A 45,685-nucleotide genomic window follows, 5' to 3' on the forward strand; every position below is an offset into this window, starting at 1 on the left:
GTAGCCGTGGTCACCGGCGCGGCACGCGGAATCGGGGCCGCCACCGCCGTACGACTGGCGGCGGAGGGCCGGGCGGGCAAGGTCCGCTACATCGGGGCCAGTTCGATGTTCGCCTGGCAGTTCTCCAAGATGCAGTACACCGCCGAGAGGCACGGCTGGACCACGTTCGTGTCCATGCAGAACCACTACAACCTCCTCTACCGCGAGGAGGAGCGCGAGATGCTGCCCCTCTGCGCCGACCAGGGCGTCAGCGCCCTGCCGTGGAGCCCGCTCGCCCGAGGCCGGCTGACCCGCGACTGGGGCACCGTCACCGAGCGCAGCGCCAACGACGACTTCGGCAGCCGTCTCTACTCGGACGGCGACCGCACCATCGTCGAGGCGGTCACCCGGATCGCCGGCGACCGCGGTGTGCCCCGCGCGCAGGTGGCCCTGGCCTGGCTCCTGCACCGGGACACGGTGGCGGCCCCGATCGTCGGAGCCGCCAAGCCGCGGCACATCGAGGACGCGGTGGCCGCCGTGGAACTGGAGCTGAGCGACAAGGAGATCGAGGAGCTGGAGCGGCCGTACGCCCCGCACCCGATCGTCGGCCACAGCTGATCAGTGGGGTCCGTGCGGTGCGAACTCCGTGCCGCACGGACCTGCCCCCTCGCTCTCCGCCAGCGCCACCCGCTCACCGTTCATCGACAGCGTGCGGTAGTAGTGCCCGATGCGTTCCGCGGAGCGCCCCACGTAGTGGCCGATGAACGAGCGCCGGAAGCGATCGGCCGTGCGGTTCGGCTGCGAGCCGTGCACCAGGCTGCCGTTGAAGAACAGGACGTCGCCGGGTGCCATGTCCACCGGCACGGTGGCCAGCCCCTCCGGCGGCGCCACGTACTCCCGCGCGAACGACACCGCCGCGTCCGCCTCCTCGGGGCAGAACAGGTCCATCAGATGGGTCCCCGGCACCACTTCGAGCCCGCCGTTGTCCCGGTCGATGACATCGCACGCCACCCACGCGGCCACACAGGTCCCCGGCTCCACCCGCAGATAGAAGTTGTCCTGGTGCAGCGCCTGTCCCCGGGCCCCCGGCGGCTTGAAGTAGAACATGCTCTGCGCCGCCAGCACCTCCTCCGCGAGCAGCGCCTCCAGCACGCCCCGCAGCCGCGCGTCCAGCAGCACCCCGCGCGCGACCTCGTTGATCTCGTGCGGATGCATCACCCGCGGATACGCGGCCAGCGGATCGTCGCCCGCCCGCGGCTCGAAGTGCCCCGGCACCCGCCCCGCCGCGTGCAGCGCCGCGAACTCCTCGCGCAGGCGGTCGATCTCGTCGTGGCCGAACAGCCCGCGCACGACGGTGAACCCGTCCTCCCGGAACTGCCGCAGACCGTCCCGCGTCAGGACGGACCCGTCGGTGGCCTCGATGTCCAGGGCTGTCATGCGTCCCCTCCTCGCGCGGTGTCCTCTGCCCCTGAAACGCTAGGCTCCCGCGCTCCGAAGGAGGATGCCCGTGGACGCTGACGCATTGCCCGGCACTGCTGCGCCGCCACCCGGGCTGGTGGTGATCGGGCACTACGACCAGCCCCAGGGGTACGCGATCAACCGCCCGCACGGAGCCGAGAGCTGGCTCGTCCTCTGGACGACCGGCGGCCTTGGCCGAGTGCGCCAGGGGGCGACGGAGACGAGCGCGGGCCCCGGGGACCTCGTCGTGCTCGCCCCCGGCAGGCCGCACCACTACGCCGTCGAACCGGGCGCCCCCGCCTGGCGGTTCTGGTGGGTCCACTGCCAGGCGCGGCCCTCCTGGATCCCGTGGCTGCGCCCGTACGAGACGGGCGACGGGCTGTACGCGGTCACCCCGACCCCGGCCGGCCTGCACGGCCGTGTCGATGCGGCGTTCCGGCGGATGCTCGCCGACGCCCGCTGGACGGGCGACGAACCACCACCGGCGGCCGCACCACCGCACGACCGCGTCGCCGTCGCGCACACCGCCGCCGCACGTGAACTCGCCCTGTCCGCACTGGAGGAGGTGGTCCTGCTCGCCACCGCCTCCGCGCGGCCCCCGGTGCGCCGGCACGGGGTCGACGCCCGGGTGGGGCGGGCCGAGGCGCTCATCGCCGCCGATCCGGGCGCCCCGCACACCGTCCGCTCCCTCGCCGCGAGCGTCTCCCTGTCGCCGTCCCGCTTCGCCCACCTGTACACCCAGCAGACGGGCCAGTCCCCGATGCGGGCGCTGCGCGCGGCACGGCTGCGGCATGCCGCCCGGCTGCTGGAGGGCAGCGATCTCTCCGTCGAGCGGGTGGCGGCGGCCTCCGGCTTCGCCAGCCCCTTCCACTTCAACCGGGTCTTCCGGGCCCGCTACGGTGTACCGCCCGGCGTGTACCGGGCGGGCGGGCCAATGGTTGAGGAGTGAACCGGCGTACGCCGGCGCAACCGGCAGCGCGTCTGGTGGGGAGGTCGCTCAATGGTTTTCGTCCGGCGCCCCGGCCCGGCGGCGGGAAATCCCTTTCCCGTGGATTGACGTTTCGTCAAAATCTGGTGGCCCGCACGCACCGCACAAAACCGCGAGATCTCTTGTTAGGCATCCCTGACCTGTGCAAAGGTGTGCACCGTCGGTGCACAGACAATGCATATTCCCCCTGTGCGCGCGAGGCGTCCCCCGTACGTCCCCGAGCTCCAAAAGAGCTGCCCCAGGCGGGCGTTCGAGATGCCGAATCCTGTACGACTGGGCCTCGTCGCGGTGACGACGGGTCCCCATACCACTTGGTATGGACTTTATGCCGCATGGCCCCGGAAGGAATGCAGCCGTGAAAGACGCCGGCCTGTCGAATTCCCCCAAGCCCGACCGCCGGTTCGAGGTGACGGACGAACAGCTGAGCGCCGAACTCAAGAAGTGGACGGGATCGACGCCCGCGCTGCAGCCCGTCGGTGAACTTCTCGACCGGCACTGGGAGGCGGGGTTCGCGTACGCCCGGCTGTGCACCGACGGCACCCCTTCCGCGGGCATGCTGACGACCGCCGCGTTCACCCGGCTCTTCGGCGAGACACTGCGGCAGAACGGCCCCACCTCCGCCTGGCGCCCCCAACTCCTGGTCACCGTGCGGCGCATCGCGGCGGAGTGGGACAACGACCACCGACGCGAGCACCTCCACCCCGAGCTGCGCTCCGGCGGCGCCGGCGGGGACCGTGTCGCGGCCCTTCTGCTGCCGCACTCCGACCGGCGGCTGCTCTCCGGCGCCTTCCAGCGGCTGCCCCAGTCCGCCCGCTGCCTGCTGTGGCACGTCGAGGTCGAGGCCGAGCCGATCGAGATACCCGGCGGGCTCCTGGGCCTGGACGCCGAGGACGCCCGCATCGAACTCGGGCGGGCCCGCGACCGGCTTCGCGAGGAGTGCCTCCAGGTCCACCGCGAACTCGCCCCGGAGCAGGAGTGCCGCCGCTACCTGCGCATGCTCGACGTCACCTACCGGCGCGGCGGCCTCGACGTCGACCCCGACCTCGCCGAGCACCTCGCGCGCTGCAAGCACTGCCGGCACACCGCCGACCAACTCGCCCAGTTCAACCACGGACTGGGCCTCGCCCTGGCCGAGGCGGTCCTGGGCTGGGGCGCGCAGGCCTATGTGGAGTCCCGGATCGCCGGTCCCGTCGAGGGCGGCGCCCCGCTGCCCCCTCAGGTGCGGCCGCGGGTGATGCCGGGCGAGCCGTTCTTCGCGCCGGCCGGTGAGTCCTTCGCCGCGCCGCAGCCGGCCTCCGCACCCGACGGCCGTGGCGCCTCCCGGCGCTCGGACCGCACGGCCGCCCGGCGTGCCGCCGCCCGCAGACGCAACCTCGCCGCGGCCGTCCTCACGGTGAGCGGCCTGGTCGTCCTGCCGCTGGTCCTGTGGTCCGTCCTCGGCTCCGGCGACGGACACACCACCGCCGACGGCGGCCACCCCTCCCAGACTCCCAGCACCGGCAAGGCCACCGCGAGCGGCAACCCGTCGTTCATCAGCGCCGGCGAGGCCGCGCAGGGCGACGTCCAGGGCCGGCTGCACAACCTGGACTCCGGGCTCTGCATCGCCGTCGTCGGCAAGAAGGCCGTCAAGGGCGCCGAGACCGACCTCGCCTCCTGCTCCACGGACAACACCCAGCAGTGGCGGTACGAGACCGACGGCCGGCTGCGCAGCGTCGCCGACCCCGACCTCTGCCTCGACTCCCACCTCGGCTACTCGGTCGTCCTCGCCCCGTGCGCGAGCACCAACCAGAAGAACATCCGCTACGACTTCACCCTCCAGGGCACCCTGGTACCGCGCTGGAACCAGGACCTGGGCCTGACCCCCGCCGCGACCGACGGCTCGGGCGCGCTGGTCGTCAAGACCCGCGCCGAGGGCAACGTCCAGCGCTGGGCGTTCGACACCTCGAAGGCCGACCTCCAGATGCAGGTCGTCAACTGGGACGCCGAGACCACCCCCTTGCCCACCGCGAGGGCCACGCCCAAGTCCTCGAAGAAGCCGGCCGCCACACCGACCCCGTCGGCGAAGCCGAAGACCGCGGCCCCCACGCCGAGCGCCTCGGCCCCCGCGAACACCTACTGCTACTACAACCCGTCCTACTGCGGCTGGGGCGGCGGTGGGTGGGGCGGCGGTTACGGCGGCGGCTACGGAGGGTACGGCGGCTATGGAGGTTAAGGCGGCGGACGGTACTGACCGCCCGCCTCAGCCGACCACCTGCAGCGACAGCCACAGCGCCGCCACGGCCGCCACCAGCGCGGCCGGGGTGGCGAGCAGGCCGAGCCGGGTGAACTCCCCGAGGTCCACGTCGTGTTCGTGCCGGTGCACGATCCGCCGCCACAGCAGGGTGGCCAGCGACCCGGCGTAGGTCAGGTTCGGGCCGATGTTCACCCCGAGCAGCACCGCCAGCACCGCCCCGGGGCCGCCCCCGGCGGTCAGCGGCAGCAGGACCAGCACCGCGGGCAGGTTGTTGATCAGGTTCGCCAGTACGGCGGCGAGCGCGGCGATCCCGAGCAGCGCGAGCGGGCCGGAGCCGGAGGGCAGAACGTGGTCGAGGGTGTCCGCGAGGCCGTTGTCGACCACCGCCCGTACGACGATCCCGAGCGCCAGCACGAACGCCAGGAACGCCGGCGACGAGGCCCGCACCACCGACAGCGGGGTCGCCCCGCGCCGCAGCAGCGCGCGGCCGGCCAGCACCAGCGCCCCCGCCGTGGCCACCCACACCGGCTCCACCCCGACGGCGGAGGCCACGACGAACCCGGCGAGCGTGCACCCCACGGTGACCAGCGCGAACAGGGGCAGCTCGGGTGCCTCGCCGAGGTCGGGGGAGTCGGCGGTGGTGCTCAGGTCGTTTCGGAAGAAGCGCCGGAAGACCAGGTACTCGGCGCCGATCGCCACGAGCCACGGCAGGGCCATCAGGGCCGCGAACCGGATGAAGCTCAGCCCGCTGGTCTCGAACGCCAGCAGGTTCGTCAGATTGGAGACGGGCAGCAGGAGCGAGGCCGTGTTCGACAGATGGGCGCAGGCGTAGAGGTGCGGCCTCGCGCGGACACCCGCGCGGGCGGCGGTGGCGAACACCACCGGCGTCAGCAGCACCACCGTGGCGTCCAGGCTGAGCACGGCCGTGATCGCCGAGGCCAGCACGAAGACCGCGGTCAGCAGCCGCACCGGGGAGCCCGCCGCCCGGCGCGCCATCCACGCCCCGCACGCCTGGAAGAGTCCCTCGACGTCGCAGAAGTGGGCCAGCACCAGCACCGCCGCGAGAAATCCGACCACCGGCCCGAGCCGCGCCGCCTCCTCCCGGGCGTGGTCCAGCGAGATCGCCCCGGTGGCGATCACGATCCCGGCGGCGGGGACGGCGAGCACCGCCTCCGGCAGGCCCTTGGGGCGCAGTACGGCGAAGGCGAGGACGGCGGCGAGGAGGACGGCGGACAGCGACTCGGCGAGCGGGGTGTTCAGGGCGGGGTCCTTCGGGGCGGAGTGGCGCGGGTTCGCTCAATGAAAACAGGTCGAGGTGAGCAGCCCGTAGGACCCCCGCCGCTCAGGCGCCGGTGCCGGGGGCGAACACCGTCAGGAACACCGACGAGGCGTTGCCGGACACGGGTACCTGACCGCCTGCCCAGGTCACCTTGAGGGAGTCCCGCTCGTCCGGCGGAGTCACCAGGAGCGCCGCCGGAGTCGCCGGGTGGGCTCCGCTGACCTCGGGGTTGGAGAAGGTCAGCCCCGCCCAGGCGCTCCGGCCCGGCGCCAGCGTCACCGTCGTGGGTGTGCTGCCCGACTCGCGCTTCGGGTCCGGGCCCAGCTGCTTGCCCGAGCCGTCGACGAACGCGGCACCGGGGTAGCCGCGTACCGTGCAGGTGCGGGAGGAGGCGTTGGTCAGCACGATCGGGAAGTTCTCCTGCCCGGCCCCCGGGTCGTTGCGCCCGACCGTCGCCCGCAGCTCGGAGGTGTGACACCGGCTCGACGCGCCGGCGGTCGTGGACGTGCCGCCCGTGCCGCCCGTACCGCCGCTCGTGCTGCCCCCCGTGCCGCCGCCCGACGTGGAGGCGCCGGAGGAGGCGGACGTGGGCGCCGATGCCGGCGGGGAGTCGCTCGTACCGCCACCGGTGGCCGGCGCGGCCGTGCCCGGCAGGGTCGACGGGGAGCTCGCGGAGCCGCTTCCGCCGCCCCCGCACGCGGTCAGCAGACCCAGCATCGCGACCGACCCCGCGAACAGGGCCGCCCGGTGGACGGAGGATGGGTTGTTCGCCATGTTCCTCAACACTCCCGGAGTTTCCACGCACCCGCCACCGCGCGTGCGTACGGCGCTCTGTGCCCCGTCATGTATGTCCGATGCGCGCGGGCCGCAAAAAGTTCTGAACCGCTTCGGATCATTTTCCGAGGCGTACGGACGCGAGCAGACGGTCGGCCCCGGCCGGGCCGTGTTCCCGGATCTGTACGTACACCCGGGGCTGCCCGCCGCCCTTCGCGGAGGCGAGCGCGGCCTCGGTGACGGAGCCGCCCGGGCAGTCGCTCCAGGTGCGGACCCTGCCGTGCCAGAGCGAGCCGTCGTAGGCACGGGCGCCGTCGTAGCGGCAGCCGGGGTGGCTCAGCGCGTTCACCGCGGCCGTGAGGTTCCCCCGCCCGCTCAGGCCGACGAAGACGCCGTTCACGTCGGCTCTCGGGTTCTGCCACTTCGCCAGGTCGTCCGCGACGACGAACCCCGGCTCATGCCCGGAGGGCAGCCCCAGCGCCTGCGGGTCCCACCCGGAGTCGCGCAGTTGGCGGTCCCACGCACGGGGGACCTCGGCCATGACCCGGCCGGTGCTGTCGGCGACCCGGACCTCGGGAGCCGGGGCGGACCGTTGCGTCAGTGCCAGGGGCACGGTGACGGCAGCGAGCACCGCGAGGACGCCGGTGAGGGCGAGGGCCCTACGGCGCGGCCGGCGCCGGTAGCCGGGAGCGGAGAGCCGTTCCAACTCCTCCGCGAGGGCCTGGGCACCGGGCCAGCGCCGTCCGCGGTCCGGTTCCAGGGCCCGCATCAGGGCGCGTCGGACCTCCGGGTCCAGGCCCGGACGCAGCCGGTCGGGCCGTACGACCCTGCCGGGCTCACCCGGCACCGTCCCGGTGACCAGGTGGTAGCCGAGCGCTCCCAGGCTGTAGACGTCGGCCCGCGCGTCGATGCCCGCCCCGGCCTCGGCCTGCTCCGGCGGCCGGTAGCCCGCCGAGCCCGCGGCCTGGGTGAGCCCGGACGCCTGCGCCAGGCTCTTGGCCAGCCCGAGGTCGGCCAGCAGCACCCGCGAGCCGCCGGCGGAGGAGGAGCACAGCAGTACGTTGCTCGGCTTGATGTCCCGGTGCACGATCCCCGCCTCGTGCAGGGCCGCGGCGCCCCGGGCCGCCGACGCCGTCAGCCGCAGCGCCTCTGCCACGGGCAGCGGACCGTCGGCGACCAGCTCGGCGAGGGTGCCGCCGTCGGCGTACTCCATCACGAAGTACGGTCTGCCGTCCGGCAGTTCACCGATGTCGAAGACCTGCACCACCCGCTGGGAACCGGTCCTGCGCAGCATCCGCGCCTCGGCCAGGAAGCGCTCCCGGACATCGAGCCGGTGGGACCAGTTGTCGGCGAGGACCTTGACCGCGACCGGTGCCTGAAGCTCGTCGTCGTGCGCGAGCCAGACCGTGCCGAACGCGCCGGAGCCCAGACGCCGTTCCAGGCGGTAGCGCCCGATCCGCTCGACGGAGTGCATACGACTATCATGCCTGGTCGTGGAGCCATCCCGAGCAGAGCACCTGGTCGCGCCCGTCGAGGAGCTGGCTCGCGGCGCCGCGGCGGGGGATCGTGCGGCGCTGGAGGAGCTGCTCCAGGTGATCGGGCCCGAGGTGCTGCGGCGCTGCGGACGGTTCCTGCCCTGCCGGGAGGACGCCGAGGAGGCCGCTCAGGACGTCCTGCTCCAACTCGCCCGGAAGATCGGCACGTTCGAGGGCCGCAGCCGCTTCAGCACCTGGCTGCACACCGTCGTCGCCAACTGCTGCCGGCAGAAGTACCGGGAGCTGAGGCGCCGGGCCGCCGAGCAGCCCGCCCCGATCGACGACGACCACCGGGCCGACCCGCGCACGACCAGCGTCATCGCGGGCTCCCGGCTCGACCTGCTGGACGCCCTGGACCGGCTGGAGCGCGAACACCCCCGGCTGGTCGAGCCGTTGGTGTACCGCGACATCTGCCAGCTCGACTACGCCGAGGCGGCCGAACGGGCGGGCATTCCCCTCGGCACCTTCAAGTCCCGCCTGCACGAGGCCCGCAGACACATCAGGCCCTGGCTGGCGGAAACGCCCTGACGGAGGGGGCGCGGGCCCGTCTCAGTCGTCGAGCAGGCCGATCTCCGCCCAGATCGTCTTGCCCTCCCCGGTGTGCCGGCTGCCCCAGCGCTGGGTGAGCTGGGCGACCAGGAGCAGTCCCCGGCCCCCCTCGTCCCAGGTCTTGGCGCGGCGCAGGTGGGGGGCGGTGTGGCTGGTGTCGGAGACCTCGCAGATCAGCGTGGTCGCGTCATGGATCAGCCGCAGCCGGATCGGGTGGGCGCCGTACCGGATCGCGTTGGTGACCAGCTCGCTCACCACCAGCTCGGCGGTGAACGCCGCCTCCAGCAGCCCCCAGGCGTCCAGCTGGGCCACGACCTGCTTGCGGATCGGCGCGACCAGCGCCGGGTCGGCCGGGATGTGCCAGGTAGCGACCTGCGAGGCGGGCAGGCCGCGGGTACGGGCCAGCAGCAGCGCCACGTCGTCCTGGGCGCCGCCCGGCGGCAGCAGGGCGTGCAGGACACGGTCGCAGGTCTCGTCCAGCGAGTCCGAGTACGTGGCGAGGGACTCGCACAGCAGCTCGTGACTGGCGTCCACGTCCCGCTCGCGCGACTCGATCAGACCGTCCGTGTAGAAGGACAGCACGCTGCCCTCGCGCAGCTCCAGTTCGGCCGACTCGAACGGCAGCCCGCCCAGGCCCAGTGGGGGACCGGCGGGCAGCTCCACCCGTTGGGGCGCGCCTCCGGGCACCACCACCACCGGCGGCGGATGCCCGGCGCGGGCCAGCGTGCAGCGCCGGGACACGGGGTCGTACACCGCGTACAGACAGGTGGCGCCGACCTCGCCCGGGCTGCCGTCGTTGCCGGCCTCCGCGGACAGCCGTACCACCAGGTCGTCCAGGTGGGTGAGGAGCTCGTCCGGGGCGAGGTCGATGTCGGCGAGAGTGCGTACGGCGGTGCGCAGCCGGCCCATGGTGGCGGAGGCCTGGATGCCGTGGCCGACCACGTCCCCGACGACCATCGCGACCCGCATCCCCGACAGCGGGATCACGTCGAACCAGTCGCCGCCCACCCCGGCGCGGGCCGCCGGCAGATAGCGGGAGGCGGCGTCGACGGCGGCGGTGCGCGGCAGCGAGCGGGGGAGCAGACTGCGCTGCAGGGCCAGGGCGGTCTCGCGCTCGCGGGAGAAGCGACGGGCGTTGTCGATGCAGACGGCGGCCCGGGCGGTGATCTCCTCGGCCAGCAGCACGTCGTCCGGTGAGAAGGGGTCGGGCCGCCTGAACCGGGCGAGGACCGCGACGCCCAGGGTCAGTCCGCGGGCCTGGATCGGCACCGACATCGTGGAGTGGATGCCGTACTCCTTGACCCGGTCGGCGCGCGCCTTGTGCCAGCTCAGCCACTGGTCGAGCGCGCCCGAGGAGATCGACGCGACGATCGTGCGGCCGGCCAGCAGGGAGTCGGCCTGGGGGGAGCCCGCGGGGTACTCCTCCACCTGACCGGGCTTGAGGATGGCCTCGGGCGTGCCGGGGTTGACGGAGTTGTGCGCGGCGCGGCGCAGCGCGATCGGGGCGGTCAGCCGCAGCGGGGGCTCGCCGCCGTGTTCCTGGAGGTCCAGCAGGTCGACCCTGACCAGGTCGGCCAGGGCGGGCACGAAGACATCCGCCAGCTCCTGCGCCGTACGGGTGACGTCGAGGGTGGAGCCGATGCGCACGCTCGCCTCGTTGACCAGCTGCAGCCGCTCCCGGGCGAGGTAGTTGTCGGTGAAGTCGTGGGCGGCCAGGCACACGCCCCGCACCCTCCCCTCGCCGTCCGTGAGCGGCGCCATCCGGGCGAGCCACGCGTGCGCGTTGTCCTCGCCGCCCGTGCGCATGTACGTCTGCACGTCGAGCGGGCGTCCGGAGGTGAGCACCCGCAGCATGTGCGCCTCCAGCTCCTCGCTCTCCGGCTTGCCGCCGATCTCGGACAGGCGCAGGCCCCGCACACGCTCCTCGGGGAGCCCGATCGTCTGGGCCATGGCGTCGTTGACCCGCCTCAGCCGCAGCCGCTCGTCGTACACGGCGACGGCGCAGGGCGACTGGGTGAGCACCGCGCCCGCCAGCGGATCGTCGGGCGAGTGCGGGGCCCTGCCGTCCAGCGGGGTGAACAGGAGCCAGCGGGCGGCGCTGTCGTCCCGTGACGGCCGGTGATGGGCGAGCAGCCAGACCGCCACCTCGCGGCCCTCGCGATGGCGCAGCGCGACGGTGCCGTCCCAGCGGGGGCCGGCGGGCGCGAGGACGTCGCGGTCGACCAGCAGGTCACGGGCGGGACCGCCCACGACCTCGGCGGCCGACCAGCCCAGCAGCCGTTCGGCGCCCGCGTTCCAGTCGACCAGCGTGCCGGAGTCGTCGACGACGGCCCGGGCCGTGTCGGCATCGTCGAACGGATACTCCGGGCTCATCGGCGCCACTCCATCGCGAACACTCACAGTGAACCGTGGGTCACTTCCGTTCCAGCCTAGTCCGTCGGTCTTCCGCGCGGACGGGAACCCCTCGACCGCGGGGTGTGAGGGTCAAGGGGGATTTCCGGCCGTTGTGACCTCTGGGACAGAAGGGAGTCCCCGCACCCTTGACGGGCTTGAGTGGCTCACCGTCAGAATCTGTGTGTTCACGATCAGTTGTGAGTACTTCTGGGCCCTGATGAGGGAGAGCCGCCATGACGGTCACTCGCAGATCGGTTCTGCTCGCCTCCACCGCCGCTCCCGCGGCCGGGGCGCTCCTCGCCGCCCCGGCGGCACGGGCCGCCGAGGCCGCCGGGAGCACCTCCGGGCGCCGCACGGTGGCCCTGCGGGACGGCTGGCGCTTCGCGCTGGTCGACCCGGGCGGGATCACCGATCCGACCGGCGCGTACACGAACGCCCCCGACCCCGGCTACGACGACTCGGCCTGGCGCGAGGTGGCGGTCCCGCACGACTGGAGCATCGAGCAGACCCCCACCACCGAGAACGGCACCACCAGCGGCACCGGCTTCTTCCCCGGCGGCCTCGGCTGGTACCGCCTCGCCTTCACCCTGCCGCCCGAACTCGCCGGCAAGCGGATCTCGGTGGAGTTCGACGGCGTCTACATGGACTCGTACGTCTACTGCAACGGCACCGAGGCCGGCCGCCACCCCTACGGCTACACCGGCTTCGCCCTCGACCTGACCGACCTGGTCCACACCGACGGCACGACCGAAAACGTGCTCGCGGTCAAGGTCCAGAACCGGCTGCCCAGCAGCCGCTGGTACTCGGGCAGCGGCATCTACCGCGAGGCCCGCCTGGTGATCACCGAGCCGGTGCACGTGGAGCGCTGGGGCACGTACGTCACCACGCCGGACATCACCGACGAGCGGGCCGTCGTACGGGTACGGACCTCCGTGGCGAACGAGTCGGGCGCCACGAGCGAGGTCGAGGTCGAGGTCCGGTCGAGGGTCAGGGACCCCGACGGCCGTACCGTGGCCCGCGCGGCCACCACGGTCGCCGTCACCGGCACCACGGCCGAGACCCACGAACTCACCGTCCCGAAGCCCAGGCTGTGGGACTTCGACACCCCCGAGCACCGCTACACCCTGGAGACCGAGCTCCGGGTCGGCGGCCGGACCGTCGACGTCCACCGCACCTCCTTCGGTATCCGCGGCTACCGCTTCGACCCCGACGAGGGCTTCTTCCTCAACGGCACCCACCACAAGATCAAGGGCGTGGACCTCCACCACGACCAGGGCGCCCTCGGCTCGGCGATCAGCGTCGACGCGGTCCGCCGGCAGATGACCATCATGAAGTCCATGGGCGTCAACGCCTTCCGCACCTCCCACAACCCGCCCTCGCCGCAGATGATCGAGGTCTGCGAGGAGCTGGGCATCGTGATGATGGTGGAGGCCTTCGACTGCTGGCGGACCGGCAAGACCAAGTACGACTACGGCCGCTTCTTCGACGAGTGGTGCGAGAGGGACGCCACCGAGATGGTGCTCGCCGCCCGCAACTCGCCCGCCGTGGTGCTGTGGTCCATCGGCAACGAGATCCCCGACTCCACCACCACCGCGGGTCTCGCCATGGCCGACCGGATCATCGGCGCCATCAAGGCGGCGGACGGCACCCGGCCGGTCGTCATCGGCTCGAACAAGTACCACGGACTGCCGGCCACCGGCTCCCCGGCCGACCTGATGCTCGCCAAGCTGGACGGACTCGGCCTCAACTACAACACCGCCAAGTCGGTCGACGCCCTGCACGCGAAGTACCCCGGGCTGTTCCTCTTCGAGTCCGAGTCGTCGTCCGAGACCTCGACCCGCGGCTACTACCAGGAGCCCGAGCACCTCAACACCGGCGAGAACCAGACGCCCGGCAGACGAGAGGTCTCCTCGTACGACAACAACCTCTCCTCCTGGACCATGAGCGGCGAGTACGGCCACAAGAAGGACCGGGACCGGAAGTGGTTCGCGGGACAGTTCCTGTGGTCCGGCATCGACTACATCGGGGAGCCGACCCCGTACAACATCTTCCCGGTCAAGGCGTCCTTCTTCGGCGCGGTCGACACGGCCGGATTCCCCAAGGACATGTACCACCTCTTCCGCAGCCAGTGGATGAGCGAACCCATGGTCCATCTGCTGCCGATGAGCTGGAACCACGAGGACGGCGCCACGGTCGAGGTCTGGGCCTACTCCAACGTGGAGAGCGTCGAGCTCTTCCTCAACGGCCGGTCCCTCGGCACCCGGTCCTTCGACACCAAGAAGACCACCGACGGCCGCGCCTACCTGGAGACCACCGAGGCGACCGGCGACGACAAGACCTTCACCGGCGGGCCCTACCCGGGCAGTTACACCAGTCCCAACGGCAGCGCGGGCAAACTCCACCTGACCTGGAAAGTGCCGTACGCGCCGGGGGAGCTGAAGGCGGTGGCGCGGCGCGAGGGCAAGGCCGTCGCCACCGATGTGCTGCGGACCGCCGGCCGGGCGCACGCCGTACGGCTCACCGCCGACCGCGGGTCCCTGGCCGCGGACGGGCGCTCGCTGGTCTTCGTGACCGCCGAGGTGGTCGACGCGCACGGTGTGGTCGTGCCCGACGCCGGGGACCTGCTCACCTTCGAGGTGAAGGGCGGCTTTCTGGCCGGGCTCGACAACGGCCGTGAGGAGAGCGCCGAGCGGTACCAGGCCAGCACCCGGACCGCGTTCCACGGCAAGGCGCTCGCGATCGTCCGCTCCGGCACCCGGGCCGGCGGTCTGAAGGTGACCGCACGCGCGGACGGGCTGCGGCCGGGTACGGCGACGGTCCGCACCACGCCCGCCCGCGCGGCCGCGACGACTCCCGCGCCCCTCTTCGGACCCGACCACCCCGCTGCGCCGAACTACCCCTACGCGGACGCCAGTTACTCGGGCCGCCCCGACACCCTCCCCGCCGCCGTGCTGGACGGCGACGCGACCACCGGCTGGTCCAACGCCTTCGCCAAGTCGGCCACGGCCCTGCTGCCCGCCTTCAGCGGGGCACGCGAGAAGGACTGGGTCTCCGTGGACTTCGGACGCTCCCGGGCCCTGGCCCGGGCGGAGGTCTCCTTCACCGTGGACGCGACCCACAGCCTGCCGGCGTCGATCGAGGTGGCCGTGTGGGACGGGCACGCGTACGTCCCGGCCACGGGCGTCTCGGTCGACTGGGCGACCGCCTCCGACACGCCGACCGTCGTCACCTTCGACGCGGTGACCGGCTCGAGGCTGCGGCTCACCTTGACCAGCGCCCGGCCCGGCCAGGCCGCGGGCGCGGTACGGATCAGCAGGCTGGAGGTGCCGGCCGGCTGACGGACACGGACCCGTGGGGCTCGGGCCCGTCAGGCGGAGCCCAGCCCCACCCGGGACGACACCGCGAGGACCGGTTCCGCCCGAGTCGGGCTCGGCGTCGGTCACCCCTGCTCAGGACTTGTCGATGACTTGACGATTCGTTCCATGGGAGTTCAGTCAGCCGTCCGTGTCCGGGATGTGTGTCGTCTCTAGGGTCCCTTGGGATTGCGGAGGAAGGGACACATGGACGCGCTCCACGCGGTGCGGGCTCGTGGGATCACCAAGTGCTTCGGCGATGTCGTGGCACTGGACGGCGTCGACCTCGATGTGACGCAGGGTCAGATCCATGGCCTGGTCGGCCCGAACGGCGCCGGCAAGACGACACTGCTCGGGCTCCTGCTGGGCCTCGCCGTCGCCGACGGCGGACGGCTGGAGATCCTGGGGCGGCCGGTCGAGCGCGCGCTCGCCGTACCCGACGGCGTCGCCGGCTTCGTGGACGGCCCCGGGCTCTACCCGTCGCTCACCGCCCGGCAGAACCTCGCCGCACTGGCCAGGCTGCGTGGCCACGACGCGGGCGGGGCGGGCGTGAGCGAGGTGCTCGACCAGGTCGGGCTCACCGATGTCGCCGACGACAAGGCCCGCGGCTTCTCCCTCGGCATGCGCCAACGGCTCGGACTCGCCGCGGCGCTGCTGGTCAGGCCCCGGCTGCTGGTGCTCGACGAACCGTCCAACGGGCTCGACCCGGCGGGCAAACGGCATGTGCACGGAAGTCTGCACCGGCTCGCCGAGAACGGCACGAGCATCGTGGTCTCCAGCCACCGTATGGACGACGTCGAGGCACTGTGCTCCGAGGTCACCCTCCTCGCCACCGGACGCGTCGTCTTCTCCGGCCCACTGGGCAAGCTGGCCGCCGAGAACCGCGAACTCGACTACCGGGTAAGGACGTCCGACCCGGCCACCGCGCGTCGGCTGGCCGCCGGCACCACCGGTATCCGGCTCGTCGACGACGCCGTGACCCGCAAGGACGCCGAGGTCCTCGTCGTCCGCGCGCTGGTACCGGCCCTCGACGAACTCGTGGCCGGGATCGTCCGCTCGGGCGTCGCGGTGCGCGAACTCGCCCCGGTGATCTCACCGTTGGAGGCCGCGTTCCTCGCCCTCACCGAACAGCGGGAGGGCCGGTGACCACCACCGCCGCGGTCCACGCCGACAAGGCTGTCACCGCCCCCCGGGTCCCTCTCGCGCGCGGCTACCGCTTCGAGCTGGTGAAACTGGTCGCCCAGTGGCGGATCCGGCTGCTGGTCCTGGCCTGCTGGATCGCGCCGGCGCTCTTCGTCGCCGGGGTGAGCGGGCAGAGCACGCTTCCGTCCGACACCCTCTTCGGGCGCTGGATGCACGCCACGGGGTGGGCGGGACCGCTGGTGATGCTCGGCTTCGCGGGCACCTGGGCGCTGCCGCTGCTGACCTCGCTGGTCGCCGGTGACGTCTTCGCCGCCGAGGACCGGCTCGGCACCTGGCGCCATCTGCTGGTGGCGGTCCGCTCGCCCCGCCGGATCTTCGTGGCGAAGTCCCTGGCCAGCCTCACCGTCATCCTGGCGCTGGTGGCGGGGCTGGCCTGCTCCAGCGCCGCCGGCGGTCTCGCGTCGGTCGGCAACCAGCCCCTCGTCGGGCTGGACGGGCGGCTGCTGGCGCCCGGTGACGCCGCCGGCCGGGTCCTGCTCGCCTGGCTCTGCGCCCTCGCCCCGACCCTGGCGCTGTCCGCCGTCGGACTGCTCGGGTCCGTCGCGCTGGGCCGGTCCTCGATGGGGCTGCTGCTGCCCCCGATCGTCGCGCTCGGCATGCAGGTCGCCCAGATGCTGCCGCTGCCGGTCGCCGTACGCCTCGCCCTGCCCGGCTACGCCTTCATCGCCTGGAACGGCCTGTTCACCACCCCCGAACAGCTCGGCCCGCTGCTGATCGGCGTCGTCGTCAGCCTGCTGTGGGCCGTGCTCGCGACCGCGCTGGCCTTCGCGCTGTTCGTACGACGGGACTTCACCAACCCGGCCTACGACGGTTCCGGGCGCCGCGCGATCACCGTAGGACTGCTCCCGCTCACCGCACTGACCGCCCTCACGGTCACCGTGATCGCCCTGGCGACCCCGTCCATGGGCTCCGGGATCAAGCAGGACAAGGTCCAGCACTCCCTCGCCACGGCCTTCGCCCACCTCTACCGCCTGCAGACCGAGCAGCTCCACCGCCCCGCGGTCACCGAGGCCGGGCTGCGAGCCACGGCGGCCTGCGCCAAGAGCGACGGCCAGGGCGCCCAGGAGGGCGCGGGCAACGACTGGCGCTGCGTCGTCACCTGGCATCTGCCCGGCATCGCCGTCGCCGGACAGGCCGTCTACCAGCTCGACATCGGCTCGGACGGACGGTTCGTGGCCGACGGCGACGGACCGAAGGAAGTCAACGGCTACTTCCTGGTCCGGACTTCGACCGGGGACGCACCCAACCCCCTGTGGCAGTTCGACGGCAACGTCGAACTGCTCGACACCACCTCGAAGGGATAGCTCCATGCAGGTAACACGGCAGCGCCGGGTGAACGAGAAGGAGCAGGTCAACCTCTTCGGCAGACGCGTCGGCCGCCGCGCCCTCCTGGTCACCGCCGGTATCGCGGTCGCCCTCGGAGTGACGGGCACCGCGGTCGCCTCGACCTGGCAGTTCGGCACCCAGCAGGTCGCCCAGGAGACCTCCCGTGGGCAGGTCCTCCCCAGCGACCAGTACATCAAGCCGTACGGCAGCCGGACCGTCATCAACGACGGCAAGATCATGTCCTCGACGGTCAGCCCCGACGGCGGCCATCTCGCGGCCTCGGTCGCCGACGGCGACGCGGCGCTCGTCGTGCTGGACCTCGCGACCGGGCAGGTGAAGCAGAAGGTCGGCACCAACGCGGCGGACGACCTGCGCATCAAGAGCGCCTCCGTCGGCCAGGAGGGCCCGACGTACTCGCCCGACGGCACACAGCTGTGGCTCGGCCAGGCCGACGGCTACACCAAGTTCACCGTGGGCGCGGACGGCACCCTCTCCAACCCGGTGACCGTCTCCATCCCGGCCGACGGCGCCAAGCACGCGCTCGTGGGTGCCGCGGTGTTCTCGGCCGACGGCTCCACCGTGTACTCCGCCGTCAACGGCCAGAACCGGGTGGTCGCCATCGACGCGGCGACCGGAACCGTCAGGCAGAGCTGGACGGTCGGCACCGCGCCCCGGGGCATCGCCCTGGTCGGCGACAAGCTGTACGTCAGCAACGAGGGCGGACGCCCGGCCAAGGCCGGCGACACCACCATGAACTCCTACGGCACCGATGTGCCGGCCGATCCCGACACCGGCGCCGCCACCAGCGGCACGGTCAGCGTCATCGACACGGCGGACCCGTCGGCCGCCGTCGGCAGCATCGACGTGGGCCTGCACCCCACCGCCGTGTACGCCAGGAAGGGCGCGGTCTTCGTCACCAACACCGCCGACAACACGGTGTCGGTCATCAGCACCGCCCACGACAAGGTCGTACAGACCATCTCCACCCAGCCGTGGCCCGAGGCCTCGGTCGGCTACGAACCCGACGCCGTGACGCTCACCGACGACAACCGTCTGCTGGTGACCCTCGGCCGCGCCAACGCCGTCGCCGTCTACCGCTACACCTCCCCGCAGCAGCCGGCCCGCTACATCGGCCTGCTGCCCACGGACTACTTCCCCTCGCAGATCACCACCGTCGGCAGGAACGTCGTCGTCTCCAACACCCGGGGGATCGACGCCCGCAGGCCCACCACCGCCGGCGGCCACAACACCCACGACACCACGTCGAGCCTGACGCAGTTCACGCTGCCCGACGACGGCGTCATCAGGTCGCAGACGGCCAAGGTCTTCCAGCAGAACGGCTGGACGCCCGGCTCGGTCGTCACGGCCAGGGACAAGGGCCGCGCGCCGGCGCTCCCGGTCCCGCTGCGGCTCGGCGACCCCTCGACCATCAAGCACGTCTTCCTGCTCGTCAAGGAGAACCGCACCTACGACCAGGTCTACGGCGACCTGCCCCAGGGCAACGGCGACCCGTCGGTCACCACCTTCGGCGAGAACGTGACCCCCAACCAGCACGCGCTGGCCGAGCAGTTCGGGCTCTACGACAACTTCTACGACGTCGGCACGAACTCCGCCGAGGGCCACAACTGGCTGATGCAGTCGGACAACCCGGAGTACACCGAGTCGTCCGCCGGTGAGTACACGCGCAGTTACGACACCGAGAACGACGTCCTCGGCCACCAGAAGTCCGGCTTCATCTGGACCGGAGCCCAGGCGGCCGGCAAGTCGGTCAAGGACTTCGGCGAGTTCCAGTCCTTCGAGAGCAAGCCGGCCGGCGCCACCTGGCAGAACCTGTACTGCGACAGCAAGAACATGGCCGCGACCGGGGCACCCACCCAGTACCCCATCCAGACCGGCTCGGCGATCCCCTCACTGAACAAGGTGTCGGTACAGGGCTTCCCGCTGTTCGACCTCGATGTGCCGGACATCTACAAGGAACAGATCTGGCAGCAGGACTTCGAGAAGAACGGGCCGGCGAACCTGAACATGTTCTGGTTCTCCAACGACCACACCGGCGGCCCGGCGAACGCCGCCGCCGAGGTCGCCGACAACGACCTCGCGGTCGGCCGGATGGTCGACGAGATCTCGCACAGCAAGTACTGGAAGGACTCGGCGATCTTCGTCGTCGAGGACGACTCCCAGAACGGTCTCGACCATGTCGACGGCCACCGCGCCCCGGTCCAGGTCATCAGCCCGTACGCCAACCACGGCACCGTCGACAGCCACTACTACTCCCAGATCACGATGGTCCGCACCATCGAGCAGATCCTCGGGATCCACCCGATGAACCAGCTCGACAGCGCGGCCACCCCGATGTACGGCGCGTTCTCCCTGAAGCCCGACAACACGCCGTTCACCGCGCAGCCCAACCGCACCTCGCTGACCCTCGGCGTGAGCCCGCAGCCCTCCTGCGGTTCGGACACCCCGGCCCCGCAGGACAAGCAGGCCGCGGCCGCGCCGACGTCCACCGCGGTGCCGGAGGCCCAGCAGGACCTCGCGGCGCTCTGGAAGGCCTGGGCCTCCCACCAGCGGCTGACCGGCGCGCACGCCGTTCCGGACTACGCGAATCCCGAGCAGATGAACCGCTACACCTGGTACCAGACGCACCACTTCAGCAAGCCGTACCCCGGTGACAAGAAGGTCTACGCGCCCAACGACGTACCGGGCGCCTACATCCCGTCGACGGACTCCGACGGCTGATCCGGACCAACTCCGTCGCACGAAGGGTCCCCGGCCCGGCCTCGTCGCCGGCCGGGGACCCTTTCTGCGCGAACCGTTGACGGAATGTCATGTCTCGAACAGCATGGCTCGCGTCCGCATCTGGGAGCGCTCCCATCGCAAGCGCCACCGTCACGCGCCCCCACCTCCTGGAGGAGCCCAGACGTGAACCGACGCAGAACGACCCTGCTCGCCCTGCTGGCCCTGCTGTCGGCGGGCCTCACGGCCCTGCCCGCGGCGCCGGCCGCCGCCGACGAGACCGAGCAGCTCAAGAACGGCACCTTCGACACCACCACCGCCCCCTGGTGGACGACGAGCAACGTCACCGCGGGCCTGTCCGACGGGCAGCTCTGCGCCGACATCCCGGGCGGCACCACCAACCGCTGGGACGCGGCCGTCGGCCAGAACGACGTCACCCTGGTGAAGGGGGAGTCGTACCGCTTCAGCTTCAGGGCGTCCGGTTCGCCCGGGGGCCATGTGGTGCGGGCGATCGTGGGACTCCAGGTCTCGCCGTACGACACCTACTTCGAGGTGAGCCCGCAGCTCGGCGTCTCCGGGGACACCTACTCCTACACCTTCACCTCACCCGTCGACACCACCCAGGGCCAGGTCGCCCTCCAGGCCGGTGGAAGCGCGGACGCCTGGAAGTTGTGCATGGACGACGCCTCCCTGCTGGGCGGAGTGCCGCCCGTGGTGTACCAGCCCGACACAGGACCCCGGGTGCGCGTGAACCAGGTCGCCTATCTGCCGGCCGGTCCGAAGAACGCCACGCTGGTCACCGACGCCACCACCAAGCTGCCCTGGCGGCTGCGGAGTTCGGACGGTACGACGGTCGCCCACGGCTGGACCGTGCCCCGCGGGGTCGACGTCTCCTCCGGGCAGAACGTGCACTCGATCGACTTCTCCGGCTACCGCAGGCCGGGCACCGGACTCACCCTGGTGGCCGACGGGGAGACCAGCCGCCCGTTCGACATCGGCACGAGCGACTACGAACGGCTGCGGCTGGACTCGCTGAAGTACTACTACACACAGCGCAGCGGCATCGCGATCCGCGACGACCTGCGTCCCGGGTACGGCCGCGCCGCCGGCCACCTCGACGTGGCCCCGAATCAGGGCGACGGCAAGGTTCCCTGCCAGCCCGGCGTCTGCGACTACACCCTCGACGTCACCGGTGGCTGGTACGACGCGGGGGACCACGGCAAGTACGTCGTCAACGGCGGCATCGCCACCTGGGAGCTGCTGAGCACCTACGAGCGCGAACTCCTCGCCCGCACAGGGGAGTCGGGGAAGCTGCGCGACGGCACCCTCGCCATCCCGGAGAGCGGCAACAAGGTGCCCGACATCCTGGACGAGGCGCGCTGGGAGCTGGAGTTCCTGCTGAAGATGCAGGTGCCGGACGGGCAGCCGCTGGCCGGCATGGCCCATCACAAGATCCATGACGCACAGTGGACCGGTCTGCCGCTGCTGCCGAGCGACGACCCGCAGAAGCGCGAACTGCACCCGCCGTCCACCCAGGCCACCCTCAACCTGGCGGCGACCGCGGCCCAGGCCGCCCGTCTCTACCGCCCCTACGACCGCGCCTTCGCCGCCAGGGCCCTCACGGCCGCCCGCAAGGCCTGGTCCGCGGCGCTCGCCCATCCCGCCCTGTACGCCTCTCCCGCCGACGGCACCGGAGGCGGCACCTACGACGACGCCGACGCGACCGACGAGTTCTACTGGGCGGCGGCCGAGCTGTATCTCACCACGGGGGAGAAGCAGTTCGCGGACCACGTCCTCAACTCCCCGGTGAACACCGCCGACATCTTCGGCCCCCTCGGCTTCGACTGGGGCCGCACGGCGGCCGCGGGCCGACTCGACCTCGCGACCGTCCCCAGCAGGCTCCCCGGCCGCGACAGGATCCGCCAGTCCGTCGTCCAGGGCGCCGACCGCTACCTGGCCACCCTGGACGCACAGCCGTACGGGATGCCCTACGCGCCCGTCGACAACGTCTACGACTGGGGCTCCAACGCCCAGATCCTCAACAACGGGGTCGTCCTGGCGACGGCGTACGACATCACGGGAGCCGCGAAGTACCGGGACGGCGCGGTCGAGAGCATGGACTACATCCTCGGCCGCAACGCGCTGAACATGTCCTACGTCACCGGCTACGGCGAGGCCAACTCCCACAACCAGCACAGCCGTTGGTACGCCCACGAACTCGACCCCGCATTGCCGAACCCGCCCCACGGGACCCTCTCGGGCGGACCGAACTCGTCCATCCAGGACCCCTACGCGCAGAGCAAACTGCAGGGCTGCGTCGGCCAGTTCTGCTACATCGACGACATCCAGTCCTGGTCCACCAACGAGACCGCGATCAACTGGAACGCGGCCCTGGCCCGGATGGCGTCCTTCGTGGCGGACCAGGGCTGACCCCCCTCCAGGGGGTGCTGCGCCCTAGGCGCGGGCCCAGCCGCGCAGCAGCGCCTCGCGCTCCTCGCGGCGCGGGGTGCCGCCCGCCGCGTGCTCGCGGCCCCAGTCGAGCAGCTCACCGGCGGTCGAGCCGCCGTCGGTGAGCCGCTCCAGGACGGCGCGGGAGAGGTCGTACTCGACCGGCGTGTAGATACCGCCGACGGCGGGGGAGAAGACGCTCACCTCCTCCGTGCCGTCGGCGGTGTCCACCCGCACGGTGAAGGCCGGCGGCAGGATGCCGTCGCCGCTCACCAGGACGACCACCGAGTCCAGGGCCAGGGAGGCCAGCCGTCGCGCGGGGGAGCGCACGGCCACGTCGGCGGCCTCGATCCGCCGCACCTTCTCCCAGCCCCAGGAGGAGCCGTGGTCGACGCCGAGGGTCTCGACGCCGTCCCGCGTCAGCCTCACCCCCGGCGCGGCACCGACGGCCTCCGCTCCGACGTAGACGCGTTCCCCGGTGAACCAGAACAGCCCGACCATGGCCATCGGTGCCTCCCCCAACGGTGTGTTGACGGGAGAGACAGCCCGACCCGGCGTCGCGGTTGCGTGGTTCCCCCGGGTCACCGCTCCTCGTGCTCGACGAGTTCTCGTGGCCGCCGGTGTGCGGTCAGCGTGTGCAACTCGGCCCGGCTGAGCGGCTGGTGCATTTCGACGTACTCCCCGTGCGGCAGCCGCTTGATCAGACCGGTCTCCCGGCCGTGCGACACCAGCTCCCGGTCGCGGAGTTGGAGCCCCAGACAGATACGCCGGGTGAGGACGAACACGACCGCCGGCAGGACGAAGACGGCTACGCGGACCGTCCAGGTGACGGTGTTGATCGACAGGTGGAGGCGCGTGGCGACGATGTCGTTTCCGCCGCCCGCCAGCAGGATCAGATAGAGGCTGATCCAGGCCGCGCCGATCGCCGTGCGGTTCGGCCGGTTGCGCGGGCGGTCCAGGAGATGGTGCTCGCGGCCGTCGCCGCTCACCCGTGCCTCCAGGAACGGGTAGACACCGATGAACACCAGCAGCAGCGGGAAGACCACGACCGGAATCAGCACGCCCAGTACCAGGGTGTGGCCCCAGAGGTCGATCTCCCAGCCCGGCATCACCCGCACCAGCCCCTCCGCGAAGCCCAGGTACCAGTCGGGCTGGGCGCCCGTCGACACCTGGTCGGGGCGGAAGGGGCCGTACACCCAGACCGGGTTGACGGTCGCCACCGCCGCGATGACGGAGAGCGCGCCGAAGACCAGGAAGAAGAAGCCGCCCGCCTTCGCCAGGTACACCGGCATGAACGGGGTGCCGACGACGTTGCGTTCGGTCCGCCCGGGCCCGGCGAACTGGGTGTGCTTGTGGTACACGACCAGGATGAGGTGGGCGACGACGAGCGCGGCCATGACGCCGGGGATCAGCAGGACGTGCAGCGAGTAGAAGCGGGACACGATGTCGTGGCCGGGGAACTCGCCGCCGAACAGGAACATCGAGAGATACGTCCCGACGACCGGGACCGAGAGCAGCGCGCCGTCCACGAAGCGCAGGCCCGTGCCCGAGAGCAGGTCGTCGGGGAGCGAGTAGCCGAACAGCCCCTCGAACAGGCCCAGGAACAGCAGCAGCCAGCCGAACACCCAGTTGACCTCACGGGGCTTGCGGAACGAGCCCGTGAAGAAGTGCCGCATCATGTGCGTGAGCATTCCGGCGACGAAGACCAGCGCCGCCCAGTGGTGCAGCTGCCGGATCAGCAGCCCGCCGCGGACGTCGAAGCTGATGTGGAGGGTGGAGGCGTACGCCTCGGACATGCGGACGCCGTTGAGGGGGACGTAACCACCGTGGTACGTCACCTCGTTCATCGACGGATGGAAGAACAGGGTGAGGTAGACACCCGTCAGGATCAGGACGACGAAGCTGTACAGGCAGATCTCGCCCAGCAGGAAGGACCAGTGGTCGGGGAAGACCTTGCGCAGGTACTTCCGGCCCAGGGTGTGGATCCCCAGCCGGCCGTCGAGCCAGTCGGCGACCCGCTCACCTCTGCCCGTGGTCTGTGTGGCGCTCACTCGGCCTCCTCGTCACCATCGGCACGTGCGGTCGCTACTGCGACCCCCGGGAGGCAGGGGAATGTGACATGGCAGGGCCGATGTGTGACATAGGTCTCAGGCGCCGTTGCGTCGGCGGCCCTGGTGACCGCACCATGGGCAGCAGGCCCCAACGAACCTCCCGGAGGTGGTAGTTGACCGTCATCGTCGGCCTGGTCCACCACAAGCGCGTCCACCTCGCCGGCGACTCCGCCGGTATCGCCGGCTACCAGCTCACCATCCGCCGGGACCCCAAGGTCTTCACCAACGGCCCGTACGTCTTCGGCTTCACCACCTCCTTCCGCATGGGCCAGCTGCTCCACCACGCCTTCAACGCGCCGCATCCCGAGGGCAACCTCGACAAGTTCATGGCCACCAAGTTCATAGACGCCGTACGCACCTGTCTGAAGGACGGCGGTTTCGCCCGCAAGGACTCCGAGCAGGAAGCGGCCGGCACCTTCCTGGTCGGGGCACGCGGCCGGCTCTTCGTCATCGCCGGCGACTACCAGGTGGCCGAACCCGCCGACCGGTACGCCGCCGTCGGCTGCGGCGAGGAGTTCGCCCTCGGCGCCCTGCACGCCACCGCCCAGCTGGGCCTCGGGCCACGCGAACGGCTCGACGCCGCTCTGCACGCGGCCGACCACCACAGCGCCGGCGTGGCAGCCCCGTACACCTACGCCAAGGAACCCCGCTGACCAGAGCCGGCCCTAAGAAGCGTCGTGGAAGACGATGCCCAGCGTGTGTCGGCGGCCGGAGCGGACGGTGCTCACTCCGTGCCGCATCGCTCCGGCCGACCAGCCGCGCCGGGTGCGCACCGGCCGGTCCCGGGTGGTGAACACCAGCCCGTGGCCCTGCCGCAGCGCGGTCGCCGTGCCCCGGGACTGGGCCCTGGGCCGCTGCTCGACCATCAGGAACTCGCCGCCGGTGTAGTCGTCGCCGTACTCGTCGAGGCCGACCACCACCTGGAGCGGAAAGACCATCTCGCCGAAGACGTCCCGGTGCAGGGCGTTCCAGTCGCCCTCGGTGTAGCGCAGCAGGATCTGGGCCGAGCGGTCCTGTCCGGCCGCGTGACAGCGCTCCAGCCACTCCTCCAGGGAGTCCGGCCAGGGCGCCGGGCGGCCGAGCCGGGCCGCCCAGTCCCGGGCGATCGGCAGCAGCCGCGGATAGAGGGCGGCGCGCAGGGCGGCCACCGGGGCCGGCAGATCGTGGGTGAAGTAGCGGTACTCGCCCGAGCCGAACCGGTGCCGTGCCATGTCGACGGTGGTCCGGAACAGCTCCGGCTTCTCGTACAGCGCGACCAGGTCACGGCACTCGGCGGGGGTCAGCAGCCGCTGCGTCGGCGCGCTGCCGTGCACATCCAGCTCGGCTGCCAGTGCCGCCCAGTCGGTGCCGTCGACACGGTCGCGCGCCTGAGTCTCGGTGAGGGGCATGGCGTCTTTGTCTCCTCTCCTCACACCAGCATCTGCTGCAGGGCGCCCTCGTGCGTCAGCAGCCGCACCTTGCGCTCGACGCCGCCCGCGTAACCGCGCATCGAGCCGTCGGCGCCGATCACCCGGTGGCACGGGCGCACGACCAGCAGGGGATTGGCGCCGATCGCGGCGCCCACGGCCCGGATCTCCGCGCGCGGCACCTCCAGTCGCGTGGCGAGTTCCCCGTACGTCGTCGTGGAGCCGTACGGAATACCGTCGAGCGCCTGCCACACCCGCCGCTGGAATGGTGTGCCGTGGGGCGCGAGGGACAGCTCGAAGCGGGTGAGGCGGCCCGCGAAGTACGCCGAGAGCTGCCGGGTGACCTCGGTGAACGCCTCGTCGTCACGCATCCAGTCCGGGCGGACGGCCGGTGCGGTGCGCTGTCCCGGCAGGGACAGCGAGACAAGGGTGTCCTTCTCGCCGACCAGAAGCAGTTCACCCAGGGGGCTGTCGGTCCTCGTGTAGTGGGTCATGGCTCCAGTCTGGCGTCCGGCGCGCCGGCTGACCGGCGGGAATCGGACACGGAGTTCGTCGCCCGGAAACCCGGTCGGGTACCACTTGAGAACCGCTGTGAGCTGCGAGTATTTACGAGTAAGTACCTCGGCGGTACCGTGAACGCATGCCAGCTCTGAATGTGGAGTTCAGCGACCGCGAACTCGAGGACCTGCGGCAGATCGCCAAGGAACGCGGTACGTCGATGAAGGCACTCGTGCGCGAGGCCGCCGCCGCCGACATAGCCCGGCACCGGGCCCTGCAGGAAGGCGCCGAGGCGTTCCGCCGCTTCTTCGCCGCCCACGCCGACGAGTTCGCGGCCGCCTTCCCCGACGACGAACCGGCGGGCGCGAACGAGGGGCGGGTCGCCTGACCGATGGCACCCGTCATCCATATCGACGTGCCCTGGCTGCTTCAGCGCCATGAAGAGGTCCTGCCGGACCAGCCCACGGTCAACGACTTCTCGGCTCTGGTCGCCGCCGTCGCCCGCCATCGCGTGGACCCGCCGCGCCTCGGCGTGGACTCCGACCCCGCCTGGCGGGCCGCCGCCCTGCTGCACACCCTCGCGCTGCTCAAGCCCCTGCCCGCGGCCAACGCCCGCTTCGCCTGCGCGACCGCCGTGGCCTACATGTTCGTCAGCGGCGCCGGCATCGACCCGCCCTACGGCGCCCTGGTCGACCTCGCCCGCGACCTGATGTCCGGCAAGGCCGATGTGTACGGCGCGGCCGACCGCCTGCGCTCCTGGCAGATCTGAGGGCCGCCGACCGGGCCTGACGCCGACCCGCCCCCGGGGCCGCCGACCGAGGGCGGGAGGATCAAGGTCGGCGGCCCGTTCGGCGCAGGAGAGCCGCCGTCCTGCGCGAGGCCTCCGAGAAGGGCCGGTACACAGTCCACTACGGGGTGGTGCGCGCCGGGAGCGTGCGCGGTGCCCCGGCGCGTGCGCCTGTTTCACACGGGGCGCATGGAATGAGGAAAGCTCATGCCGGTGAGCGGAGTTGCCGCGGTATCTGACTTACTTTCAAAGAGGCAGATGTTGCCCAAGTGCCTTGTTGGCCATGAGTGTGTTGTGCAAGGGTGAAGCAGCCGTGCGGGGGAATGGCCGGGTCTCGTTTTCACGCTCCCCGCGCTCGCCGTCAAAGAGGTGTGCACCAACAGGGGGCCTTTTCGGCGGTCGTCACTCCTGTGTGTCCTATGCGCGTGGGAAGGAATCCGCTCAGTGCCCACCCCCCACCCCCCTCGTCCGCCTTACCCGCCCGCCGCCGGGCTTCCCGGGGAATCCGACGAGAGTGTCGCCGCCCGGCTCCGGGGCCGGACCGACGGTGAGGTCTCCCATTCCGTCGCCCTCCTCATGACGCGGCACTGGGAGCCGGCCCGCGACTACGCGGGCATCTGTCTCTCCTCGTCCGCCGAGACCGCTTACATGGTGACCTCCGCCGCCTTCCACCAGGTACTCGACCGGCTGGCGCTCGGCGAACCCGCCGTCGCCCTGCGCCCACGGTTTCTGGTCGCCGTGCGCGACACGGTCCGGGTCTGGTCTTCCGAGGACCGAATTTCCGCTGTTCTGCCGGAGTTGCAGAAACCCTCCGGCGGTCGCGGTATGCGTTCCGCGAAGTCCATGACGCCCGAAAACCGCAAGCTCGCCGACCGGTCATTCCAGGCTCTTCCCGGACTCGCCCGGTGTCTGCTCTGGCACACCGAGGTCGAGGCGGAGCCGATAACCGTACCCGCGGGTCTGCTGGGCATGGATACCGACACCGCGTCGGCCGCGCTCGAACAAGCGCGTGAAAAATTCCGCGAAGGTTGTGTACATGCCCATCGGGAACTCGCGCCGTCGAAGGATTGCCGGTTCTACAACCGTCTCCTCGATGTTCCGATTCGGCGGGGCGGCGCGCTGCTGCCCGATGTGCAGCAGCATCTGACCGAGTGCCGCTACTGCCGTTTCGCCGCCGAGCAACTGAGTCATTTCGAGGGCGGGTTGGGGGTGCTTCTCGCCGAGGCGGTGCTGGGGTGGGGCGCGCGCCGGTATCTGGAGTCGCGCCCCGGGCGGGCCGGGGACGCGGGGCGGCAGCCGGGTGCGCGCGGTTCCGCCCGGCACGGTGGAGGGCGGACGCGGATCCTGCCCCGCATTCCGCTGCCCGGTCGTAGGACTCCTGGGGTGCCCCGGAGCTCTCGGGCCGTGCTGACGGGGGTGGGGGTCGCCTCCGCCGGGTTGATCGCCACCTTCCTGGTCGCCGGGCTGTGGTCCCATGACGACGGGGTCGATCCGGCCGCCTCCAACAGCGCGACGGACGGCACCTCACCGGGGTCCGCGTCGACGCCGGGCACCGCCCAACTGCCCAGCGGGCCGGGGACGTCGAGGCTGCGGAACGCGGGTGCGGACCTGTGCCTCGACATCAAGGGGGAGCCGAAGGTGGGTGCCGGGACGGAGCTGGCGGTGTGTTCCGGCGACACGACGCAGGAGTGGACCTACGAGAACGACGGGCTGCTGCGCAGCGCGGCGGACCCCGAGCTGTGTCTGGACTCGCATGTGGACGCCGGGGTCGTGGTGCTGGGGAAGTGCGCGGGGGACAAGGGCGTGCGGCGCGACGACGTGCGGTACGACCTCACCGTGCAGGGGGAGTTGCTGCCTCGGTGGAACGAGCAGCTGGCGCTCGCCGTGACGACCGAGGGCACGGACGCGGACATCGTCGTCAAGGTACGGGACGGCTCCGCCGGGCAGCGGTGGGTCTCAGATCCGGTGGCGTCGGCCACTCCGGGGTCCCTGTCCATCACCGGGACGGATCGGGCGGAAGTGCGGGGCGCCTGAAAGCGGCGCCAGGCGAGGATGGCGGGTCCCCCTGGAACCTCGCTAGTCCACCACGTCGTTCGGCCGGTCGCCGGTGAGGAATCTGGTCGCGTTCTGGACTGCGGCCAGGGCGATGCGGATCAGGGTTTCCCGGGTCGCTCCGCCGACATGGGGGGAGAGGACCACGTTCGGGGCCCGCAGCAGCCGCAGGGCCGCGGTGGGGGGTTCGGGGTCGAAGACGTCGATGCCCGCTCCGGCCAGGGTGCCCTTCTCCAGCGCGTCCGCGAGGGCGTCCTGGTCGATGAGCGCGCCCCTGGCCGTGTTGATCACGAAGGCCGTCGGCTTGAGCAGGGCCAGGCGTCCGGCGTCCAGGAGATGGCGGGTCCCGTCGGTGAGAGGGGCGTGCAGGGAGACGTAGTCGGAGGTGCGGAGCAGGTCGTCGAGAGGGACGTGACGGGCGCCGTAGCGGTCCTCCGTCTCCCGCGGAAGCCGGTTGCGGCCGGCGTAGACGATGGTCATGTCGAACGCCCCCGCACGCCGTGCCACTTCCCGGCCGATGGTGCCGAGGCCCACGATGCCGAGTGTCTTGCCGGACAGCTCGGTGAGGGAGCTCTGGAGGCGGGGCAGGGCCCAGTCCGCCTCGACCAGCGCGGTGTGGGCGGGGATCAGCCGCTTGGCCAGGGCGAGCATGAGGGCGAAGGTCTGCTCGGCCACGTTCTGGGACTCGGAACCGCTGGAGCCGATGTTGGCGACCAGCACACCCCGGGCGCGCGCCGCCGTCACGTCCACGTGGTCGAAGCCGTGGCTCGCGCACTGCACCAGCCGCAACTCCGGTGCGGCGGCGAGGTGTTCGGCGGTCACCGGGGCCAGTGCCGTGATGAGGACGTGCGCCTCGTGCAGTGCGGACGGATTCTCGTCGGTCGCCTCCACGACGGTGACGTTCGCCTCGCTCGGGAGGAGCGTGGCGAGTCCGGCGCCGGCCGAACGGCCGCCCACGTGGGGGGCGATGACGGCGAGGACGTTCCTGAGGACGGCGGTCATACGGATTCCTCGACGAGGTCGGCGCGGTCGATCGTGGCGGGGGTGGCGTGTCCGGAGAGGGCGAGGGTGAGGTCCAACTCGGCGAGCAGACAACGGATCACGTGCTCGACGCCCGCCTGCCCGTCCAGGCCGAGCCCGTACACGTAGGGTCGTCCGACGAGTACCGCCCGGGCACCGAGGGCGAGCGCCTTGAAGATGTCGTCGCCGGTGCGGATGCCGCTGTCGAACAGGACCGTCAGCCGGTCACCGACCGCCTCGGCCACCCGGGGGAGCGCGTCGGCCGCCGCGACGGAACCGGCCACCTGGCGGCCGCCGTGGTTGGAGACCACCACACCGTCGATGCCCGCGTCGGCGGCGAGACGGGCGTCGTCCGGGTGCAGGACGCCCTTGAGGACGATCGGGCCGTCCCAGTTCTCCCGCAGGAAGGCCAGGTCCGGCCAGGTCTTGGCGGGGTCCGCGAACATGCCGACGAAGTGCAGCACGGCCGCGTTCGGATCCTCGTGCACCGGCTTGGCGAGGGCCGCCCGGAAGGCCGGGTCGGAGAAGTAGTTGGCGGTGCCCACGCCGTGCAGGAAGGGCAGATAGGCCTGGTCGAGGTCGCGGGGGCGCCAGGCCAGCAGGGGGGTGTCCAGCGTGACGACCAGCGCCGTGAACCCGGCCGCAGCGGCGCGGTGCAGGAAGCTGCGGGCCACCTCGATGTCCTTGGGCCAGTACAGCTGGAACCAGCGCTCGGCGTCACCCATCGCCTCGGCGACCTGCTCCATCGGGGTGCTGGAGGCGGAGGAGAGGACGTACGGTACGCCCTGCGCGGCGGCCGCCCGGGCGGCGGCGGACTCGGCGTCCGGATGCATGATCGACAGCACCCCGACCGGGGCCAGGGCGAGCGGGGCCGGCAGGGCGCGCCCGAGCACCTCCACCGAAAGGTCCCGCTCGTGCACGTCTCGCAGCATGCGCGGCACGATCCGGCGCCGTTCCAGGGCGGACCGGTTGGCGCGGGCCGTGCTGCCGTTGCCCGCACTGCCCGCCACATAGCCGACCGGGCCGGGGCCGAGCCGGTGTTCGGCCAGCTCCTCCAGACGGGTCAGGTCGGTCGGCAGCCGTGGCACGGTGCCGTTCATCCCGTTGAGATAGATCTCGTACTGGAAGTCCGCCCAGTGCCTGGCCATGGGGAGGTCCCGCCTCTCGTCGGTGAGAACGCGCCGCACCCCGACGATACTTGTGAGTAATCCCAGGTCCGTCCATGGGGGCGGACCCGCGAGGGGGCTCCCTCGGAGGGCCGGCGCCAGGTCCTCCCTCAGGCCTCGTCCGGCGGGGCGTCCTCCGGCTCCGCGTCCGGGCCCTGCGCCCGTACCCGCTGGACATGTTCGAGGGACTCCCGCAGCTCGGCGAGCCAGTCGTCGGTGTGCCGCTGGACCAGTCGTACGCACCAGGCGAGGGCGTCGCTGCGGCTGCGGGCGACCCCGCCGGCGATCAGGGTGTCCAGGACCTGCCGCTCGGGCTGGCGCAGCCGGGTCATCACGGGCGCCGCGACATGGGTGAACAGGGCGCGTTCGCCGCCGCACTCCACTCCCCAGGAGACCTTCCGGCGGAACCGGTGCTCGGCCTCGCGCGCCACCTCGATCCTGGCCTCCCGGGTGCGCTCCCGGAACTCCTGGACCCGGCCCTGCACCGCGGCCTCCCGCTCGGCGGCCGAGGCGTCCTCGGCGAGCCGGGGTGCGGGGATGCGGCCGATGACGGTGATCTCCTCGCGGTCGACCGTGACCTCGGCCAGCTCCTCGAAGAGGTCGTCGGGGATGCGGCCGGTGAACCAGCCGCGGAGCTTCTCCTGCTGCTCTGTCGTAATCATGTAATGACGATTACTCGGCGACTCCATGAACGCAAGGGGGTGCGGAGGAGTCAGCCGAGAGCTCAACCGGAATGTTTCAGGCCTATTAACGAAGCGGTGGGAATCGGCCACTTGGCCGCTTCGGGCGATCAAGAACCGCTCAGTTCCGGGGTTCAGGCATTCGAATTCCGTGACTTCGCGCCACTGATTCAATACGCAAGGTTACTGAAACGCATGGGGTCGAGGTGAGTTTCCGCCGCGGACTCGGCAGACTCGCGCTCGCCGGTCCGGCACCACCCATGAACGGACCGGTACACCCTCGAATCCAGCGGAAGGATGCACACCATGCGGAACCCCGCACGCTGGGCAGCCACCCTCGCCCTGACCGCCACCGCCCTCGGCGCACCCCTGACCGGGACGGCGGCAGCCGCCCCGGCCTCGCTCTACGCACCCTCGGCCCTGGTGCTCACCGTCGGCCACGGCGAGAGCGCCGCCGTCGCGACCCCGCAGCGGGCGGTCACCCTCAACTGCGCCCCGACGGCCTCGGGCACCCACCCGGCCGCCGTCCAGGCCTGCGCCGAGCTGCGCGCCGCGGGCGGCCCCGACGGGCTCGCACCGGCATCGGACGTCCGGTGCACCAAGGAGTACGACCCCGTCGTCGTCACCGTCGACGGGGTGTGGCAGGGCAAGCGGGTCTCCTACGAACGGACCTTCGGCAACGCGTGCGTGAAGGACTCCTACGGGAGCAGCGTCTTCGCGTTCTGATGGACCGGGATCGCGTGGGCCCCGCGCGCAACGAAAGCGGCCCGCGGATGGGGAGTGCGAGCCCCTGTCGCGGGGTCACCGGCGATCTCGTACCGGGGGCCGGCGGGCGGAGTGGGGCCGCCCGCCGGCCTTCGGGGTCACTCCCGCCCCTCTCCGGGAACACCGGAGAGGGGCGGGAACCGTTTCCACAGCCCCGCGCCGATCAGCAGCCGGCGTATGCGCGGCTGGTCGCAGACGACGCGCAGCCGGCCGCCGCGCTCCCGGACCCGCGCCTCGGCCCGGCACAGCACGCGCAGCCCGGAGCAGTCGAAGAAGTCCACGTGCCGCAGATCGACCAGTACGTCCGGCCGCGGGCCCGTGGTCGCCGCGTCCAGATGCTCCGCGAGGAACCCCGCGGTCGCCAGATCGATCTCGCCCAGGACCTCGACCACGGTGAACCCTCCCTCGGCCCGGGTACGGGCATGGGCGTTCGCCGCGGGAGGTTCGTGGGCGCCGTCCTCCGCAAACCGGGTCATGGCCGCTCCACCTCGGCAAGGGGCGCTTTCGATCCCGGTAGTTACCCCGACGCGATGGCGAACATCCCTGGAGCGCGACCCGCAAGAGCGGGTTCACCCGACCTGGTGAACTAGGGCGGAACGGCTTGACTTTCGGGGCCGGGTGGCGTGCGCGATTGCGACGGTCAGCTCGTCGCCGCGGCGATCCGGAGCGGCGTCACCGCCTCCGGCGGGGCCACCGCCTCGTTGAGCCGGTTGACCTCCGCCCACCAGGACGCCCCGTCCTCTATGTGCCGCAGCAGTACACCCTCACGGATCGCCCAGGGGCAGATCGTGACGGTCCTGAGCCCGGTCAGCTTCATCGCGGTGTGTCCGACCACCGCTCCGGCCAGGCTCTGCCGGGCCCGCGGCGCGGAGATACCGGGCAGCAGGGCGCGTTCGGCGGGCGGCAGCGCGGCCAGCCGTTCGACGGCCGTGCGCAGGTCCCCGCGGTCCAACTGCCGCTCCACGAACGGCCCGTGGCGTCCGGGCAGGGCTCCGCACAGCCGTCCCAGCTGCTGGAAGGTGCGGGAGGTGACCACCGCGGAGCGCGGCCCCTCCCAGCGGATCCGGGCGGAAACGTCCCGGAGCTGGTGGCGGACCTTGCGGCGCAGCGCCCGCACCTGCTCCCACGGGGGCGCGTCGTCGTCCGGGAAGAACTCGTGCGTCAGCCGCCCGGCCCCCAGGGGCAGCGAGGCCACGAAGTCCGGCAGCCGCCCCCGCCCGAAGGCCACCTCCAGGGAACCGCCCCCGATGTCCATCAGCGCGAGCGGCCCGGACCGCCAGCCCATCCAGCGGCGCGCCGCCAGGAACGTCAGCTCGGCCTCGACCTCGCCCGGCAGGGTGCAGAGGTCGACCCCGGTCCGCTTGCGGACGGCGCGCAGGACCTCCTGGCGGTTCGGGGCGCTGCGGACCACGGCCGTCGCGAACGCCACCGGGCCGGCCGCCCCCCACCTCGCGGACGTCCGGCTCGCCTCCGCGACCGCCTCGACCAGCCGCTCGACGTCCTCCTCGGGGATGTCGGTCCCGGGCCGCACATGCTCCGACAGCCTCAGCCGCCACTTGGCGGTGTGGACCGGCAGCGGCACCCCGCCCTCGGCGTCCGCCACCACGAGCCGCACCGTGTTCGAGCCCACGTCCACCACGCTGATCCGCATGGCCCGGTGGGTACCCATTTCCACGCCGTTCAACGCCCGGCAGACCTGACGCGGGGGAGTGAGCCGAGGCGTCCGGCCGGCACCGCGCGCCGGCAGCGGTGGTACGCGTCGCACACGGAAGCCCCCCCCATGCGAGAGGGGCCGCCGTCTCCCTGCTGACGGCGGCCCCTCGGGCCGGGGCGGCTCAGGCCCTGGCGGATCGTGTCGGGGCGATCACATGTGGACGACCGGCGCGGCGTCCGGGTCCTGCTCCGGCACCCCGCGGCGGAAGAGCAGGAAGGCGATCAGCGCACCCGCGGCGAACAGGCCCGCCGACCACCAGAAGGCGGTCGTGTAGCTCTCGATCGTCGCCCGCGCCTGCACCAGCTTGCTGGTCGCGTCCTTGCCGGCCAGGTAGTTCGTCGCGGCGCTCGCGGCCAGGGTGTTCAGCAGCGCCGTACCGATGGAACCGCCCACCTGCTGCATGGCGTTGACCGTGGCGGAGGCCACGCCCGCGTCCTCGGCCGTCACCCCGCCCGTGGCCAGCTGCATGGCCACGGGCATCACCAGGCCGAGTCCGAAGCCGGTCACGATCAGCTGCGGGAGCACCGCGCTCAGGTAGCTGGAGCCCACGCCGATCCCGGTCAGCCAGGCCATGCCGACCGCGGCGACCGCGAAGCCCAGCGGGACGGCCACCTTCGGGCCGATGCGCGGCAGCAGGACCGTGGTGCCCAGCTGCGCCCCCACCATCAGGGCGCCGACCATCGGCAGGAACGCCAAGCCGGTCTTTGTCGGGCTGAAGCCGAGGTTCAGCTGCAGGTAGTAGGTAAGGAACAGGAACACCCCGAACATGCCGCCGGCCGAGATCAGCACGGCGAGGAACGAGGCCGCGCGGTTGCGCTCGAGCAGGATGCGCAGCGGCAGCAGCGGATGCGCGGCACGCGTCTGCCACCAGGCGAAGGCCGCCAGCAGGACACCGCCCGCGATCAGGAAGCCCCAGGTCAGAGCGGAGCCCCAGTCGTGCGTCTCGGCGTTGGAGAAGCCGTAGACCAGCGAGAACAGAGCGGCGGCGACCAGCACGGTACCCGGCACGTCCAGCTTGCCGGTCCGGTCGTCACGGTGGTTGGTCAGCAGGATCCAGCCGCCCACGAAGGCGACGACCGCGATCAGTACGTTCACGTACAGCGTCCAGCGCCAGTCGAACGCGTCGGTCAGCACACCGCCGAGCAGCAGCCCCACCGCACCGCCGGCACCGGCGATGGCGCCGTAGACGCTGAACGCCTTGGCGCGCTCCTTGGCGTCGGTGAACGTGGTGTTGAGCAGGGACAGCGCGGCCGGGGCGAGCAGCGCGCCGAAGACACCCTGCAGGGCACGGGCGGTGACCAGCATGCCGAAACCGTTGGCGGCACCGCCGAGCGCGGAGACGCCGGCGAAGCCGACCACACCGATGAGGAAGGCCGTCTTACGGCCGAACAGGTCGGCTATGCGACCGCCGAGCAGCAGCAGGGAGGCGAAGGCCAGCGCGTACGCGGTGACGATCCACTGCCGGTTGCCGTCGGAGAACCCGAGGTCGGCCTGGGCCGACGGCAGGGCGATGTTCACGATGGTCGCGTCCAGCACCACCATCAGCTGCGCGACGGCGACGACCGCGAGGATCCACCATCGCTTGGCCGAGGGCGCGTCGGGCGCCTCGACGACGCCCGTGGGGGCGCTGTCGGTCAGGGTCTTCTGGGACATGGGAGAACCACTCCAGGGAAGTCGTTCGGGGTAGCGGAGAACGACGAAACCAAGAACGAAACGGTTTCGTACACCAGAAGGCTAGACCCTTTCTCAGCGAAACGGCAACGTTTCGCTTCATGTGGCGTCCCTCTCACCGGTCGGACGCCGCCGCGGCGAGACGGCGTCGTACGATCCCGGGAAACCGCCCCCGAAGGACTGATCCCATGGCCGCTGACCTCACCGGCACCTGTCTGACCGTGGATGACGGCCGCGTGGCCGTCCGCTTCGACCGGGTCTACGACCACCCGGTCGAACGCGTCTGGCAGCTCGTCACGGACGCCGGGGAACTCGCCCACTGGTTCCCGTCCCGCGCCGAGATCGACCCGCGTCCGGGCGGGACGATCACCTTCGGCGGAGACCCGAACATGCCGGAGTCCACGGGCCGGGTGCTCGCCCTCGACGAACCGCGCCGGCTGTCCTTCGAGTGGGGCGGCGACGAACTCCACTTCGACCTGGAGGCACTGGACGACCGGCGCACCCGCTTCACCCTCACCAACGTCCTCCGGACCCCCGACACGGCCGCCCGCAACGCCGCCGGCTGGGAGGTCTGCCTGGCCGCCCTGGACGCGAGGGCGCGGGGCGAGAGGCCCGAGGGGCCGCACACCGGTCCGGGCACGGCCTGGAAGGAGTTCTACGAGGGCTACCTCCGGGCGGGTGTGCCCTCCGGCGCCCCCGTCCCCGGCCTGGACTGACCCCTCACGCCAGCTGCCGGCGCACCAGCTCGTGCAGCCGTCCGCCCGTGTCCGCGAGGAGCTGCGCGGGCGGGCCCTGCTGGGCCACCTTGCCGTCCTCCATGACGATCACACGGTCGGCGTCCAGGACCGTGGAGAGGCGGTGCGCGATGACGACACGGGTGGCGTTGAGGGCCTTGGTCGACTCGATGACCGTGCGCTGGGTCTCGTTGTCGAGGGCGCTGGTCGCCTCGTCGAAGAAGAGGATGCGCGGCCGGCGGATCAACGCCTGGGCGATCATGAGCCGTTGGCGCTGACCGCCGGAGACCGCTCCGCTGCCGGAGACGATGGTGTGCAGACCCATCGGCATCCGCTTGATGTCCTCCGCCAGCCCCGCCATCTCGGCCGCCGCCATCGCCTCCTCCGGCGTGTACGGCTCGGTGCCGCAGATGACGTCCAGGATGGAGCCGGTGAACGGCTGCGCGTGCTGGAGCACCACACCGCACTGCCGGCGCACGGCCGACTGGTCGAGCGCGCCCAGGTCCTGGCCGTCGTACAGGACACTGCCCGAGACCGGCTTGTCGAAGCCGATCAGCAGCCTCAGCAGGGTGGACTTGCCGCAGCCGCTGGGGCCGACGATCGCCACGAACTCGCCCGGGCGGATCTCGAAGGACACGTCGTCGAGGACGAGCGGCCCGTCGTCCGCGTACCGGAAGGCGAGCCGGCGTGCCTCGATCGCGCCCGTGAGCGGCCCGGGCCGGGTGCTCGCCGCACGCACCTCCGGCGTCGCCTCCAGGACCGGCTTGATCTCCTCGAACAGCGGCAGCGCCGCCACCGCCGACACGAACGCGCCGGTCAGCTGGGTGACCGAGGTCAGCAGCATGGTCACCGAGGTGTTGAAGGTGAGGAACGCGGCCGCCGACATCACACCCCGCGCGGGGCCGGCCAGCAGCATGAACATCAGCAGGGTGCACACGGGCAGATAGACCGCGCCCATCACCGTGGTGAGGTTCTTGATACGGCCGACCTTCTGCTGGAGCTCACGGCTGCGGGCGAACTCGGCGGCCCAGGCCGCGTAGGCATAGTTCTCGGCCGCGGCGACGCGTAGCTTGGGCAGGCCGCGCAGCGTCTGGAACGCCTGGTTGTTCAGCTTGTTGTTGAGGACGACGAGCTTGCGCTGCCAGCGCACCTGCCACAGCCCGAGCCCCAGGAACGCGCCCGCGATCACGACGAGCATCCCGATCGCAGCGAACGCCATGGACGGGCTGTACCAGAACAGCAGTCCCAGGTTCATCGCGCCGACGGTCACCGACTGCGCGACCACGGGCCCGATCCCCGCCATCATCCGGCGCATGGCGCTGATGCCCATCGCCGCACTGGCCAGCTCACCGGTGGAGCGTTCGGTGAAGAACTTCGTCGGCAGCCTCAACAGCCGGTCCCAGACGGCCGGTTGGAGCGTGGACTCGATCCGGCCCTCCAGCCGGAGGATGGTCAGGTTCTCCAGCAGCATGAAGGCCGCCGCCACCACGCTGGTGAGCATGACGGCCAGACACACCTGTGCGATCAGGCCCGTCTGCGCCCTCGGCACGAACTCGCCGAGCACCTTGCCGGTCGCGATCGGCACCAGCGCGCCGACGGCCACCGTCACCAGACCGCTCATCAGCAGATTGGTGAGGTCACCACCGGTGCCCCGCATACTGAACCGCAGCAACCGCAGGGGGCTCAACGTCCGTTCGGGCAGCGGCCGGTAGAACATCACCGCGCGCGGCTCGAACTCCTCCGCGTTGGCCTTCTCGATGGGTGTCTCGCGTCCCGTCGCCGGCTGCACGGCCACATAGCCGCCGCGCCGCCACAGCAGCGCCACCGGCGCACCGGACAACGCCCGGTGACCGACCAGCGGTCCGATGTTGTCCCGCCACCAACGCCCGTCCAGGCGTACGGCCCTGGTCCGCACCCGGGACGCGACGGCCACCCGCTCGATCGGGTCGATCCGGTCGCTCTCCGTGCCGCTCTGCGCCCGCTCGGCCAGCGTGATCCCGGCCGCCTCGGCGACCAGCTTGCAGGCCGCGTAGCCGGCGTCCGCGTCGGCGGCCGTCGCGCGTTTGGCCGAGGACTTCCCGATGGAGGCCAGCAGCGTCCGATCGGCCTGGGCGCGCACCGCCTCACCGGCCTTGATACCGGCGGCCGTCCGGGTCTCGTGGGTGCGCTCCAGCTGCTCGATCCAGCGGTCCAGCGTGGTCAGCAACCGGTACTGCTGGTCGACCATGGACTGCCAGACCGCCGGGTCCATCAGCAGATCGGCGGCCGCCTCGGCGCCGTAGAGCGAGCCGTACTGCACGCTGCCCGGCGGCACCTGCATCCAGAACACGTCGTCGTCGGTGACCTCGTGGGACGAACCCTCGGTGGCCATCGGCGCCTGGAAGAGGACGGAGAGGGCGCGGCCGACGCCGAGGGCGAGCGCGTATTCGAGGGGGCTGGTCGTCGGCGGTACGTACTGTGCGTTGCCGTACTCGTCGTAGGACCAGGTCTGGGTGTCGGCCGTCTGGTACAGCTCGCGCAGACCGATGCGGTGGACGGCGCAGTCCCTCAACGGGCGTGCCACCAGGGTGTGTTGAGGGCCCGGGACCGGGCCGAGGATCAGCGAGCCCGCCTCCAGCCGGCCGAGGTGGTGCCAGTGACCCTGCTGTACGGCGTCCACCGCGAACAGGTCGAGGCTGCCCGCCGCGACCAGCCACAGCACCTGCGGGCCCTCCAGGTCGAGCCGGGTCAGGCCCGAGCAGTCGACATAGGTGCCCATGGAACCGAGGGCGCCGAGAACGAGGTCGCCCTCGTGTGCGGTCGTCATCTCATCGCTCCCTGACCAGCGCCGCGTACGCGCCGCCGCGCGTCACCAGGTCCTCGTGCCGTCCGCGTTCCACGATCGTGCCGTGCTGCAGTACGACGATCTCGTCGCTGTCGCGCACAGTGCTGAGCCGGTGCGCGATCACCACACAGGCGCAGCCGCGCCGCCGCAGGTTGTCCATCACGACCTGCTCGGTCTCCGCGTCCAGCGCGCTGGTCACCTCGTCCAGGACCAGGATGCTGGGGCCGCGCACCAACGCCCTCGCGATCTCCAGGCGTTGGCGCTGCCCGCCGGAGAAGTTGCGGCCGTCCTGCTCGACCTTGCTGTGGATGCCGCCGGGGCGGCGCATCACGACGTCGTGGAGCGCCGCGTCGCGCAGCGCGTCCACCACCGCGTCGTCCGGGATCGACGGGTCCCACAGCGCCACGTTGTCGCGGACCGAGCCCTCGAAGAGGAAGACCTCCTGGTCGACGAAGGAGACCGAGGCGGCGAGCGCGCCGCGCGGGATGTCGTCCAGACGCCGGCCGTCGATGCGGATCACGCCCTCCCACGGCGTGTACAGGCCCGATATGAGCCGTGACACCGTCGACTTGCCGCTGCCCGAGCCGCCGACCAGCGCGACCTGCTGGCCGGGGCCGACGGTCAGGTCGAAGCCCGTGAGCAGGGGCTTGTCGAGCGGGTTGTAGCCGAAGGTGATGTTCTGCAGCTCGACATGGCCGTGCAGACGGCGCGTGGAGTCACCCGCGCCCGGGCGGCCGTAGAGCGGGTCGGCCTGGAAGTTCTCGACGTCCTTCAGCCGGGCGACATCGGCGGCGAAGTCCTGGATGCGGCCCGCGACGCCGTTCAGCCGGGTGATCGGGGCGGTGAAGCGGGTGACCAGCGACTGGAAGGCGACCAGCAGGCCCACCGAGATGCCGCCCTCCACCGCGCGCATCCCGCCGACCCAGAGGATCACCGCGCTGTTCAGCGAGGCCAGCGTCGGCGCGACCACACCCAGCCAGGCGCTCGGCACGCCGAGCCGCTGCTGCTCCTCCAGCGTGGTGGCGTGCTGCCCCGCCCACTTGCGGAAGTAGCCGTCCTCACCGCCGGTCGCCTTCATCGTCTCGATCAACTGAAGGCCCGTGTAGGCCGTGTTGGTGAGCCGGGCGCTGTCGGCGCGGAGCTTGGCGGTGCGGGTGGCGCGCAGCCGGATGACGATCCGCATCGCGACGATGTTGAGCAGGGCGACGCCGATGCCGACGAACGTCAGCTGCGGATCGTAGGTGTACAGCAGGATCGCGTAGAGGACCACCACCACCGCGTCCACGCCCGCCGCCGCGAGGTCACGGGCCAGCGTCTCGGCCACCTGGTCGTTCGACTGGAGGCGCTGCACCAGGTCGGCGGGGGAGCGCTGGGCGAAGAACGTCACCGGCAGGCGCAGCAGATGGCGCAGGAAGCGGGCGCTGGAGAGGGTGGAGGAGATGATGCGGCCGCGCAGCAGGTTCGCCTGCTGCAACCAGGTCAGCACCACGGTGAGCGCCACGCACGCGCCCATCGACGCGAACAGCACGCCCAGCAGCGAGGTCTGATTGCCGATCAGGAACATGTCGATGTAGGTGCGGCTGAGCGCGGGCACCGCCGCGCCGACCAGCACCAGCAGCAGACTCGCCAGCACCGCGGCCGGCATCGTGCCCGCGGTGCCGCGCAGCCGGGCCGGCATCGCGCCCAGGATGCCGGGCTTGCGGCCGCCCTTGGTGAAGCCCTCGCCGGGCTCCATCACCAGCACTACACCGGTGAAACTGCCGTCGAAGTCCTCCATGGCCACGAAGCGGCGGCCCTTGCCGGGGTCGTTGATGTACACCCCGCGGCGGCCGAAGCGGCGGCCCATGCCGTCGTAGACGACGTAGTGGTTGAACTCCCAGAACAGCACGGCCGGGGTCTTCACCTCGGCGAGGGCGGCCGTGTCCATCTGCATGCCCTTGGCGGTCAGACCGTAACTGCGCGCCGCCTTCAGCAGGTTGCTGGCGCGCGAGCCGTCGCGGGAGACACCGCAGGCGATGCGGAGCTCCTCCAGCGGGACGTGCTTGCCGTAGTGGCCGAGGACCATCGCCAGGGAGGCCGCGCCGCATTCGACGGCCTCCATCTGCAGCACGGTGGGCGTGCGGACGGTTTTGGACTTCCCCGTGGGGACCGGGCGCTTGGGCGGGGCCGAGCGGCGCCGGCTCCTCGTCTCCTGTGCGGTGCTCACGGCAGCAGCCAATCGACGGGACGCTGGTCGGCCAGCCGGATGGACCCCGTGGCCGTCGTCATGGAGGTGAGGGCGAACGGCGGGCCGTCCTTCGACGACCACCGGTAACCGCTCCTGGTGGCCGACGACTTGTCCAGCTTCACCAGGACCGCCACCGGCCGGCCCTTCTTGGTGAACTGCTCGCCCAACTGGCTGTCCCCGAGGAACGCGGAGATCTGCTGGGCCGATTCGGCGGACCGGTCGACGGACTTCACATGGCCGCGCAGCACGCCGTACCGCTGGGTGGGGACCGAGGACACGGTCAGGTCGACCTCGGCGTTCGCCGGGATGGAGGCCGCGTTCTCGGCCGGCACGTACACCGTCGCGTACAGCGGGTCGGTGGCCTTGGCGACCTTCTCCACGGCGGCGACGTTCGCACCGGTCTGGATGATCTGGCCGATGGTGGCGGCGAGTCCGGTGATCCGGCCCGCCGCGACCGTCCGGACGACGGAGTCGCCCTGGGCCGTACGGACCTTCAGGACGGGGGAGTCGGCCGGCAGCCGTTCGCCCTGCCGGGCGAGGACCGCGGTGATCTGGCCCGAGACCGGACTCTGCAGGATGTAACTGCCCTCGCCGTGCGTGAGGATGGCGGGCGCGCTGACCGTGGAGGCCACCGAACCGGTCACCGCCCACACGGACGCGGCGGCGACGGCGACCACCGTCACGGACAGCACGAGCCAGCCCTGCGGGCGGGCGAAGCGCACCGGAAGGTCGAGCTCCTCCGGTGACTGGAGCTTGGCGAGGGCCTGTTGGCGGAACTGCACGGAACTTTCCCTCACCTGAAAACGAGGAAGGACCGGCTCGCACGAGCCGGCTGACGCACGACGACCGAAGGCCCCGGAGCCGGTGAATGGCTCCGGGACTCGACGATCACAAAAGCTGCGATCAGATCACAGGGTCTGCGATCAGAGACCGGCGACCAGGTTGGTGACCGGGGCGGTGTTCAGGCCGGTCACACCCTCGACCGTGCCGACGACCGTGTCGACCAGGCCGGAAACCGGGGCGATGCCGTCCACCAGGCCGGTGACGGTGCCGAGGGCGTTCACGGACAGGCCGCCGGAGACGTTGTCGAGCTCGGCGTCGGAGATCTCGACGGTCTCAACCTGGGGGGTGGAGTTCATGGTGGAACTTCCCTTCATATGGATATTCACAAGGGGGGAGCGGCCCCTTTGGGGACGGCCGCGACCGCGAGCGCCTGGCGCCCGTCTCCGGGAACCCTTCACGGCCCCCGCGGTGCGATGGATCAAAGCACGCCCCGGGCGCGCCCTTCCAATCAACCAACCGTCTCACCAGGCAACTTCAGCCCCCACCGCACCGATCCGTGCAGGCTCCTGCACGCCTCGGCGGCAAGTTCTTCACATGCGTCACGGCATCGGCCCGTACCGGCTCTTGCTGATCGCGAGGCGAATCCGACACTCCGCCCCAATGGCGTGGCGGCCCCGGCGCACTTGTGCAGAAGCCCCGCGCACGGTGACTTCGTTGCGCATTCCATGTGCAGATTCTCTGGAGCCGGGATTCAAGGCGGTGTTCACGACGGACCGCTGTCGGCCGGCTGCGGACCGTGTCAGCCCAGAAGCGCGTACACGGTGCTCGCCCGGGCCGCGAGTTCGCCCGTCCCGTCGTCGGTCATGGTGATGTCCGCGAACGCCGTGCGCCGGCCCAGCTTGGTGAGCACCGCCTCGATCAGGACATCCGAACCGGTCACCGCGCGCTGGAACGACGTGGACTGCTGGACCGTCGTCATGGGTCCGTACGCCCCGCGCGCCGCCGACACCGCGATCACGGTGGCGGTGTCCGCGGCGGCCATCAGCGCCTGTCCCGACAGTCCGCCGCCCTCCCGCGACAGCCGGTCCGACCAGGGCAGACGCAGCAGCGCGCGGTCGTGGCCGACGCTCTCCACGCGCAGTCCCAACTCGAGGACCCAAGGGGCGAAGTTGGCGGAGAGGATCTTGTCGGCTTCGGCGGTGGTCATCGTCATATGGGCGATTGTTCCCCGGGCCGCCGAGTAAGAAGCGGGTCATGGCCGATTCGGCGTTGCGCAAAGCGAGTTGGCAAACGGAGTTGAACGCACCGCGTGGCCCGTGCGTACCAACAGCCATCCAGGCGCCCAGAACGACAGCAGCTGCCGAACGGCGGCACACACACTCCGGTCCCCCAGGAGGTCGAGTAGTTTGAGTCACAAGCGAATTCCGAAGCGCAAGGCCGCGATCGCGGCGGGCAGCGTCGTGGCGCTCGGCGCGGCCGCACTTCTGCTTCCGCACGCCAACGCGTCCCAGGACGGGGCGACGACCAACGCCGCCCCCAAGACCCTGAAGGCGACCGACGCCTCGGATCTCGCCGCGCAGCTCCAGGACCTGCTCGGGCAGGCCTTCGCCGGTTCCTACTACGACTCGGGCACCCAGCAGCTCGTCGTGAACGTCATATCCGGCGACAACAACAACGTGGTCGTGCAGGCGGAGAAGGCGGGCGCCAAGGTCCGCGAGGTCAAGAACAGCCTCCCCGCGCTGAAGGCCGGCGCGAAGACCCTGGCCGCCAAGGCGACCATCCCGGGCACGGCCTGGGCGATCGACCCGAAGACCAACAAGCTCGCCGTCAGCGCGGACTCCACGGTCACCGGCGCCGAATGGAACAGACTGACGTCGACGGTCAAGAGCCTCGGCGCCGACATGGCGACGGTGAAGCGGACCTCCGGCACCTTCAAGACCCTGGTCTCGGGCGGCGACGCCATCTTCGCCCAGGCGGAGGGCGGCACGGTCCGCTGCTCCCTCGGCTTCAACGTGACCGCCGGCGACGGCTCCCCGGCCTTCCTGACGGCCGGTCACTGCGGTGTGGCCGCCAAGCAGTGGTCGGACTCCGAGACCGGACAGCCCATCGCCACCGTCGACCAGGCCACCTTCCCCGGCGCCGGCGACTTCTCCCTCGTCAAGTACGACGACGCCACCACCCAGGCGCCGAGCGAGGTCAACGTCGGCAACGGCCAGACCGTCCAGATCACCGGGGCCGCGGACGCGACCGTCGGTGAGCAGGTCTTCCGGATGGGCAGCACCACCGGTCTGCACGACGGCCAGGTCACCGGTCTCGACGCCACGGTCAACTTCCAGAGCGAGACGGACCCGAACGGTGTCGACACCGTCACCGGGCTCATCCAGACCAACGTCTGCGCCGAGGCCGGTGACAGCGGTGGCTCCCTGTTCACCCAGGACGGCAGCGCGGTCGGCATGACCTCCGGCGGCAGCGGCGACTGCACCGCCGGCGGCGAGACCTTCTTCCAGCCGGTGACCACGGCACTCCAGGCCACGGGCGCGACGCTGGGCGACGGCGGCGCGGGTGCGGGCGCGGGTGACCAGGGCGCCTCGGCCGACCCGTCGGCCTCGGCGACCGACGGCGCCGGAGCCGGCGACCAGGCGGGCGGCGGCGACGCGGTGGGCGGCAGCGCCGACCCGTCGGCCACCGACGGCACCGGCGACCAGTCGGGCCAGGGCGTGGGCGACCAGTCCGGTCAGGGAGTCGGCGACCAGTCCGGTCAGGGCACCGGCGACCAGTCGGGTCAGGGCGTGGGTGACCAGTCCGGCACCGGCGACCAGTCCGCCAACGACGGCTCATCGGTGAACCAGTCCCACTGACGTCCTCACCCCCGACCGACGGCGTCCGGCCCGGCCCTCCCACCGGAGGACCGGGCGGAGTTGGCCGCAGCCCGCACGGCCAGCACACGGCTCCCCGACATCTGGTCCACCGGAGTGGTGGCCGTCTGGGAGAC

36 protein-coding genes are annotated in these 45,685 nt (G+C 71.6%); 16 read left to right on the forward strand and 20 right to left on the reverse strand.

Going from position 1 to position 45,685, the window contains the following annotated elements; translation table 11 throughout:
- A partial coding sequence (locus ABZT17_RS34240) for an aldo/keto reductase (RefSeq protein WP_356354793.1) occupies window positions 1-597 on the forward strand: 597 nt, incomplete at its 5' end.
- Here the strand turns inward: ABZT17_RS34240 and ABZT17_RS34245 are convergent.
- Entirely contained in the window at window positions 598-1,416 is an 819-nt protein-coding gene (locus ABZT17_RS34245; protein ID WP_356354795.1) for a phytanoyl-CoA dioxygenase family protein, read from the reverse strand.
- 64 nt (window positions 1,417-1,480) lie between these two features.
- Here ABZT17_RS34245 and ABZT17_RS34250 point away from each other — a divergent pair, with 64 nt between their 5' ends.
- Together ABZT17_RS34250 and ABZT17_RS34255 are read left to right on the forward strand one after the other, a co-directional pair.
- Window positions 1,481-2,386, forward strand: coding sequence for a helix-turn-helix domain-containing protein (locus tag ABZT17_RS34250; protein ID WP_356354797.1), 906 nt, complete (start codon window positions 1,481-1,483; stop codon window positions 2,384-2,386).
- 394 nt (window positions 2,387-2,780) lie between these two features.
- Complete coding sequence (locus ABZT17_RS34255) at window positions 2,781-4,637, forward strand: RICIN domain-containing protein (protein WP_356354798.1); 1,857 nt, start codon at window positions 2,781-2,783, stop codon at window positions 4,635-4,637.
- A 27-nt stretch (window positions 4,638-4,664) separates the two neighbouring features.
- On the opposite strand, the gene ABZT17_RS34260 is transcribed toward ABZT17_RS34255, so the two are convergent.
- From ABZT17_RS34260 to ABZT17_RS34270, 3 genes are all read right to left on the reverse strand, one after another.
- Window positions 4,665-5,918: an arsenic transporter gene (locus ABZT17_RS34260; protein ID WP_356354854.1), complete on the reverse strand. Its 1,254-nt coding sequence runs from the start codon at window positions 5,916-5,918 to the stop codon at window positions 4,665-4,667.
- An 82-nt stretch (window positions 5,919-6,000) separates the two neighbouring features.
- A complete protein-coding gene (locus ABZT17_RS34265) occupies window positions 6,001-6,711 on the reverse strand; it encodes a DUF4232 domain-containing protein (protein ID WP_356354799.1) in 711 nt (236 codons plus the stop codon).
- A gap of 118 nt (window positions 6,712-6,829) precedes the next feature.
- The gene (locus ABZT17_RS34270; RefSeq protein WP_356354800.1) at window positions 6,830-8,185 is read right to left on the reverse strand and encodes a serine/threonine-protein kinase; all 1,356 of its coding nucleotides are present in this window, start codon (window positions 8,183-8,185) and stop codon (window positions 6,830-6,832) included.
- A 19-nt stretch (window positions 8,186-8,204) separates the two neighbouring features.
- On the opposite strand from ABZT17_RS34270, the gene ABZT17_RS34275 reads away from it, so the two are divergent.
- Window positions 8,205-8,774 (forward strand): RNA polymerase sigma factor, encoded by a 570-nt coding sequence (locus ABZT17_RS34275; RefSeq protein ID WP_356354802.1) that lies wholly within the window; start codon window positions 8,205-8,207, stop codon window positions 8,772-8,774.
- A 21-nt stretch (window positions 8,775-8,795) separates the two neighbouring features.
- On the opposite strand, the gene ABZT17_RS34280 is transcribed toward ABZT17_RS34275, so the two are convergent.
- Window positions 8,796-11,168 carry a SpoIIE family protein phosphatase gene (locus ABZT17_RS34280; protein WP_356354804.1) on the reverse strand — a complete coding sequence of 791 codons (2,373 nt, stop codon included), beginning with the start codon at window positions 11,166-11,168 and terminating at the stop codon, window positions 8,796-8,798.
- A 254-nt stretch (window positions 11,169-11,422) separates the two neighbouring features.
- Here ABZT17_RS34280 and ABZT17_RS34285 point away from each other — a divergent pair, with 254 nt between their 5' ends.
- The 5 genes from ABZT17_RS34285 to ABZT17_RS34305 all read left to right on the forward strand — a co-directional run bounded on the left by ABZT17_RS34285 (window position 11,423) and on the right by ABZT17_RS34305 (window position 22,237).
- Window positions 11,423-14,527, forward strand: a complete 3,105-nt coding sequence (locus ABZT17_RS34285) for a glycoside hydrolase family 2 TIM barrel-domain containing protein (protein WP_356354805.1) — start codon at window positions 11,423-11,425, stop codon at window positions 14,525-14,527.
- Window positions 14,528-14,749: 222 nt separating this feature from the next.
- The gene (locus ABZT17_RS34290) at window positions 14,750-15,688 is read left to right on the forward strand and encodes an ABC transporter ATP-binding protein (protein WP_356354807.1); all 939 of its coding nucleotides are present in this window, start codon (window positions 14,750-14,752) and stop codon (window positions 15,686-15,688) included.
- Entirely contained in the window at window positions 15,685-17,049 is a 1,365-nt protein-coding gene (locus ABZT17_RS34295; RefSeq protein ID WP_356354809.1) for an ABC transporter permease, read from the forward strand. Before ABZT17_RS34290 ends, ABZT17_RS34295 begins: the two co-directional genes overlap by 4 nt.
- Before the next feature lie 4 nt (window positions 17,050-17,053).
- Window positions 17,054-19,810: a bifunctional YncE family protein/alkaline phosphatase family protein gene (locus ABZT17_RS34300; RefSeq protein WP_356354810.1), complete on the forward strand. Its 2,757-nt coding sequence runs from the start codon at window positions 17,054-17,056 to the stop codon at window positions 19,808-19,810.
- Window positions 19,811-19,993: 183 nt separating this feature from the next.
- Entirely contained in the window at window positions 19,994-22,237 is a 2,244-nt protein-coding gene (locus ABZT17_RS34305; protein ID WP_356354811.1) for a glycoside hydrolase family 9 protein, read from the forward strand.
- Between the two features lie 24 nt (window positions 22,238-22,261).
- Here ABZT17_RS34305 and ABZT17_RS34310 read toward each other — a convergent pair whose 3' ends face one another.
- Entirely contained in the window at window positions 22,262-22,762 is a 501-nt protein-coding gene (locus tag ABZT17_RS34310; protein WP_356354813.1) for a hypothetical protein, read from the reverse strand.
- 74 nt (window positions 22,763-22,836) lie between these two features.
- Window positions 22,837-24,306 (reverse strand): cytochrome bc complex cytochrome b subunit, encoded by a 1,470-nt coding sequence (locus ABZT17_RS34315; RefSeq protein WP_356354815.1) that lies wholly within the window; start codon window positions 24,304-24,306, stop codon window positions 22,837-22,839.
- A gap of 173 nt (window positions 24,307-24,479) precedes the next feature.
- On the opposite strand from ABZT17_RS34315, the gene ABZT17_RS34320 reads away from it, so the two are divergent.
- A complete protein-coding gene (locus ABZT17_RS34320; RefSeq protein ID WP_356354817.1) occupies window positions 24,480-25,019 on the forward strand; it encodes a hypothetical protein in 540 nt (179 codons plus the stop codon).
- Window positions 25,020-25,031: 12 nt separating this feature from the next.
- Here the strand turns inward: ABZT17_RS34320 and ABZT17_RS34325 are convergent, their stop codons facing one another.
- Together ABZT17_RS34325 and ABZT17_RS34330 are read right to left on the reverse strand one after the other, a co-directional pair.
- Entirely contained in the window at window positions 25,032-25,754 is a 723-nt protein-coding gene (locus tag ABZT17_RS34325; protein ID WP_356354819.1) for a 2OG-Fe(II) oxygenase, read from the reverse strand.
- Window positions 25,755-25,774: 20 nt separating this feature from the next.
- Complete coding sequence (locus tag ABZT17_RS34330; RefSeq protein WP_356354821.1) at window positions 25,775-26,266, reverse strand: methylated-DNA--[protein]-cysteine S-methyltransferase; 492 nt, start codon at window positions 26,264-26,266, stop codon at window positions 25,775-25,777.
- 146 nt (window positions 26,267-26,412) lie between these two features.
- Between ABZT17_RS34330 and ABZT17_RS34335 the strand changes: the two genes are divergently transcribed.
- The 3 genes from ABZT17_RS34335 to ABZT17_RS34345 all read left to right on the forward strand — a co-directional run bounded on the left by ABZT17_RS34335 (window position 26,413) and on the right by ABZT17_RS34345 (window position 29,091).
- Window positions 26,413-26,658, forward strand: a complete 246-nt coding sequence (locus tag ABZT17_RS34335) for a hypothetical protein (protein ID WP_356354823.1) — start codon at window positions 26,413-26,415, stop codon at window positions 26,656-26,658.
- A 3-nt stretch (window positions 26,659-26,661) separates the two neighbouring features.
- Window positions 26,662-27,039: a toxin Doc gene (locus ABZT17_RS34340; RefSeq protein ID WP_356354824.1), complete on the forward strand. Its 378-nt coding sequence runs from the start codon at window positions 26,662-26,664 to the stop codon at window positions 27,037-27,039.
- A 462-nt stretch (window positions 27,040-27,501) separates the two neighbouring features.
- Window positions 27,502-29,091: an RICIN domain-containing protein gene (locus ABZT17_RS34345; RefSeq protein WP_356354826.1), complete on the forward strand. Its 1,590-nt coding sequence runs from the start codon at window positions 27,502-27,504 to the stop codon at window positions 29,089-29,091.
- Window positions 29,092-29,133: 42 nt separating this feature from the next.
- On the opposite strand, the gene ABZT17_RS34350 is transcribed toward ABZT17_RS34345, so the two are convergent.
- The 3 genes from ABZT17_RS34350 to ABZT17_RS34360 all read right to left on the reverse strand — a co-directional run bounded on the left by ABZT17_RS34350 (window position 29,134) and on the right by ABZT17_RS34360 (window position 31,957).
- Window positions 29,134-30,111, reverse strand: a complete 978-nt coding sequence (locus ABZT17_RS34350) for a 2-hydroxyacid dehydrogenase (protein ID WP_356354828.1) — start codon at window positions 30,109-30,111, stop codon at window positions 29,134-29,136.
- Window positions 30,108-31,277 carry a lactate 2-monooxygenase gene (locus ABZT17_RS34355; RefSeq protein ID WP_356354830.1) on the reverse strand — a complete coding sequence of 390 codons (1,170 nt, stop codon included), beginning with the start codon at window positions 31,275-31,277 and terminating at the stop codon, window positions 30,108-30,110. The genes ABZT17_RS34350 and ABZT17_RS34355 overlap by 4 nt, the downstream gene beginning before the upstream one ends.
- Before the next feature lie 128 nt (window positions 31,278-31,405).
- The gene (locus ABZT17_RS34360; protein ID WP_356354832.1) at window positions 31,406-31,957 is read right to left on the reverse strand and encodes a hypothetical protein; all 552 of its coding nucleotides are present in this window, start codon (window positions 31,955-31,957) and stop codon (window positions 31,406-31,408) included.
- A 324-nt stretch (window positions 31,958-32,281) separates the two neighbouring features.
- On the opposite strand from ABZT17_RS34360, the gene ABZT17_RS34365 reads away from it, so the two are divergent.
- The gene (locus ABZT17_RS34365) at window positions 32,282-32,701 is read left to right on the forward strand and encodes a subtilase-type protease inhibitor (protein WP_356354834.1); all 420 of its coding nucleotides are present in this window, start codon (window positions 32,282-32,284) and stop codon (window positions 32,699-32,701) included.
- 137 nt (window positions 32,702-32,838) lie between these two features.
- On the opposite strand, the gene ABZT17_RS34370 is transcribed toward ABZT17_RS34365, so the two are convergent.
- The 3 genes from ABZT17_RS34370 to ABZT17_RS34380 all read right to left on the reverse strand — a co-directional run bounded on the left by ABZT17_RS34370 (window position 32,839) and on the right by ABZT17_RS34380 (window position 36,107).
- Complete coding sequence (locus tag ABZT17_RS34370) at window positions 32,839-33,216, reverse strand: STAS domain-containing protein (protein ID WP_356354836.1); 378 nt, start codon at window positions 33,214-33,216, stop codon at window positions 32,839-32,841.
- 164 nt (window positions 33,217-33,380) lie between these two features.
- Entirely contained in the window at window positions 33,381-34,391 is a 1,011-nt protein-coding gene (locus ABZT17_RS34375) for a Ppx/GppA family phosphatase (RefSeq protein ID WP_356354838.1), read from the reverse strand.
- Window positions 34,392-34,604: 213 nt separating this feature from the next.
- Window positions 34,605-36,107: an MFS transporter gene (locus ABZT17_RS34380; protein WP_356354840.1), complete on the reverse strand. Its 1,503-nt coding sequence runs from the start codon at window positions 36,105-36,107 to the stop codon at window positions 34,605-34,607.
- A 206-nt stretch (window positions 36,108-36,313) separates the two neighbouring features.
- Between ABZT17_RS34380 and ABZT17_RS34385 the strand changes: the two genes are divergently transcribed.
- Window positions 36,314-36,841, forward strand: coding sequence for an SRPBCC family protein (locus ABZT17_RS34385; protein WP_356354842.1), 528 nt, complete (start codon window positions 36,314-36,316; stop codon window positions 36,839-36,841).
- Window positions 36,842-36,845: 4 nt separating this feature from the next.
- Here the strand turns inward: ABZT17_RS34385 and ABZT17_RS34390 are convergent, their stop codons facing one another.
- The 5 genes from ABZT17_RS34390 to ABZT17_RS34410 form a co-directional block, all read right to left on the reverse strand.
- A complete protein-coding gene (locus tag ABZT17_RS34390) occupies window positions 36,846-39,665 on the reverse strand; it encodes an NHLP bacteriocin export ABC transporter permease/ATPase subunit (RefSeq protein ID WP_356354844.1) in 2,820 nt (939 codons plus the stop codon).
- A gap of 1 nt (window position 39,666) precedes the next feature.
- A complete protein-coding gene (locus ABZT17_RS34395) occupies window positions 39,667-41,889 on the reverse strand; it encodes an NHLP family bacteriocin export ABC transporter peptidase/permease/ATPase subunit (RefSeq protein WP_356354846.1) in 2,223 nt (740 codons plus the stop codon).
- The gene (locus ABZT17_RS34400; protein ID WP_356354848.1) at window positions 41,886-42,692 is read right to left on the reverse strand and encodes an HlyD family efflux transporter periplasmic adaptor subunit; all 807 of its coding nucleotides are present in this window, start codon (window positions 42,690-42,692) and stop codon (window positions 41,886-41,888) included. Before ABZT17_RS34400 ends, ABZT17_RS34395 begins: the two co-directional genes overlap by 4 nt.
- 141 nt (window positions 42,693-42,833) lie before the next feature.
- The gene (locus ABZT17_RS34405) at window positions 42,834-43,049 is read right to left on the reverse strand and encodes a type A2 lantipeptide (protein WP_208781863.1); all 216 of its coding nucleotides are present in this window, start codon (window positions 43,047-43,049) and stop codon (window positions 42,834-42,836) included.
- A 443-nt stretch (window positions 43,050-43,492) separates the two neighbouring features.
- Window positions 43,493-43,906 (reverse strand): PaaI family thioesterase, encoded by a 414-nt coding sequence (locus tag ABZT17_RS34410; RefSeq protein ID WP_356354850.1) that lies wholly within the window; start codon window positions 43,904-43,906, stop codon window positions 43,493-43,495.
- A gap of 193 nt (window positions 43,907-44,099) precedes the next feature.
- On the opposite strand from ABZT17_RS34410, the gene ABZT17_RS34415 reads away from it, so the two are divergent.
- Complete coding sequence (locus tag ABZT17_RS34415) at window positions 44,100-45,551, forward strand: S1 family peptidase (protein ID WP_356354852.1); 1,452 nt, start codon at window positions 44,100-44,102, stop codon at window positions 45,549-45,551.
- Window positions 45,552-45,685: the final 134 nt, after the last annotated feature.

The sequence above is a fragment of the Streptomyces sp. NPDC005648 genome (assembly GCF_040605395.1).
In the GTDB taxonomy this organism is placed as follows: Bacteria; Actinomycetota; Actinomycetes; order Streptomycetales; family Streptomycetaceae; genus Streptomyces.

What these genes read in the sequence shown, in the direction of transcription:
- ABZT17_RS34250 (WP_356354797.1), top strand. Translation starts at nt 1,481, where the DNA reads ATGCCCGTGGACGCTGACGCATTGCCCGGCACTGCTGCGCCGCCACCC.
- ABZT17_RS34300 (WP_356354810.1), top strand. Translation starts at nt 17,054, where the DNA reads ATGCAGGTAACACGGCAGCGCCGGGTGAACGAGAAGGAGCAGGTCAAC.
- ABZT17_RS34375 (WP_356354838.1), bottom strand. Translation starts at nt 34,391, where the DNA reads ATGCGGATCAGCGTGGTGGACGTGGGCTCGAACACGGTGCGGCTCGTG.
- ABZT17_RS34285 (WP_356354805.1), top strand. Translation starts at nt 11,423, where the DNA reads ATGACGGTCACTCGCAGATCGGTTCTGCTCGCCTCCACCGCCGCTCCC.
- ABZT17_RS34340 (WP_356354824.1), top strand. Translation starts at nt 26,662, where the DNA reads ATGGCACCCGTCATCCATATCGACGTGCCCTGGCTGCTTCAGCGCCAT.
- ABZT17_RS34265 (WP_356354799.1), bottom strand. Translation starts at nt 6,711, where the DNA reads ATGGCGAACAACCCATCCTCCGTCCACCGGGCGGCCCTGTTCGCGGGG.
- ABZT17_RS34355 (WP_356354830.1), bottom strand. Translation starts at nt 31,277, where the DNA reads ATGGCCAGGCACTGGGCGGACTTCCAGTACGAGATCTATCTCAACGGG.
- ABZT17_RS34350 (WP_356354828.1), bottom strand. Translation starts at nt 30,111, where the DNA reads ATGACCGCCGTCCTCAGGAACGTCCTCGCCGTCATCGCCCCCCACGTG.
- ABZT17_RS34365 (WP_356354834.1), top strand. Translation starts at nt 32,282, where the DNA reads ATGCGGAACCCCGCACGCTGGGCAGCCACCCTCGCCCTGACCGCCACC.
- ABZT17_RS34390 (WP_356354844.1), bottom strand. Translation starts at nt 39,665, where the DNA reads ATGACGACCGCACACGAGGGCGACCTCGTTCTCGGCGCCCTCGGTTCC.
- ABZT17_RS34405 (WP_208781863.1), bottom strand. Translation starts at nt 43,049, where the DNA reads ATGAACTCCACCCCCCAGGTTGAGACCGTCGAGATCTCCGACGCCGAG.
- ABZT17_RS34270 (WP_356354800.1), bottom strand. Translation starts at nt 8,185, where the DNA reads ATGCACTCCGTCGAGCGGATCGGGCGCTACCGCCTGGAACGGCGTCTG.
- ABZT17_RS34410 (WP_356354850.1), bottom strand. Translation starts at nt 43,906, where the DNA reads ATGACGATGACCACCGCCGAAGCCGACAAGATCCTCTCCGCCAACTTC.
- ABZT17_RS34290 (WP_356354807.1), top strand. Translation starts at nt 14,750, where the DNA reads ATGGACGCGCTCCACGCGGTGCGGGCTCGTGGGATCACCAAGTGCTTC.
- ABZT17_RS34335 (WP_356354823.1), top strand. Translation starts at nt 26,413, where the DNA reads ATGCCAGCTCTGAATGTGGAGTTCAGCGACCGCGAACTCGAGGACCTG.
- ABZT17_RS34280 (WP_356354804.1), bottom strand. Translation starts at nt 11,168, where the DNA reads ATGAGCCCGGAGTATCCGTTCGACGATGCCGACACGGCCCGGGCCGTC.
- ABZT17_RS34370 (WP_356354836.1), bottom strand. Translation starts at nt 33,216, where the DNA reads ATGACCCGGTTTGCGGAGGACGGCGCCCACGAACCTCCCGCGGCGAAC.
- ABZT17_RS34385 (WP_356354842.1), top strand. Translation starts at nt 36,314, where the DNA reads ATGGCCGCTGACCTCACCGGCACCTGTCTGACCGTGGATGACGGCCGC.
- ABZT17_RS34330 (WP_356354821.1), bottom strand. Translation starts at nt 26,266, where the DNA reads ATGACCCACTACACGAGGACCGACAGCCCCCTGGGTGAACTGCTTCTG.
- ABZT17_RS34310 (WP_356354813.1), bottom strand. Translation starts at nt 22,762, where the DNA reads ATGGCCATGGTCGGGCTGTTCTGGTTCACCGGGGAACGCGTCTACGTC.
- ABZT17_RS34380 (WP_356354840.1), bottom strand. Translation starts at nt 36,107, where the DNA reads ATGTCCCAGAAGACCCTGACCGACAGCGCCCCCACGGGCGTCGTCGAG.
- ABZT17_RS34245 (WP_356354795.1), bottom strand. Translation starts at nt 1,416, where the DNA reads ATGACAGCCCTGGACATCGAGGCCACCGACGGGTCCGTCCTGACGCGG.
- ABZT17_RS34325 (WP_356354819.1), bottom strand. Translation starts at nt 25,754, where the DNA reads ATGCCCCTCACCGAGACTCAGGCGCGCGACCGTGTCGACGGCACCGAC.
- ABZT17_RS34360 (WP_356354832.1), bottom strand. Translation starts at nt 31,957, where the DNA reads ATGATTACGACAGAGCAGCAGGAGAAGCTCCGCGGCTGGTTCACCGGC.